General features: G+C 62.7%; 50 protein-coding genes and 1 tRNA gene. 28 read left to right on the forward strand and 23 right to left on the reverse strand.

From position 1 onward, the window contains the following. Positions 1-154 precede the first annotated feature (154 nt). Positions 155-970, reverse strand: coding sequence for a YdcF family protein (locus M4J40_RS00525; RefSeq protein WP_251751235.1), 816 nt, complete (start codon positions 968-970; stop codon positions 155-157). 292 nt (positions 971-1,262) lie between these two features. On the opposite strand from M4J40_RS00525, the gene M4J40_RS00530 reads away from it, so the two are divergent. Further along, positions 1,263-1,613, forward strand: coding sequence for a RidA family protein (locus tag M4J40_RS00530; RefSeq protein WP_251751236.1), 351 nt, complete (start codon positions 1,263-1,265; stop codon positions 1,611-1,613). A gap of 192 nt (positions 1,614-1,805) precedes the next feature. Next, positions 1,806-2,798, forward strand: coding sequence for a transporter (locus M4J40_RS00535; RefSeq protein WP_251751238.1), 993 nt, complete (start codon positions 1,806-1,808; stop codon positions 2,796-2,798). 37 nt (positions 2,799-2,835) lie between these two features. On the opposite strand, the gene M4J40_RS00540 is transcribed toward M4J40_RS00535, so the two are convergent. From M4J40_RS00540 to M4J40_RS00560, 5 genes are all read right to left on the reverse strand, one after another. Continuing rightward, on the reverse strand, positions 2,836-3,945 hold the full coding sequence (locus tag M4J40_RS00540; RefSeq protein WP_251751239.1) for an ABC transporter ATP-binding protein: 1,110 nt from the start codon (positions 3,943-3,945) through the stop codon (positions 2,836-2,838). A gap of 96 nt (positions 3,946-4,041) precedes the next feature. Continuing rightward, positions 4,042-5,703, reverse strand: a complete 1,662-nt coding sequence (locus tag M4J40_RS00545) for an alpha-glucosidase family protein (protein WP_251751240.1) — start codon at positions 5,701-5,703, stop codon at positions 4,042-4,044. A 128-nt stretch (positions 5,704-5,831) separates the two neighbouring features. Further along, positions 5,832-6,662, reverse strand: coding sequence for a carbohydrate ABC transporter permease (locus M4J40_RS00550; RefSeq protein ID WP_251751242.1), 831 nt, complete (start codon positions 6,660-6,662; stop codon positions 5,832-5,834). Next, positions 6,662-7,648: a carbohydrate ABC transporter permease gene (locus M4J40_RS00555; protein ID WP_251751243.1), complete on the reverse strand. Its 987-nt coding sequence runs from the start codon at positions 7,646-7,648 to the stop codon at positions 6,662-6,664. The genes M4J40_RS00550 and M4J40_RS00555 overlap by 1 nt, the downstream gene beginning before the upstream one ends. A 240-nt stretch (positions 7,649-7,888) precedes the next feature. After that, a complete protein-coding gene (locus M4J40_RS00560) occupies positions 7,889-9,154 on the reverse strand; it encodes an ABC transporter substrate-binding protein (protein WP_405030702.1) in 1,266 nt (421 codons plus the stop codon). 263 nt (positions 9,155-9,417) lie between these two features. Between M4J40_RS00560 and M4J40_RS00565 the strand changes: the two genes are divergently transcribed. The 3 genes from M4J40_RS00565 to cysN all read left to right on the forward strand — a co-directional run bounded on the left by M4J40_RS00565 (position 9,418) and on the right by cysN (position 13,576). Continuing rightward, entirely contained in the window at positions 9,418-10,488 is a 1,071-nt protein-coding gene (locus M4J40_RS00565; RefSeq protein ID WP_257235002.1) for a LacI family DNA-binding transcriptional regulator, read from the forward strand. A 251-nt stretch (positions 10,489-10,739) separates the two neighbouring features. Next, positions 10,740-11,648 carry a sulfate adenylyltransferase subunit CysD gene (cysD, locus tag M4J40_RS00570; RefSeq protein ID WP_251751247.1) on the forward strand — a complete coding sequence of 303 codons (909 nt, stop codon included), beginning with the start codon at positions 10,740-10,742 and terminating at the stop codon, positions 11,646-11,648. Next, the gene (cysN, locus tag M4J40_RS00575) at positions 11,648-13,576 is read left to right on the forward strand and encodes a sulfate adenylyltransferase subunit CysN (protein WP_251751248.1); all 1,929 of its coding nucleotides are present in this window, start codon (positions 11,648-11,650) and stop codon (positions 13,574-13,576) included. The genes cysD and cysN overlap by 1 nt, the downstream gene beginning before the upstream one ends. A 3-nt stretch (positions 13,577-13,579) precedes the next feature. On the opposite strand, the gene M4J40_RS00580 is transcribed toward cysN, so the two are convergent. Then, positions 13,580-14,989: an MFS transporter gene (locus tag M4J40_RS00580; RefSeq protein ID WP_251751250.1), complete on the reverse strand. Its 1,410-nt coding sequence runs from the start codon at positions 14,987-14,989 to the stop codon at positions 13,580-13,582. A gap of 178 nt (positions 14,990-15,167) precedes the next feature. Here M4J40_RS00580 and M4J40_RS00585 point away from each other — a divergent pair, with 178 nt between their 5' ends. Continuing rightward, positions 15,168-15,461 carry a succinate dehydrogenase assembly factor 2 gene (locus tag M4J40_RS00585; protein ID WP_251751636.1) on the forward strand — a complete coding sequence of 98 codons (294 nt, stop codon included), beginning with the start codon at positions 15,168-15,170 and terminating at the stop codon, positions 15,459-15,461. Between the two features lie 6 nt (positions 15,462-15,467). Here M4J40_RS00585 and M4J40_RS00590 read toward each other — a convergent pair whose 3' ends face one another. Continuing rightward, positions 15,468-16,859: a GGDEF domain-containing protein gene (locus M4J40_RS00590; RefSeq protein WP_251751252.1), complete on the reverse strand. Its 1,392-nt coding sequence runs from the start codon at positions 16,857-16,859 to the stop codon at positions 15,468-15,470. 174 nt (positions 16,860-17,033) lie between these two features. Between M4J40_RS00590 and mfd the strand changes: the two genes are divergently transcribed. After that, positions 17,034-20,669: a transcription-repair coupling factor gene (gene mfd, locus M4J40_RS00595; RefSeq protein WP_251751253.1), complete on the forward strand. Its 3,636-nt coding sequence runs from the start codon at positions 17,034-17,036 to the stop codon at positions 20,667-20,669. Positions 20,670-20,794: 125 nt separating this feature from the next. Then, positions 20,795-22,003, forward strand: coding sequence for a GGDEF domain-containing protein (locus tag M4J40_RS00600; RefSeq protein ID WP_251751255.1), 1,209 nt, complete (start codon positions 20,795-20,797; stop codon positions 22,001-22,003). On the opposite strand, the gene M4J40_RS00605 is transcribed toward M4J40_RS00600, so the two are convergent. From M4J40_RS00605 to M4J40_RS00630, 6 genes are all read right to left on the reverse strand, one after another. Continuing rightward, positions 21,990-23,087 (reverse strand): hypothetical protein, encoded by a 1,098-nt coding sequence (locus M4J40_RS00605; RefSeq protein WP_251751256.1) that lies wholly within the window; start codon positions 23,085-23,087, stop codon positions 21,990-21,992. The genes M4J40_RS00600 and M4J40_RS00605 overlap by 14 nt on opposite strands. A 53-nt stretch (positions 23,088-23,140) precedes the next feature. Continuing rightward, entirely contained in the window at positions 23,141-23,491 is a 351-nt protein-coding gene (locus M4J40_RS00610; RefSeq protein ID WP_251751257.1) for a metal-sulfur cluster assembly factor, read from the reverse strand. Positions 23,492-23,494: 3 nt separating this feature from the next. Continuing rightward, positions 23,495-23,740 carry a DUF2249 domain-containing protein gene (locus M4J40_RS00615; RefSeq protein WP_251751259.1) on the reverse strand — a complete coding sequence of 82 codons (246 nt, stop codon included), beginning with the start codon at positions 23,738-23,740 and terminating at the stop codon, positions 23,495-23,497. Positions 23,741-23,879: 139 nt separating this feature from the next. After that, positions 23,880-25,031 carry a lactaldehyde reductase gene (gene fucO / locus M4J40_RS00620; RefSeq protein ID WP_251751261.1) on the reverse strand — a complete coding sequence of 384 codons (1,152 nt, stop codon included), beginning with the start codon at positions 25,029-25,031 and terminating at the stop codon, positions 23,880-23,882. Positions 25,032-25,332: 301 nt separating this feature from the next. After that, positions 25,333-26,637, reverse strand: a complete 1,305-nt coding sequence (locus M4J40_RS00625; protein ID WP_251751262.1) for an MFS transporter — start codon at positions 26,635-26,637, stop codon at positions 25,333-25,335. Positions 26,638-27,155: 518 nt separating this feature from the next. Continuing rightward, positions 27,156-27,231: transfer RNA gene (locus M4J40_RS00630), tRNA-Lys, on the reverse strand. A gap of 312 nt (positions 27,232-27,543) precedes the next feature. On the opposite strand from M4J40_RS00630, the gene M4J40_RS00635 reads away from it, so the two are divergent. After that, positions 27,544-28,755: an MFS transporter gene (locus M4J40_RS00635; RefSeq protein WP_251751264.1), complete on the forward strand. Its 1,212-nt coding sequence runs from the start codon at positions 27,544-27,546 to the stop codon at positions 28,753-28,755. A 26-nt stretch (positions 28,756-28,781) separates the two neighbouring features. Further along, positions 28,782-29,759: a quinone oxidoreductase gene (locus tag M4J40_RS00640; RefSeq protein ID WP_251751266.1), complete on the forward strand. Its 978-nt coding sequence runs from the start codon at positions 28,782-28,784 to the stop codon at positions 29,757-29,759. A gap of 83 nt (positions 29,760-29,842) precedes the next feature. Here the strand turns inward: M4J40_RS00640 and erpA are convergent, their stop codons facing one another. After that, positions 29,843-30,181, reverse strand: a complete 339-nt coding sequence (erpA, locus tag M4J40_RS00645; RefSeq protein ID WP_251751268.1) for an iron-sulfur cluster insertion protein ErpA — start codon at positions 30,179-30,181, stop codon at positions 29,843-29,845. A 137-nt stretch (positions 30,182-30,318) separates the two neighbouring features. On the opposite strand from erpA, the gene M4J40_RS00650 reads away from it, so the two are divergent. The 13 genes from M4J40_RS00650 (at position 30,319) to M4J40_RS00710 (ending at position 43,597) form a co-directional block, all read left to right on the forward strand. After that, positions 30,319-31,536 carry a deoxyguanosinetriphosphate triphosphohydrolase gene (locus tag M4J40_RS00650; RefSeq protein ID WP_251751638.1) on the forward strand — a complete coding sequence of 406 codons (1,218 nt, stop codon included), beginning with the start codon at positions 30,319-30,321 and terminating at the stop codon, positions 31,534-31,536. 45 nt (positions 31,537-31,581) lie between these two features. Further along, positions 31,582-33,333: an arginine--tRNA ligase gene (gene argS / locus M4J40_RS00655; RefSeq protein ID WP_251751269.1), complete on the forward strand. Its 1,752-nt coding sequence runs from the start codon at positions 31,582-31,584 to the stop codon at positions 33,331-33,333. A 60-nt stretch (positions 33,334-33,393) separates the two neighbouring features. Then, positions 33,394-34,917: an SPOR domain-containing protein gene (locus M4J40_RS00660; RefSeq protein ID WP_251751271.1), complete on the forward strand. Its 1,524-nt coding sequence runs from the start codon at positions 33,394-33,396 to the stop codon at positions 34,915-34,917. 76 nt (positions 34,918-34,993) lie between these two features. Then, positions 34,994-36,010 (forward strand): beta-N-acetylhexosaminidase, encoded by a 1,017-nt coding sequence (gene nagZ / locus M4J40_RS00665; protein WP_251751272.1) that lies wholly within the window; start codon positions 34,994-34,996, stop codon positions 36,008-36,010. 33 nt (positions 36,011-36,043) lie between these two features. Further along, on the forward strand, positions 36,044-36,859 hold the full coding sequence (locus M4J40_RS00670) for a ScpA family protein (RefSeq protein ID WP_251751273.1): 816 nt from the start codon (positions 36,044-36,046) through the stop codon (positions 36,857-36,859). 86 nt (positions 36,860-36,945) lie between these two features. Further along, on the forward strand, positions 36,946-37,578 hold the full coding sequence (gene scpB, locus M4J40_RS00675) for an SMC-Scp complex subunit ScpB (RefSeq protein ID WP_251751639.1): 633 nt from the start codon (positions 36,946-36,948) through the stop codon (positions 37,576-37,578). 137 nt (positions 37,579-37,715) lie between these two features. Next, a complete protein-coding gene (locus M4J40_RS00680) occupies positions 37,716-37,913 on the forward strand; it encodes a twin-arginine translocase TatA/TatE family subunit (RefSeq protein WP_251751274.1) in 198 nt (65 codons plus the stop codon). A gap of 77 nt (positions 37,914-37,990) precedes the next feature. After that, positions 37,991-38,500 (forward strand): Sec-independent protein translocase protein TatB, encoded by a 510-nt coding sequence (tatB, locus tag M4J40_RS00685; RefSeq protein WP_251751275.1) that lies wholly within the window; start codon positions 37,991-37,993, stop codon positions 38,498-38,500. Further along, the gene (gene tatC / locus M4J40_RS00690) at positions 38,497-39,297 is read left to right on the forward strand and encodes a twin-arginine translocase subunit TatC (RefSeq protein ID WP_251751277.1); all 801 of its coding nucleotides are present in this window, start codon (positions 38,497-38,499) and stop codon (positions 39,295-39,297) included. The genes tatB and tatC overlap by 4 nt, the downstream gene beginning before the upstream one ends. Positions 39,298-39,336: 39 nt before the next feature. Beyond that, the gene (gene serS / locus M4J40_RS00695; protein ID WP_251751278.1) at positions 39,337-40,632 is read left to right on the forward strand and encodes a serine--tRNA ligase; all 1,296 of its coding nucleotides are present in this window, start codon (positions 39,337-39,339) and stop codon (positions 40,630-40,632) included. 22 nt (positions 40,633-40,654) lie between these two features. Further along, a complete protein-coding gene (surE, locus tag M4J40_RS00700) occupies positions 40,655-41,410 on the forward strand; it encodes a 5'/3'-nucleotidase SurE (RefSeq protein ID WP_251751279.1) in 756 nt (251 codons plus the stop codon). Positions 41,411-41,511: 101 nt separating this feature from the next. Then, positions 41,512-42,162 carry a protein-L-isoaspartate(D-aspartate) O-methyltransferase gene (locus M4J40_RS00705; protein ID WP_257235004.1) on the forward strand — a complete coding sequence of 217 codons (651 nt, stop codon included), beginning with the start codon at positions 41,512-41,514 and terminating at the stop codon, positions 42,160-42,162. Positions 42,163-42,325: 163 nt separating this feature from the next. Beyond that, positions 42,326-43,597, forward strand: coding sequence for a peptidoglycan DD-metalloendopeptidase family protein (locus M4J40_RS00710; protein ID WP_251751282.1), 1,272 nt, complete (start codon positions 42,326-42,328; stop codon positions 43,595-43,597). 84 nt (positions 43,598-43,681) lie between these two features. Here M4J40_RS00710 and M4J40_RS00715 read toward each other — a convergent pair whose 3' ends face one another. Together M4J40_RS00715 and M4J40_RS00720 are read right to left on the reverse strand one after the other, a co-directional pair. Next, positions 43,682-44,161: a hypothetical protein gene (locus M4J40_RS00715; protein ID WP_251751284.1), complete on the reverse strand. Its 480-nt coding sequence runs from the start codon at positions 44,159-44,161 to the stop codon at positions 43,682-43,684. Positions 44,162-44,186: 25 nt separating this feature from the next. Then, a complete protein-coding gene (locus M4J40_RS00720) occupies positions 44,187-45,071 on the reverse strand; it encodes an ATP-binding protein (RefSeq protein ID WP_405030703.1) in 885 nt (294 codons plus the stop codon). Positions 45,072-45,383: 312 nt separating this feature from the next. On the opposite strand from M4J40_RS00720, the gene yajC reads away from it, so the two are divergent. From yajC to M4J40_RS00745, 5 genes are all read left to right on the forward strand, one after another. Further along, positions 45,384-45,731 carry a preprotein translocase subunit YajC gene (gene yajC, locus M4J40_RS00725; protein ID WP_251751286.1) on the forward strand — a complete coding sequence of 116 codons (348 nt, stop codon included), beginning with the start codon at positions 45,384-45,386 and terminating at the stop codon, positions 45,729-45,731. A 74-nt stretch (positions 45,732-45,805) separates the two neighbouring features. Continuing rightward, positions 45,806-47,416, forward strand: a complete 1,611-nt coding sequence (gene secD, locus M4J40_RS00730) for a protein translocase subunit SecD (RefSeq protein WP_251751288.1) — start codon at positions 45,806-45,808, stop codon at positions 47,414-47,416. 21 nt (positions 47,417-47,437) lie between these two features. After that, a complete protein-coding gene (gene secF, locus M4J40_RS00735; RefSeq protein WP_251751290.1) occupies positions 47,438-48,391 on the forward strand; it encodes a protein translocase subunit SecF in 954 nt (317 codons plus the stop codon). A 31-nt stretch (positions 48,392-48,422) separates the two neighbouring features. Beyond that, positions 48,423-48,830: an Mth938-like domain-containing protein gene (locus M4J40_RS00740; RefSeq protein WP_251751291.1), complete on the forward strand. Its 408-nt coding sequence runs from the start codon at positions 48,423-48,425 to the stop codon at positions 48,828-48,830. After that, the gene (locus M4J40_RS00745) at positions 48,830-49,681 is read left to right on the forward strand and encodes a phytoene/squalene synthase family protein (protein ID WP_251751293.1); all 852 of its coding nucleotides are present in this window, start codon (positions 48,830-48,832) and stop codon (positions 49,679-49,681) included. The genes M4J40_RS00740 and M4J40_RS00745 overlap by 1 nt, the downstream gene beginning before the upstream one ends. Here M4J40_RS00745 and M4J40_RS00750 read toward each other — a convergent pair. From M4J40_RS00750 to hyfB, 6 genes are read right to left on the reverse strand one after another with little or no spacing between them, the layout of a single operon-like run. Beyond that, the gene (locus M4J40_RS00750) at positions 49,678-50,199 is read right to left on the reverse strand and encodes an NADH-quinone oxidoreductase subunit B family protein (RefSeq protein WP_251751295.1); all 522 of its coding nucleotides are present in this window, start codon (positions 50,197-50,199) and stop codon (positions 49,678-49,680) included. The genes M4J40_RS00745 and M4J40_RS00750 overlap by 4 nt on opposite strands. A 15-nt stretch (positions 50,200-50,214) precedes the next feature. Then, positions 50,215-51,777 (reverse strand): NADH-quinone oxidoreductase subunit C, encoded by a 1,563-nt coding sequence (locus tag M4J40_RS00755; RefSeq protein ID WP_251751296.1) that lies wholly within the window; start codon positions 51,775-51,777, stop codon positions 50,215-50,217. 4 nt (positions 51,778-51,781) lie between these two features. Then, a complete protein-coding gene (locus tag M4J40_RS00760) occupies positions 51,782-53,251 on the reverse strand; it encodes a hydrogenase 4 subunit F (protein WP_251751297.1) in 1,470 nt (489 codons plus the stop codon). Next, positions 53,248-53,910, reverse strand: coding sequence for a hydrogenase-4 component E (locus M4J40_RS00765; protein WP_251751299.1), 663 nt, complete (start codon positions 53,908-53,910; stop codon positions 53,248-53,250). The genes M4J40_RS00760 and M4J40_RS00765 overlap by 4 nt, the downstream gene beginning before the upstream one ends. After that, complete coding sequence (locus M4J40_RS00770; protein WP_251751300.1) at positions 53,910-54,863, reverse strand: respiratory chain complex I subunit 1 family protein; 954 nt, start codon at positions 54,861-54,863, stop codon at positions 53,910-53,912. Before M4J40_RS00770 ends, M4J40_RS00765 begins: the two co-directional genes overlap by 1 nt. Then, a complete protein-coding gene (gene hyfB, locus M4J40_RS00775) occupies positions 54,854-56,872 on the reverse strand; it encodes a hydrogenase 4 subunit B (RefSeq protein WP_251751301.1) in 2,019 nt (672 codons plus the stop codon). Before hyfB ends, M4J40_RS00770 begins: the two co-directional genes overlap by 10 nt. Positions 56,873-57,080 lie beyond the last annotated feature (208 nt).

Consider the following 57,080-nt stretch of genomic DNA (forward strand, 5'->3'; position numbering starts at 1 on the left):
GAAACGAGTGGGCCAAGCCTGGAAACGAAGGCGATTCGACTCTGAAAGAAATCCTCGAGCTGGTTGAATAGATCTGATCGGTAACGGTTGATTGGCTTGGCGAACTCGAGCTTTATGCAGGGCAAAATGGCGTCTCGGCCGGCCACCGTATGGGCTAGCCTCCAGCCGGCCGCCCCAAGGCCCGATCATCGAACTTGCCGGATCCCATGATGTGTCGCCATGCCTCTGACACCTGCGTCGGAATGTCGATATGCGGCAGGAATCCCTTCCCCCGCGGGCCGTAACCGTTCTTGTCGTCGGTGAGGCGTGGAATTTCACCCGTCAGCAGCGACATGAACCTTTCGGGCGTCCACTTCTTGCTGTTCGGGCTGTTGAGATAGTCGATGCGATCTTCGCGATAGCCGAGGCGTGGTATCTGCACCGGCCAGTTGATGAGGCGCGGACTTGTCGTGTCCGCCCAGGCCTGCCGGAAGGAGGCGTCGGTCCGACGTTGCATCAGCGGATCCTGAACGAGCAGCATGGCGTCCGGGGCAAGCCCCAGCCGGTCAAGGGTGCGTCTTGTGAAGTGAGCATTCTCCCCGCAGTTGGTAGATGCGTCCTCCAGAAGCAGGCGAGACTGGTCGAGCCCGAGGAACATGGCGGCGATATCGCCGAGCAGGCGCGCTTCCGAGGTCTGGCCTGCCAGCGCCTTGCGGTAGACTGGATGGGCGTCGACGGCGCTGGCCAACAGCCCTGTCGAGTGGCCTATTCCGCCGGAAATCAACAGAGGAACGCCAGCCGCGCGCGCCTTCCTTACCGCGCATTCCAGCGTCCACAAAAGTGCGTTGCCGGCCAGTACCACCAGATCGAAAGCTGGCGGCGCGTCCTTGTTGGCACCTCCAAGATCATCGAGCGCCAGAAAGCCGGCGACGGTGTTGATCGAAACTATGTCGTCGGCCGTGAGCGGGCCATAGAGGCCGAAGAAGGACATGAGAGGCTCCGCGCCTTGCGGTCTGCCGGGAGGGGGACCGACCTGACATGGGTTGTAAGGGGCAGGGAGGGGGCTCACCATCCGTTGCAGCGCTCATCGGGGTAAATCGGAAGCCCCTAATCGATACAGCCGCGCAGATTGGCGAGTGGCCGATCGCGCCTCGGCCCTTGAGCGCCTTCGCGAGCCGGATCGCCGTTGGTTTTCCTGTTGCGGCCAATCTGCCGAGAAGATAGGCAAAAAGGCACGCAGCGGGCGGATGGGCCGCCCGCATCAGCAATCGGAGCATCCCATCGTGGCGATCACCCGCATCGAGCCCGGCAAGCGCATGAGCAACGCCGTCGTCCATAACAAGACCGTCTATCTCGCCGGCCAGATCGGTTCGCCGAAGGGAGACGTCAAGTCGCAGGCCGTCGAGGCACTGGCCGAGGTGGATCGCCTGCTCGCCGCCGCCGGCACCGACAAGACGCGCGTGCTGCAGGCCATCGTCTGGCTGGCCGACATGGCCGACTTCGCAGCCATGAACGAAGTGTGGGAAACCTGGGTTGCTCCGGGCAATGCACCGGCCCGCGCCACGGGCGAGGCCAAGCTCGCCGCGCCGGAATACAAGGTCGAGTTCATCATCACGGCTGCCCTGCCGGACTGATCCGACCAACGCACTCCTCGCGTGCCAGCATCCGCCCCCGGCCAAACTGCCGGATGGGCGGGTGCCCGAACAGGATCGGGAAGCGCACCGGCCCAATGGCCCAACGCGTCAACGGCAGCCGGAGTGGAAGACCGTCACTCTCGCGTGTTATCAGGAAAAACGCGGTTCACTGCGCCTGTCAGGAGTGCCTGGTTGTTGTTTACCCCCGAGATTCCCGGATTTGTCTGGGCTTATCGTTTCGATGCGGCGACCGGCGCCGGCCACCCGCTGCCGCCCGCCACGCCACCTGAAGAGCTGGTTGTGGACGAAGGGTTCGTCTGGCTGCATCTGGCTCTCAGCGACGCCCGGGTGCCGAAGTTCCTGGAGGGGGTGCCCGATCTTCCCGAAGCGGCACGGGCAACGTTGACCGACCGGGACAATCACGTCGTGCTCGCATCCGACGATGGCGTGCTGCACGGCGTGTTCACCGACATCGAGCGCGCCTTCGACTATGAGACCAACGACATCGGATGGTTCCGCTTCGCCGCGTCGGAGCGACTGATCATCACGGCTCGTTTGCATCCGTTGCGTTGTATCGAGGCGGCGCGGCTCGCAGTCGATCGGGGGCTCGCCATCCAAGGGACGGTCGGCGTGTTCGCCGCCATCGTGACCGAGTTCGAGAAGGTAGTGGATAGCCTCATCATCGAGATGGGAGACGAACTCGACCGCATCGAGGACTATGTTTTCGAGACGGCGCCCCGCGACGAGCGCCGTCGCCTCGGTCCTGTCCGGCGCACGGTGGTTCGGCTCAACCGCCAGCTCAGGGCATCGGTGGCGCTATTCCGCCGTTACCAGCGCTGGGACGACCCGGACCCCTTGCCGACCGGCACCATAGAGATGGCCGAAACACTCGCCGATCTGCTTGGTTCGGCGTCTCAGGAAATGCAGGGCCTGCAGGATCGTGCACGCCTTCTGCATGAAGAAATCGACTCCAAGATATCTTCGGAAACCAACCGCCACCTCTACATTCTGTCGATCATGACCGCCTTCCTGTTGCCGCCCACACTGGTGACAGGATTTTTCGGCATGAACACTGGCGGCTTGCCGTTCGCCGGCGAGCATTTCGGCACTCTGCTCGCCTTCGCACTCGGTGGCTGTTCCGTGTGGGGGGCGTGGTGGTTCCTGAAAAGGGTCGGCATTCTCTGAAAGGCTCCGGCCGCCCCGAAAGGCGGCCGGACCTCGATCATGAGGCAGCGTTCGAGAGCCGCATGCGCGGGAAGGCGGAGCCATTATCGTCGAAGAGATGCAGCCGGTCGGCGGGCGCAGTCACCGTGAGCGTTGCTCCCTTGGCGATCTCAACATCGCCATCGATCTTGACGGTGATCGGTTCGGGAAGGCCCGTGTCGAGATAGACCAATGTCACTTCGCCCAGCTTTTCGACGATTGACACGGTTCCCGTGAAGAGTCCCGGCCCGTCGGTGGGTATCAGGTCTTCCGGCCGGACGCCGAAGGTTGCCTTGGCGTCGAGGTAGGTGGCGGCGACCTCCGCGTTGACGATGACTGGGTTGCCGGTATCCGGCTGCACCGTCGCAGGCGCTCCGGTACTGGTGATTGTCGCAGAAACGATGTTCATGGCCGGAGAGCCGATGAAGCGGGCGACGAACAGATTGTCGGGCGTGTGGTAGAGCTCCATCGGCGTACCAATCTGTTCGACCACGCCGTAGTTGAGCACCACGATGCGGTCGGCGAGCGTCATCGCTTCGACCTGATCGTGCGTCACGTAGACCATGGTGGTATCGGCCATCCGCTCATGCAGCTTGGCGATCTCCAGACGTGTCGCAACGCGCAGGGCTGCGTCGAGGTTGGAAAGGGGTTCGTCGAACAGGAACACCTTGGGGTCGCGGACAATGGCCCTGCCGATGGCGACGCGCTGGCGCTGGCCGCCGGAAAGCTGCTTGGGAAGACGGTCGAGATAGGGCGTGATCTGCAGCATCTCGGCCGCTTCTCTCACCCGCTTGTCCTGCTCGCCCGATGAGGCTTTCGCGAGCTTCAGGCCGAAAGCCATGTTCTCGTAAACGGTCATGTGCGGATAGAGGGCGTAGCTCTGGAACACCATGGCGATGCCGCGCTTGGACGGCGGCAGCGTGTTGACGACGGTTCCGCCGATCTCGAGCGTTCCCTCGGTGATGTCCTCAAGGCCGGCGATGAGCCGAAGAAGCGTCGACTTGCCGCAGCCGGAGGGGCCGACGAAAACGATGAACTCGCCGGACTTGATGTCCAGGTCGATGCCGTGCAGCACCTGCACGGAGCCATAGGCCTTCTTGACTTGCTTGAGCTTCAGTCCGGCAGACATGCGCAACTCCTCCCGCGATTTTCCCGAAGGGGTCTCCCACCCCTGTTCCTGGAACCCGGCCGCCTTGCGAAAGGCGGCCGGTCTCTTTCGTTCAGTTCACTTTACCCTGGCGACAAGGGCACTCTCGGCCGGCAGCGTCACCATGCCTTCGACGACCTGAGAGGCAAAGCCGAGCTCGGCCGTCACGACCACGGAAAGGCCTTCGGGCAGTGGGAAGCCGGCGCCCGTCGGTCCGAAGTTGAAGACGCAGAGCATTTTTTCACCGCCCGCTTCGCGAAGGAAAGCGAGGACATCGCCATCCGATTCAAGGAACCGCACGGTACCCTTGGTGAGCGCCGGGCTGGCCTTGCGCCAGGCAATCATGGCTTTGTAGAGCTCGAGCTGACTACCGGCGATACCGGCCTGCCGGTCGACGGCCTTGGCGAGGTGCTCCTGCGGCACCGGCAGCCAGGGCTTGCCGGCCGAGAAACCGGCGTTGGCTGTCTGGGCCTCCCAAACCATCGGTGTCCGGCAGCCGTCGCGCCCCTTGAACTCGGGCCAGAAGCGGATGCCGTAGGGGTCGACCAGGTCCTCGAAGGCAAGATCGGCTTCGGGAAGCCCCAGCTCGTCGCCTTCGTAGATGCAGACCGAACCGCGCAAGCTGAGGTGAAGGGTGGCCATCAGCTTGCCCTGCTGGGCCGAATCCTGCGCGAAGGGGAGGTGACGCGTCGCATAGCGGATGACGTCGTGGTTGGACAGGGCCCAGCACGGCCAGGCATCGTCGGCGCCAGCCTCGAAGGTTTTCAGCGTCTTTTCGATGTAGGGACGGGTCGGTTCGCCGCCCAGAAGATCGAAGGTGTAGCTCATGTGAAGCTTGTCGCCACCGGACGTGTAGGCGATCATCGTCTTGAGCGACCGGTCTCCATCGCCGATCTCCCCCACTGTCGTCGAACCCGGATACTGGTCGAGCAGCTTGCGCATGCGCTTCAGGAACTCGAGGTTCTCAGGCTGACTCTTGTCGTAGAGGTGATCCTGCCGGAGATAGGGATTGACCCGGGGAGCGTCGATCGCGTCCACCGGTCGCGTCTGCGGCGGGTTGGGGCGGAGCTTCTTGTCATGAAAGTAGAAGTTCACGGTATCGAGGCGGAAACCGTCGACGCCGAGATCCAGCCAGAACTTCAGGACATCCAGTAGCGCATCCTGAACCGCCGGCGTGTGGAAGTTGAGGTCGGGCTGGCTGGCCAGGAAGTTGTGCAGGTAATACTGGCACCGGCGCGTATCCCATTCCCAGGCCGAGCCGCCGAAGACCGACAGCCAGTTATTGGGCGGCGTGCCGTCGGGCTGGGCATCGGCCCAGACGTACCAGTCCGCTTTCTCGTTGATCTGGTCCTTCCGGCTTTCGGAGAACCATGGATGCAGGTCGGATGTGTGGCTCAGGACCTGGTCGATGATCACCTTGATGCCGCGGCGATGCGCGTCGGCAACCATGTTACGAAAGTCGTCCAGCGTGCCGAAGATGGGGTCTATGTCGCAATAGTCGGAAACGTCGTAGCCGAAGTCCTTCATCGGCGACTTGAAGAAGGGCGACAGCCAGATGGCGTCGACACCGAGGTCTTCGAGATAGCCGAGGCGTGCCGTCACGCCGGCAAGATCGCCGATGCCGTCGCCGTTGGAGTCCTGGAACGAGCGCGGATAGATCTGGTAGATCACCGCGCCCCGCCACCAATCGGGATCGGCGCCCGGGGCGACGCTGGCGACGGCTTTTTCGAGCGTAGTCATGAATGTCGGTCTTTCTCTCTCATCGATGCCGGCGGGGAGGGCGTCGGCATTGTTCATTCGGTTCGAAACCGTCTCGTGATCGCCAAGCGGGCTTCGCCGCTTGGGTCCACTCAGGGCAACATCTTCTCCTAGCCCTTGACGCCGCCGGCCGTCAGCCCCTGTACGATCTTGCGCTGGAAGATCAACACCAGAGCGACGAGCGGTACGGTCACGATGACCGATGCGGCCATGATGCGGCCCCAGGGGATCTCGTATTGGCTTGCCCCCGACAGGAGCGCGATGGCGACCGGGACGGTGCGCGTCTCGTTGGAGGAGGTGAAGGTCAACGCGAACAGGAACTCGTTCCAGGCCGCGATGAAGGCGAGCAAGCCCGTGGTCACCAGTGCCGGCCACATCAGCGGCATGAACACCTTGGTGATGATGACCCATGGGCTGGCGCCGTCCACGATCGCCGCCTCCTCGATCTCCACCGGCAGGTCGCGCATGAAGGTGGTGAGCACCCAGACGGTGAACGGCAGCGTGAAGATCGTGTAGGAGAAGATCAGTGCGAACGGTGTATTGAACAGACCGAAAGCGCGCACCAGCTCGAACAGACCGGCCAGCACCGCGATCTGTGGGAACATCGATACGGCGAGGATGGTCATCAGGAGCAGGCCACGGCCGCGGAAGCTGACGCGGGCCAGCGCAAACGCCGCCGTCACGGCGAGAAACAGCGCCAGCACGACCACCGAACTTGCCACCAGGATCGAGTTTCCCAGGTTGCGGACGAACACGCCGGTGGTCAGTACCGCGATATAGTTGTCGAGGCTGAAGTGGGTCGGCAGGTAGTTGATCTCGAACAGGGCTGTCCCGGATTTGAGGCTCGTCAGGATCGCGTAGTAAAACGGAAAGACCGAGACGAGGACGATGATCGCCACGAGCAGATAGAAAGAGGCGGTTTTGGTATAGCTCCAGAGCATCACCGGTCTCCTCCGTCGAAACGGACCTTGCCGAGCCAGATATAGAGAATGGTCATCAGTGCGATGATCAGGAACAGCATCGTTGATTGAGCTGAACCGTAAGCGAACTTGTCGAAGTCGATCAGGTTCTCGCGCGCCAGGACCGAGATCGTCTTCGTCTGCGAGCTGTTGGGCGTCAGCACGTAGATCAGGTCGAAGATGCGCATGGCGTCGAGCAAGCGGAAGATCACCGCGACCATCAGTGCGGGGCGCACCAGAGGAAGGGTCACCTTCCAGAACGTCTTGACCGGATGAACGCCATCGAGCGAGGCGGCCTCGTAGATGTCGCGCGGTATCATCTGCAGGCCTGCAAGAATGAGCAAAGCCATGAAGGGCGTCGTCTTCCAGACGTCAACGATGAGCACGGCGATCATTGCGGTGTCGGACGAGGCGGTCCAGGCGATCTTGTGGTCGATGAGGCCGAACGTCAGCAGCACATCGTTGATGATTCCGAACTGGTCGTTCAGCATCCAGCCCCACATGCGGGCTGAAACGATGGTCGGGATTGCCCAGGGGATGAGGATGGCGGCGCGCACGAGGCCTCGACCCTTGAACTCCGCGTTGAGAACCAGTGCGACGACGGTACCGAGGATGGTCTCGAGCGTGACCGATACCACCGAGAAACGGACCGTATTCCAGACGGCGTTCCACCAGGCGGGGTCGGAGAGAAGACCGGACCAGATAACGCGTCCGCTCTTCAGCACCGTCCAGTTCAGGTAGTTTTTGAAGCCGACCCACTCGGCTCCGTCAAGGTTGGTCAGAGAGGCATTGGTGAACGAGAAATAGATCGTTCTGAGAAGCGGCCATCCGGCGACGATGGCGAGTGCGATCAGCATCGGAACCAGGAACCAGCCGGCGGCCCTCAGGCGCTGGCGCATCAACTCGGACTTGGCTCGTTTGGTGTGTCCGGTCGGCACGATCCGGATCGTCGATTGGGTGGAGGCCATGGCAAATCCTGCGATGAAGTGCGGAAGGCATCGTCGGCGCCGCGGGCGGCGCCGATTACGCACAGCCCGGAGCCCAAGGGTTTCCGGCAGCCGTCTGTTGGTCTGAAGTCGTTCGGAGGGGCTCGACGGTTTTCAGTCCGAAACCGAATCCAGACGGGCAGGGAGTGGGCAAACCACTCGAAAGGAGCCGGCCGCCCGATCGCAAAGGGGGCATCGGGCGGCCGTCGAGCTGAGGGCGGCTTACCAGCCAGACCCCTTGAGCTCGGTCAGCTTGGCCTCGAGAACCTCGAGATTCTCGGCGGCGGTGCCGTTGCCGGACAGCGTGTCATGCACGGCCGACCAGAACAGCGAGGACACTTCGTTGTACTTGACCTTGGTCGGCGCCGAGGGGCGCGGTACCGCGTTCATGAACACGTCCTTCCACTGCGGGATGATCGGCGCGGCCTTGGCCACGTCGGCATCGTCGTAAAGAGACACGATTGTCGGCAGGTTGGTCTGGTCGATGGCGCGGTTCTTCTGCACCTCGGTGGAGCCGAGGAACAGGGCGAGCTGGATCGCCTCGTCCGGATGCTTGGAATACTTGGACACCGCGAAGTTCCAACCGCCGAGCGTGGCGGCCGGCTTGTCGCCTTCCGTCGCCGCCGGCAACGTCGCGACGCCGAACTTGCCCTTGACCGCGCTGTCCTCGCCATTGCCGAGAGCATAGGCATACGGCCAGTTGCGCATGAACACCGAGTTGCCGGTCTGCCAAACGCCGCGCGCTTCCTCTTCCTGATAGGCAAGGACGCCCGGAGGCGAAATGGTTCCGACCCAGCTCTTCGCCGTTTCGAGAGCTTTCGCCGCCTTCTCGTTGTTGATGGAGATATCGCCGTTGGCTTCGACGATCTGTCCGCCGCCGAACGACTTCACCCACTCCAGGGCGTTGCAGGTGAGGCCTTCATAGGCATTGCCCTGGAAGACGAAGCCCCAGAGATCCTTGGCGCCGGCCTCGCGCTCCTTGTCCTGGATTTCCTTGGCCGTCGCGGCCATCTCATCCCAGGTCTTGGGAACCGACTTGCCGTATTTGTCGAGCAGATCCTTGCGGTAGAACAGGGCCGGCGCATCGGTAAATGCGGGAATGGCAACCAACTTGCCGTTTGCCGTTTGTGACTCGATGATCGACGGGAAGTGGTCCTTGACAATGTCCTTGGCGGCGTCGGTCAGGTCGAGGAACTGGTCGGAAAGCTGCGGCGCCCAGATGACGTCGGTCATGTAGACGTCGATATCGGCATTGCCTGCAGCCAGCCACAAACGGTACTGGCCGAACTGATCGCTGGTCGAAGGCGGCATCGGCACGATCTTGACCGTGTTGCCCGTCTTGGCCTCGAACTCCTTCAACTGGCTCTGCAGGAAGGCCAGTCCGTTGCCGGAGTCTCCCGACACGATCGCAAGCTCGGCGGCCATCGTGACGGATGCGCTGAAAACCACGCCGGCGAAAAGACCGGCGCGCAGGGCTGAATGGTACATCAAGTCCTCCCTTGAATGCGGCACTTCTCCCGAATGCCGCAACTGGGTACGAAGCGCTTCAAACATCCAAAGCGCTTTGAACACTGGGATCATCCTTGAAAGCCAAGTCGCTGTCAACTGGTCAATGTAACCGTTTGCAGGAAGGATTTAGGGCTTGAGGACCGCGCATTCCGTGGTGCCGATCCTTTAAGCACTCTGGACAATGGCTGTAACAATAACGCTACAAATGGTAAGGCACGCATATCGGCGTCCGCTCCTGGTCCATGGGGGAAGAGTGGAGCGGATTCCGATGGCGACGGAAATTGATAATGAATCTTAAGGAATTGGCTGAGGAACTGCATCTATCGCAGACGACTGTCAGTCGCGCTCTCAACGGATATCCCGAGGTAAGTGAAAAAACGCGGGAGATTGTACTCGCCGCCGCGCAACGTTTCGGATATCGGCCCAGTCCTGCGGCTCGACGGCTCGCGACCGGACGTGCCCACGCTTTAGGCGTTGTCTTCAACGCCGAGCGAAATGCGCTCATGGATCCGCTTTTCGTCGAATACCTTGCTGGCGTGGCCGAGGTCAGCGCCAAGCAGGGATTCGATATCCTTATCAGTCCCTCGACGCCGCGCGACGAGATTGCGACCTTCGGACGCTTGGCCCGCGACGGAACTGTCGACGTCGTTATCCTGTCGGCGCCCTTGATCGTCGACGCGCGCATTTCGCTCCTCAGCGAGCTGAAGTTCCCCTTCGTCGTCCATGGACGCCCCCCCGAGCCGGCCGGCGTATCCTACATAGACATCGACAATTTCGGAGCTTTCCAGCAAGCGACCAGCTTCCTGATCCAGCTTGGGCATCGGCGCATTACGCTGATCAATGGCGAGGAGCACTTCACTTTCGCTCAGGATCGTTCGCATGGCGCCGCTATAGCCTTCGCCGCTGCGGGACTGCCGAAGAACATGCTCGAAGAGCACTTCATGCCGATGACGGCGGAGAACGCCTATCGCTGCGCCCGGCAGGCGCTTGAAAGCGACGAGCGGCCCACGGCCTTTCTATGTGGCTCAATTCTGGTGGCGCTTGGTGTGCTGCGAGCTGCCGCGGAGCTTGGCCTGGACGTGCCGCGCGATCTGTCGATCATTGCCCATGACGATGAGATGCCCGCTTTCCCCGCCGATCAGTTTCATCCGCAGCTGACGACCACGCGTTCTTCGATCCGCGCCGCCGGAACACGGGTAGCGGAGATGGCTTTGGCTCGCGTGGCCGGCCAGAAACCGGGCACGGTTGCCGATGTTTGGCCGGTGCAACTGATTGTGCGCGGCTCGACGGCGGCCGCGCCCGAGCGAGGTTGAGGCTCGGGTTTCCTTGGTTTTGGCCCGTTTTGCTAGAACACAAGAGCAGTAGCGGGTTGCCGTCGCTCACTGTTGCGGGCTTTCGGCGAAAGCAAATGATCGCCAACGGAAAGATTTTCTCTTTTCTCCTTTTGCCGGAGTGCGCACTTTCTTGAGAGCTCTAGGGGGGCTTGATACCGCTTCACCAAGATCTCCGGTCAAAGGGACTGGGGAACGCAGCAGCGACATATGTCGCGCCGAGGTGAGCTCAGGTGTCCAAGGATCGTCTGACCCATTTGAAGCGTCTCGAAGCGGAATCCATTCACATCATCCGTGAAGTTGCCGCCGAGTTTCGCAATCCCGTGATGCTCTATTCCATCGGCAAGGACAGCTCGGTGATGCTTCGCCTCGCGCTCAAGGCGTTTTATCCGGGGAAGCTGCCATTCCCGTTGCTGCATGTCGATACCACCTGGAAGTTCCGGGAGATGATTGCCTTCCGCGATGCGACGGTGAAGGCAGAAGGGCTGGACCTGCTGGTTCACACCAACGCGGACGGCGTTGCCGCCGGCATCACCCCTTTCTCCCACGGCTCGTCGGTCTACACCAACGTCATGAAGACCGAGGCGCTCAAGCAGGCGCTGACGGCCCATGGCTTCGACGCGGCCTTCGGTGGCGCACGCCGCGATGAGGAAAAGAGCAGAGCGAAGGAGCGCGTCTTCTCGTTCCGGACCGACACCCATGCATGGGATCCCAAGAACCAGCGTCCGGAGCTGTGGCGTCTCTATAATTCTCGCGTCCGTCCGGGCGAAAGCATCCGCGTCTTTCCGCTGTCCAACTGGACCGAACTCGACATCTGGCAGTACATCCTTCTCGAAAAGATCCCGATCGTGCCGCTCTATTTTTCGGCCGACCGGCCGGTCGTGAACCGTGGCGGTCAGTGGATCATGGCGGATGACGACCGGTTGCCGCTTGAGGCCGGCGAACGCCCGCAGATACGCCGCGTCCGGTTTCGCACGCTCGGCTGTTATCCGTTGACCGCCGCGGTCGAAAGCGACGCGGCGACTCTGCCGGAGATCGTCCGGGAGATGCTGATCGCCCGCACGTCCGAGCGCTCCGGGCGCCTGATCGATCACGACGACTCCGCCTCCATGGAGAAGAAAAAGCGGGAAGGCTACTTCTGATGAATGCCATCGATCCGAACGTCGCCGCCGACGCTTCCGCCTTTACCGATTACCTTGGTCGGCACGAGAAGAAGAGCCTTTTGCGCTTTCTGACTTGCGGCTCCGTCGACGATGGAAAATCGACGCTGATCGGAAGGTTGCTCTACGATTCCAAGCTGCTGTTCGAGGACCAGCTCCTGAGTCTTGAAAAGGACTCCCGCAAGCACGGCACGGTCGGTGACGATATCGATCTCGCCTTGCTCGTCGACGGGCTTGAGGCCGAGCGCGAGCAAGGCATCACCATCGACGTTGCCTACCGCTTCTTCTCGACCGATCGCCGCAAGTTCATTGTCGCCGATACGCCGGGCCACGAGCAGTATACGCGCAACATGGCGACTGGCGCCTCGACGTCCGATCTCGCGGTAATCCTTGTCGATGCAAGGCGGGGCGTACTCACCCAGACCCGTCGACACGCGTTCATTACGTCGCTGGTCGGCATCCGTCACGTGGTGCTGGCGGTCAACAAGATTGACCTTGTCGGTTTCTCTCAAGCGATCTTCGAGGTCATCGTTGCCGACTTTAGCGCTTTCGCCGCTGGGCTCGGGTTCAAGACGCTGACGGCCATCCCTCTTAGTGCTCGCTATGGCGACAACGTCCTCGAGCGCAGCCTCCAGATGCCCTGGTATGAGGGCCAGACGCTGGTCGAGCATCTGGAAGCCGTGGTCGTCGACGACGACGCGGCGGAGCGGCCTTTCCGTATGCCGGTGCAATGGGTCAATCGACCCAATCTGGATTTCCGGGGCTTCTCGGGCACCATCGCGTCCGGCACCGTGCGGCGGGGCGACGCCGTGGTGGTGGCGAAATCCGGGCGCACCTCGACGGTCAAGTCCATCGTCACGTTCGACGGCGAACTCGACACCGCCTCGGCCGGCGAGGCCGTGACGCTGACCCTCGATGACGAGATCGACATTTCGCGCGGCGATGTGCTGTCGGGCACCATCGCTCGGCCCGAGGTCGCCGACCAGTTCGCTGCTCACCTGATCTGGATGGCCGATGACCCGCTCCTGCCGGGGCGCCCCTATCTTCTCAAGATCGGGGCTCGCCAGGTTACGGCTCAGGTGACGGCGATCCGTCACAAGATCGACGTCAATACTGGCGGCGAGTTGCCGGCCAAGAGCCTTGCCCTCAACGAAGTTGGTGTCGCCAATCTGTCCCTGTCCGAGGCGGTCGCCTTCGATGCCTATGCCGCCAATCGCGAGACGGGCGCTTTCATCATCATAGACCGATTGTCGAACCTCACGGTCGGCGCCGGCATGATCGATCATGGGCTTCGCCGGGCCGGCAACATCCACTGGCAGGCGCTCGATGTCGACAAGCGGACGAGGGCGCTCGCCAAGGGGCAGAAGTCGGCCGTCGTCTGGTTCACAGGGCTCTCAGGCGCCGGCAAGTCGACCATTGCCAACCTCGTGGAACGAAAACTGACGGCGCTCGGACGCCATGCCTACATCCTCGACGGCGACAACGTTCGCCATGGCCTCAACCGTGATCTCGGCTTCTCGGATGCCGATCGGGTGGAGAACATCCGCCGTGTCGCCGAGACGGCCAAGCTGTTCGTCGACGCCGGTCTGATCGTTCTTGTGTCCTTCATTTCACCCTTCCGCGCCGAACGCCAACTGGCGCGGGAGTTGGTGGAAGAGGGCGAGTTCATCGAGGTGTTCGTGGACACCCCGCTCGACGTCGCCGAGGCACGCGATCCCAAGGGGCTCTATGCCAAGGCAAGGGCCGGTGAGATTGCCCGGTTTACCGGTGTGTCCTCACCTTACGAACCCCCGAAAGAGGCAGAAATCCGCCTCGATACCACCAGCGCCGCTGCCGACGTGCTGGCGGAGCGCGTCGTGGCCTATCTCCAGGAAGCCGGAGTTATTCCCGGCGTCGAGGTAACGATCTGACGCTTACGCGGAGGGGGCGGCGCGATGAAGCCTGCCCATCCGGAGCGTCAGGGCGAGTGGTGGCAGCGCCAGGAGAACCGCTGCGGCAAAAGCCACCACCATGGCGAACCGGAGTCCCTCCGGCGAAGGGTCGGTTGCAAAGCCCGCGAGATTGCCGACAAGGCCGAACACCGCCGAGCCGGCCGCGTAGCCGGCTGACTGCAGGGTGGGCAACAATGCGGACGCCTTGTCCCGTTCGCCCTCAGGATGGGTTTCCATGACGACCTGGCAGAGGCTGCCCCACGCCACTCCCATGCCAAGGCCGGTCACAAGTTGGCCGAGCATGACCAGAGACAAGAGAAGCTGGGTCATGGAGGCAAGGCCGATGAGCAGTCCGGCCGTCACGACCGACGCACCGATGGAGACGAAAGCGAGGCGCTTTCCCATGCCATCGTAGTTGGCGACGATCACGGCTCCGGTACTCCAGGCGACAGCCAGAATGGCGCCGATACCACCGGCTATGGCCGGACCATACCCCCAGAGATGCTGCACGGCATAGACCAGGAACACGCCGGTGACCGACTGGGCGAGCGGCAGGAGAAAGACCGTCCAGAGGCCGACTCCCGGCACACTGGAAAAGCCGAAAGCACCGCGCGGCAGGATCGAAACCCGAGCGGAAAGGTCGATGCGCACGGCGACGGTCAGACAGAGAGCGGCCCCTGCTACCACGAGGGCGGCCTGCCACGGCTCTTCCAACACGACGGCGGCAACCGAGATCGCCATCATGCCGAGCGCGACAAGTCCGAGCCTGAGGCCCGGGAAAGCACCGGCATCGTGATCGCGCACATCCCGCGGAACCGCCACGTGGACGAGCGCCAGAAACACGGCGACGATCGGAAGGTTGACCAGGAAAGCCGCCCGCCAGCTGACGAACTCCGTAATAATGCCGGCCAGAACAGGGCCGCCGAAGGCGGCCGCGGCCCAAACGATCGCCTCGGCGCCAAACAGTTTTGCGACCAGCCGTGACGGAAAGAGCTGCGGAATCAATGCAAAGGCGACGGCGGCGACCAGGCCTTCGCCGGCGCCTTGCACGGCGCGACCGACCAGCACCAGCTCCATGCTTGGGGAAAGGGCGGCGGCGAGGGTGCCAAGGCTGAACACGCCGCTTGCTACAAACAGGCAGCGCCGGGCGCCGAAACGGGCCTTGAGGAGCGGAGCCGAAGCGCCAGCGGTAATCGAGGCGACGATGTAGACGGTGAGCGTCCACGACAGATAGGCCTCGCCATGCAACTCGCCCACGGCGGTCGGCATCGCAGTCGAGACCAGGAACGCGTTGAATGCGAAGATGGCCGCGGCGAGCATCAGTGTCAGCGAGGCGGCAAGGTAGGCTGGCGCGAAAAGCTCGGACCAGCGGCCGGAAGAAGCGGATTTCATGACGAGAAAGGCCAAGCAGTACCGGAAAAAGGCCGATCTCTATAACAGCCTTCGGCAGTCGCGGATATGGTGGACAACCGTCGATCGTTTACTTTCACACGAGAAATCGGCTAACAGTCGCGAATATGAGGATGCGCCCTGCGAGCCGACTTCCTCATTGATTCCTGGAGAAATGCCGATGTCCGGGCTCAGCCGAACGTCCGAAGATCTTTCGCCCCGACGCCGGAAAATCCTCTATCATGCCTGGCATCGCGGTACGCGCGAGCTGGACCTCTTGCTTGGCCGCTTTGCCGACGCCGCGATCGGCGATCTGTCGGAAGAAGAGCTCGATGAGTTCGAGGCGCTTCTGGAAATCGATGACCGTGAACTCTTTGGCTGGATTCTAGGCAAGACGTCGGTACCCGATAGTGCCCCGAAGACGGTGCTCGCCAAGGTGCTGGCCTTCGCCCAAGCACATCCGATTGCCGGTTGAACCAACTCAGGCCGTGGCGGAAGCGAGCTGATCGAGACCGACGTGGCCTTGTGCCGCGATCGGTTTTTGCGGCGGCTCCCAGCGATAGACGGCAACACGGTCACGGCCTTCGCGCTTGGCCTGGTAGAGTGCGACGTCGGCCGCTCCGTGCAGCATCTCGTAGTCGGTTCCGGCCTCTGCGATATCGGCGATTCCGACGCTGACGGTTATTCGAAGGCTGCCACTGGCAGTACCGAGTTCGAAGGCCTGGGTGAGCTGGCGGATGCCTTCTGCCAGGACTGCTGCCGTTGTGGCATCGCTATCGGGCAGGAACAGGGCAAACTCCTCGCCTCCAATTCGCGCGACGACGGCCCCTTCTGGCGTTGCCCCGGCCAGAATGCCGGCGAACTCGACAAGAGCTCGATCGCCGGTGAGGTGGCCGTGAGTATCGTTGACGCGCTTGAAGTAATCGAGATCGAACAAAACAAGCGTGCCGCGATCGGGATTGCCGTTCAGGTGCGACAAAACCTTGCGCAGGAACCGTCGACGATTGGCGAGCCCCGTCAATCCGTCTGTTTCGGCTGCGATGCGATATCGTCTTTCCGAACGTTGCCCCACCAGCGCGAGTTGCACGAGGCCTAGGAACACGACGAAGCCGATCGATCCGATCAGAGTCACCGCAAGCGGCGTGCCCGAGGGAAGGGTGGTCGCGTCCGGATCGAGCGGAGCGATTAGCAAATGGACAGTCCTGACGATCAACAAAGCCTGCTGAACAGCGATGGCCGCCACCGTAAGCGACAGCGCCGGCAAGGCCTCCTTCCGCTTGTGGTCGATGAGATCGATCGCAACGACGAGCAGGTAAATGGACTGAATGGCCGAAACCACGTGAATCCTGGCGTTGATATCGGCAAAGAACTGCCTGTTGCAGGCAAAGGCGAGCCAGACGATCCCTCCGAGCAAGGCCAGGAGAAGGTCATGGCGACCTATCTTTCCGATGAACCGCCGATAGCCGAGCCAGAAGAGGCCCACCGCCACCAACAGCAGGGTGTTGCTGACGACAATGGACAGAAAGGCCGGGATATCGCCCCGTAGGCCGACCAGTATCATGGCAAGCGTGCAGAGGCCGTAGGCTGCCCCCCAGACTAGAACGCTGACTTCGTCGCGTGCACCCCGCCAGATCAGAAGGTGGCTAGCGGAGACGCAGGCAACGGTCACAGCAGCCGCGATCAGCAAGGACGGAACATAAAGAAGCGTGCTCAAGACGGGATCCTTTTCGGCATCGGCCAACGAAAGATCGCAGACCGGGAGAAGGGCGAGCCCTGGAGCTTTATATAGGCTCTTCCTTAAGCAAATTACCGAAGGGGTAGGGGGAAGCACCTGGTTTGCTAAAGAATGCGTGAACGCAGCCCACACCAACATGTCGTCGCGAGGCCCCGGTTGGGTGTTCCTGGATGGTTGCTTGACGCCGCATTCAGTCCTTGAAATGCTAACTTATTGGTTTGTATTGGTTTATTGTTCTGCTCCGGGGTTTCCTTTTGTCCCTGGATGCTTTAGAAGATCACGTTTCCTCCCCCTGAGCCGATACCCCCTGCCATGCCCACGCCCTGGTCCAGCCTGCTGTCAGACTTCACCGCCGTCACGGTTGCCGCTGTTCCAGATGGCGCCGAAGCACTCGCGCTCGCCGAGTTGGTCCGCTCGGAGAAGCGGAAGGGCCTCGACGCGGTCTACGTTGCCCGCGATGGCCAGCGGCTGCAGCAGCTCCAGCGGGCCCTGACCTTCTTCGCCCCGGAAGTCGGCGTGTTGGAGTTCCCCGGCTGGGATTGCCTTCCCTACGATCGTGTGTCGCCGACGCCGGCCGTCGTGGCACGGCGCATGACGACACTGTCGGAACTGGCTGCACATGCCGGTGACGTCAGGCCCTTTGTGCTGCTTACCACCGTCAACGCGCTGGTGCAGCGCGTGGTGCCGCCGTCCATGGTGTCGGGGCAGGTCATGACGTTGGCGCCCGGCAACATTGCGGACATGGGCAAGCTCACGGCCTGGCTGGAGGATGCCGGTTTCTCGCGTTCGTCGACGGTGCGCGACACGGGCGAGTATGCCGTGCGCGGCGGCATTCTCGATCTTTTTGCGCCGGGAACCGAAGCGCCGGTGCGTCTGGATTTCTTCGGCGACCAGCTCGAGTCCATCCGAACCTTCGACCCGGAGAGCCAGCGCTCCACCGGGCAGCTGAAACGCCTCGATCTCGTGCCTATGAGCGAGGTACAGATCACCCCCGCCTCGATCAAGCGGTTCCGGCAAGGCTATGTCGCCGCCTTCGGCGCGGCCACGTCGGGCGATCCGATGTACGAGGCGGTCAGCGAGGGGCGGCGCTATGCCGGCATCGAGCATTGGCTGCCACTGTTCCACGAGCGGCTAGGCACGCTGTTCGACTACACCGGCGATGCTCCGGTCATGGTCGATCCCTTGGTGGATGAGGCCATCAACGAGCGCTTGACCGCCATCGTCGATCATTATGAGGCTCGACTCGACACGCTGAAGACGGGTGGTTCAGGCGCGCCCTACAAGCCGATGTCGCCAACCACGCTCTATCTCGCCGAGACCGAGTTGCAGGGGATTCTCGCGCGGCACACCGTTGCCCGCCTGACACCGTTCAACCGCCTCGAACAATCATCGGTCAAGGTGGTGGACTTCGGCGGAAAGACTGGCCGCTCCTTCGCCGCCGAGCGGGCGGCTGGCGATGTCAATATCTTCGACGCGCTGGTGAAGCATCTTGCTGCGCTTGGAGCGGAGAAGCGCCGGGTGATCCTTGCCTGCTGGTCGGAAGGGTCGCGCGATCGCCTCGCCCAGGTGATCCGCGATCACGGCGGCCAGGCTACCGAACTCGCGCCCCATCTTGATGCGGCGCTGAAGGCGCCCTCAGGCGTGTTGCCGCTTGCCATCCTCGGCATCGAGACCGGTTTCGAAGTGCCGGACTTCGTGGTGATCGCCGAGCAGGATGTTCTGGGCGACCGGTTGGTGCGTGGCGCCAAGAGCCGCAAGAAGGCCGAGAACTTCATAAAGGAGGCGACCAGCCTTGCCGAGGGCGATCTGGTCGTGCACGTCGATCACGGCATCGGGCGCTTCGTCGGGCTCAAGACCATCGAGGCGGCGGGCGCTCCGCACGACTGCCTGGAGATCGTCTATGCCGGCGGCGACAAGCTGTTCCTGCCGGTCGAGAACATCGAGCTTCTCAGCCGATATGGTTCGGATGATGCGGACGCTCAGCTCGACAGGCTTGGTGGCGGCGCCTGGCAGGCGCGCAAGGCGCGCCTGAAGAAGCGTATCCGAGAGATCGCCGACGAACTGATCAAGACGGCGGCTGCCCGGTTGCTCAAGACCGCGCCCGTGCTGTCGCCGCCTGAAGGTCTCTACGACGACTTCGCGGCCCGCTTCCCCTATGACGAGACCGAGGACCAGCTCAACTCCATCGAGGCCGTTGCCGGGGATCTCTCGTCGGGGCGACCGATGGATCGCCTCGTCTGTGGAGACGTCGGGTTTGGCAAGACGGAGGTGGCCCTCCGCGCCGCTTTCCTCGCCGCCATGAGTGGCAAGCAGGTGGCCGTCGTCGTTCCGACGACGCTTCTGTCGCGCCAGCATTTTCGGACGTTCCATGAGCGTTTCAAGGGCTTGCCGATCAATGTGCGGCAGGCCTCGCGTCTGGTTCCCGCAAAGGAGCTCACAGCCACCAAGGCCGGGCTCGCCGACGGAACGGTGGACGTCGTGGTCGGTACGCACGCGCTGCTCGCCAAGGGGATCGAGTTCAAGGATCTCGGCCTGCTCATCATCGACGAGGAGCAGCATTTTGGCGTCAAGCACAAGGAGCGGCTCAAGGAGCTGAAATCCGACGTTCACGTGCTGACGCTCAGCGCCACCCCCATTCCCAGGACGTTGCAACTGGCACTGACCGGCGTCCGCGAGCTGTCGCTGATCGCGACGCCCCCGGTTGATCGTCTCGCCGTCCGTACCTTCGTCACCCCCTTCGATCCGCTGATCGTTCGTGAAGCCATCCTCCGAGAGAAGTACCGGGGAGGGCAGGTGTTCTACGTCTGCCCGCGTGTCGCCGATCTCGCCAGTCAGCGCGAGTTCCTGGAAAGGCACGTGCCGGAAGTGAAGGTTGCCGTCGCGCACGGTCAGATGGCCGCAACGCAGCTCGAGGACATCATGAACGCCTTCTATGAAGGCCAGTATGACGTCCTGCTCTCCACGACGATTGTCGAGTCCGGCCTCGACATTCCCACCGCCAATACGCTGATCATCCACCGCGCCGACATGTTCGGTCTGGCCCAACTCTACCAGCTCAAGGGGCGCGTTGGCCGCTCCAAGACGCGCGCCTATGCCATCTTCACGACGCCTCCGGAGAACCGCGTCAACTCGGTGGCCGAACGTCGTCTCAAGGTGCTTCAGTCGCTCGACACGCTGGGCGCCGGCTTCCAGCTGGCGAGCCATGATCTCGATTTGCGTGGCGCCGGCAATCTCCTTGGCGAGGAGCAGTCCGGCCATATCCGAGAGGTTGGCTACGAGCTTTATCAGCAGATGCTGGAAGAGGCTGTTGCCCAGCTCAAGGCGGGCATCGTCGATGAGGTCGTCGAAGATCAATGGTCGCCCCAGATCACGCTGGGTACGCCGGTGATGATTCCCGACCATTACGTGCCGGACCTGCAGCTTCGCCTCGGCCTCTATCGCCGCCTTGCCGAGTTGGAGGACGGCGGCTCGATCGATGCCTTCGGTGCAGAGTTGATCGATCGCTTCGGTCCACTGCCGGAGGAGGTCGAGCACCTTCTGAAGACCATCACCATCAAGAGTCTTTGCCGCAAGGCCAACATCGAGAAGATCGACGCCGGCCCGAAGGGGCTTGTGCTGTCGTTCCGCGACGGAAAGTTCGAAAATCCGGCCGCCCTGGTCCAGTACATCGGGGAGCAGGGATCGCTTGCCAAGATTCGGCCGGATCAGAAGATCGTTCTGGCGCGCGACTGGCCGGAGGCAGAGCAACGTCTCCGGGGGACGGCGGCCATTCTGCTCAAGCTCGTCCGCATGGTCGAAGACGCCAAATCCGGGGCGCCAAAGACGCTCGCGCCGCTTGAACCGCAGAAGTTGAGACTCAAGCCGACGCCACCGCCACCGCCACCCACGCCGGTGGCCAAGGGGCGCTATCCGTCTTTGACGTCGCTCAAGGGAAAGAGGCGGCACTAAACCTGTCGCGGAGGCGGGTTATCCTGGCTCCACGCGTCGAGTTGCGCATCTTTCGGACACAATTTCGTATTGAAATATGGCTCCTGGGAGAGGTGGCCCCGCGGTTCAGTGGCGTGGAGGTCGTCATGGCCGATTTGATCAGCGTTTCAACCCTGTTGTTGATCGGCGTGCTGGGCGGTGTGACCGCCGGTACGACGTTCGGCTTTATATGGTTGACGGAACGGCGGACCTATGCGCTGGCCGTCTGGGCAGCTTCCCTTTGGTTCGGGGCTATCGCCTGCGCCTTCTACATCGTGCGTCCCGTCGTGCCGGACTGGACGTCGGTGTTGTTCGGCAACGCCATGCTGGCTTTTGCCTATGGCCTGATCTGGCTTGGCTTCCAACTGTTCGAAGGTTGCAGGCCTGCTGTCTGGAAGGCGATCATCGGCGCGGCCGCCTGGCTTCCGTTCGTTGCCGTTCCCTTTCTTCGCGAAGAGCCGGCCCTGCATGGGGCTTTGGCCGCGCTGGTGATGGCCATTTACTCGCTGGCGATCGCCTGGAAACTTCTGCAACGCCGTCGTATCGAGCCGCTGCCTGCCCGCTTGCCAACCGCCGTGCTGTTCGCAGCCCATGGGATTCTTTACGCGCTTCGAGTGCCGCTGTTGGTGATCGCGCCCGATTTCGGTTTTGGCGCGGCGTTCGACCAGTCGCCTCTGTTTATCGCTGGCGTGTTTGAGGCGTTGCTATTCACGCTGTTCCTCGTCGTGGCCATGCTGACCTTGCTCGCGCAGCGGGAGGCTCGGTTCCACCGGAAATCGGCTGACATTGATGCGCTGACAAGCCTGCCCAATCGAGCGGCCTTCTTCCGAACCGCCGAAGCATTGCTGCAGGGCGGCACCGAGCGCGGTGTGTTGATGCTGTTCGATCTAGATCACTTCCGCTTCGTCAACGACCGTTTCGGCCGGGACGAGGGCGACCGCGCGCTGAAGGCGTTCGCCCAGGTCCTTCATCGTGGGGTCCGTCCGCCCGACATCGTCGCCCGGGTTGGCGACGAGGAGTTCGCTCTGTTCATGCCATCGATCCGGCTCGATGTCGGTCTGTCGATTGCCGAGTATCTGTGCCGGCGGACTGAGGAACTGAGGCTCCTGACCGAGAGCGGCGAGCATGTGCCGCTGACCACCAGTGTTGGCGTGGCGGCGGTCGCCGATGTGGGCGCCGATATCGGATCTCTGATAGTTGCCGCCGACGCTGCGCTCACCGAGGCAAAGAACGTTGGACGCAATCGGTGTCGCGCCTATCGCGCGTCTTCCACCTTGCACGACCGGATGGTGGACGACTGGCTCAAGGCTGGCTGAGCGCGTGTGCAGCCTCTTGGGCTGGGATCGCCTTTGGGCGCACCGCCATGGTGCCCAGTAGCAGTGCGACGTAAGCCACAATGGCTGCGATGGTCAGCCACGCCGGGAAATACAGCCTCTCAGTGGCCTCGATGGCGTCGAAGACGATGCGGGCGCCGATCGCCAGTTGTAGCAGCACCGCCGGCAGATACAGAACGGGCACATAGCGAACCGGGGCCCCAGTGACCGCCGGCAGGATGATCGGCGCGTGGGCGAACACCATCGACAGGATGAAACCCACGGCTATGGCGTGGATGGCGGCGTCGTGACCGTAAAGAGCCTCACCCGGCGGCAGCAGGGTCAGGCTCGCGGCGGCGACGATCAGCCACCCGTAGCCGCAAATCAATAGCAAGGCGGAGAAGCGGGCGAACCCCTTGGTTCGAACCGTGCGGAGCGCGATGTCTTCCCTGAGCAGCCAAAGCGCGATACCGGCAAGCGCCAGGGAGAGAAGCGTCGAGCCGTTCCAAGGCTGCCCCAGTCCCAGCGCCAAGGCGAACAGCGCGACGAGCAGAACCAACAGGACGCGGGCGGCCAGCGTCGGCCGGAGCAGTCGCGACAGTTCGATCCTCTCGGCGACAACGGTCAGGATGAGGAAGCCGAGCCAGACATAGCCAACTTCCGGCAGCGAACGGCCGAGCATCCAGAACAGGGTTCCGAGGGGCCATAGCGCTGCGGCGGCTGTCATCAATCCGGTGAACAATGTTGGCAGTCTCCATGTGGCCAAGCCTGTCAGCAGCGTCAATCCCAGGCCGGCGACGAGAAACAGCGGGGCGGTCGCCTCGGCATAGCCCGACAGCAGCAAAACGGCCCCGGCCGCAGATATGGCGGGGACCAAAAGTGCCGCGTGGCGCCCATCGGCAACCGCCCGCTCGAGCGAGATCAGGGTACCGAAGAAGCCGGAGGCCATGATTGCCCCATGCATGTCCGCCGTATCACCGACCGGGGTGACCACGCCCAGTCGGGCGAGCCCGCCGGTGAGACCGGCGATCAGCGATGCTGCTGCCGCCACAGCAAGGGCGATGCGGAGAAACGGGGTGAGTTTCATGAGGGACTCCGCAGATTACCTGGGAAGAGGGGGGCTGTTGGACAGTTTGGTTCTCAGCGCCCGAACAGGCCGGCGGCAAACTTCGACACCGCCGCCTCGAACCGTGACGGCTGGCGCTCGAAGCGGGACCGGACCGCCGGGTCGGCGAGCTCCGTCGACCATACGGCAGCCTTGTCTATGGTGACGTTGACGGTCCAGCCGGTTCCGACGGCACGTTCCACGGCGGCGCGGGCATGTTCTCCGATCAGGCCGCCAAGCGGGCAGGTTGGCGTCGTCATCATCAGTTCTATCTTGATGGCCCCCTCGCCGAACTCGAGACGACGGACGAGGCCGAGGGAGACGATATCGATGCCGAGTTCAGGGTCGTCGACGGTCGCGAGGGCGGCGAGGATCTCCGACTTCATGGCTTATCTCCGGGTCAATCGGATGCGCCAGATCTCCGGGCCTTGTTCCAGATAGTCCCAGCCGAAACCGACAAGGGTGCGTTCTTGGAAGTGCTGGCGTAGCGGCACCGGATCGAAGTTGTTGACGATCTCCATCGATTGCCCCGGCTCGAGGGCGTCGAAACTCTCGATGATGGTGGCGCGACGCAGCTCGCAGGGCAGGCGGCGTACGTCGAGTGTGCTGACGGGCGTAAGCGTATCAAGGGACATCGGCGGCTCTCCATTGCTTGTAGACCGAACGTTATCCCCGGGACCGGTTGCTCTCGTTGTCGCGCCGCAAACTTCATCACTGGAAAAGCAAACGGCGCCCCGGAGGGCGCCGCAATTTGCTTCAAAAAGACCGCCTCTATCAGAGGATCGACCTGTAGAGCGCCTCGATCTCCGCCACGTTGGTATCGCGCGGATTGCCGCCGGTGCAGACGTCGGCGAAGGCCGCCTGGGCAAGCGCCGGAATGTCCTCGGCCTTGACGCCCACTTCCGAGAGCTTGGCGGGAATGCCGACATCCTTCGAAAGCGTCTCCACCGCCGCCACCGCTGCCTTGCGCGCCTCGGCGATCGGCATGGCCTCCGTGCCCTTGACGCCGAGGGCGGCGGCGATCGCACGGTACTTCTCACCCGTGTAGTCGGCGTTGTAGGCCATCAGCGTCGGCAGCAGCACCGCGTTGGCGACGCCATGCGGCGTGTTGTAGAAGGCGCCGAGCGGGTGGGCCATGCCGTGCACCAGACCGAGACCGACGTTGGAGAAGCCCATGCCGGCCACATACTGGCCGAGCGCCATGTCCTCAACGCCCTTGGCATCGCCCGCGCAGGAGGCGCGCAGCGACCGACCGATGATCTCGATCGCCTTGATGTGCAGCGCGTCGGACAGCTCCCAGGCACCCTTGGTGATGTAGCCTTCGATGGCGTGCGTCAGCGCGTCCATGCCGGTGGCGGCCTTGAGCGGCGTCGGCATGCTGGCCATCAGCTCGCTGTCGATGATGGCGACAGCGGGAATGTCGTGCGGGTCGACGCAGACGAACTTGCGGCGCTTCTCCTCGTCGGTGATGACGTAGTTGATGGTCACCTCGGCGGCGGTGCCGGCGGTGGTGGCCAGCGCGATGATCGGCACCGACGGCTTCTTGGTGGGGGCGACGCCTTCAAGGCTGCGTACGTCGGAGAACTCGGGATTGTTGGTGATGATGCCGATCGCCTTGGCGGTATCCTGAGGCGAGCCGCCGCCGATGGCGACGAGATAGTCGGCCTTGGCCTTGGCGAAAGCGGCGACGCCTTCCTTGACGATGCCGATCGTCGGGTTGGGCATCACCTTGTCGAACAGCTCGTAGGCGAGGCCGGCCGCGTCCATCAGGCCGGTCACCTTTGCCACCGTGCCGGCCTTCACCAGCACCGCGTCGGTGACCACCAGCGCCTTCTTGTAACCGCGACGCTGCACCTCGCCGATCAGTTCGGCGCGAGCGCCGGCGCCGAAATAGGATGTCTCGTTGAGAATCATGCGGTGGGACATGCTCTGTTCCTCCTGAGGCCGCTTTTCTGCCGTCCAACCGACGATAGCGACGGGAGACATCGGTTGGCCGGCGCTTTGACACTCGTTCCGGTACGGGAAAGCCGCCCGAGAACTGAACCAAATTGAAAGCTATTGGCTGGCCGACACGCTCACAACCTCGCATGAACCCCTAGATTTTGATCGAAAGTGACGGAAATTGAGAATCCGAAGGGAAAGTTGACGATAGATCTCCGCAAAACCGTTGGATATCCAACGAGGTTGCAGTCTGGGAGAACGTCGGGAATGGCGTGTTGAAGAGGGCTCAGTCCAGGGCCTGTTGCCGCGTTTCGGCGTCGATGCGCGAAGCGGCCACGGCGGCAAGAACCAGCAATATGGCAAACAGCGCCACGGCGGCTCCAAAGCTTCGGGCGACGAGCAACGACAGAAGCGAGGGTGCCAACAGGCCGCCCAGCCTGGCCATGGCACCGGCGGCGCCCATGCCGCTCGCGCGCGCCGCCGTCGGATAGAGTTCCGGCGTGTAGGCGTAGAGCGCGCCCCATGTACCCAGAAGCGAGAAACTCATCAGCAGGATGGCCGTCACCACCAGCGTCGCGTTTCCGGCGATGACGAACAGTGCGCAACCGGCTGCCGATAGCAGCAGAAAGGCGATCAAGGTCGGCTTTCGGCCCGCGCGCTCGACGCCCCAGGCGGCCAGCGCATAGCCGGGAATCTGAGCCAGCGCCACGATGACGAGGAAGCCGTAGCCGCGAATGAAGCCGAAGCCCTCACCGGCCAGGCGGGCCGGCATCCACGTGAAGACGCCGTAATAGCTGAGCGACACCAGGAACCAGATCGCCAGCATCAGAAGCGTTCGTGCCTTCAATGCCGGTGACAGGAGGCTGACGGCCTCGGATGTCTCGCTGGCCGCGAGTGGTTCGGAGAGCGGCGCTTTGCCGTTGGTCGTCAAGACGCGGTCGATGACGGCGCGTGCTTCTTCGTTGCGCCCCTTGCGCAGAAGGTAGAGCGGTGACTCGGGGACCATCAGGCGCAGCCAGAAGCCGACCAGCGCCGGTATGGCCGTAACGAGGAAAATAGCGCGCCAGGCATCCGGCAGGCCGGCCGAGGCCGCTGCCCAGGCGGCAAGCGCCACAACGACCGTGCCAATCGCCCAGAAGGCCTCCAGCATCACCAGCCAGCGCCCACGCCGGTCCGACGGCAGGAACTCGGCCATCATGGCGTAATCGACCGGCAGGGTGCCGCCAACGGCAGCGCCCGTGAGAAATCGGGCAACAAGCAGCAGCTCAAAACTCGGCGCAAAAACCGAGGCAAGGCCAAAAATGCCGTCGCAGGCGACGGTGACCAGCAACACCCGTCGGCGACCGACACGGTCGGCAAGCTTGCCGAACAATGCCGCTCCAATCATCATGCCGAAGAAGAACAGAGTTCCGGTTTGCAACGCCTCGCGAATCGTGAGGCCAAAACTGGCGGCGATGGAGGGAGCCGTGAAGCCGACCGCCAGCACCTGCATGGCGTCCGCCGCCCAGACGAGGCCGAAGATTCCGAGGAGGCGGCGCTGAAACGGGCCGATGCCAGCATGATCAAGGGCGGAATCGATGGAGACTGTCATGACGGCCCCTCAAGTCGAAGATTGGTGCCCTCTTTCATAGACCAAAGTCGCAAAGAGGAAAACCTGACGTTTACCGAACCGGCAACTTCCGCTCGCTCGCCTGAGGGTGGACGCGACTTCGTGATCGCTCCAAGGGTGACTAATACTAAAGTAGTATGGTATAGCTGCTGCCAACGAACCTGCCCACCAACGCGAGAAGGGATCATGAGCGATTTGTCACAGGACGCCGTCAAGTGTCCGTTCATCCGGTGCCGCCATCCGGTGCCGAGGGCCTGGAGCGAAGGATGCGCCTCAAGCTGCTTCCTCCTGCGCAAGGAACGTCGGCGGATAACCGTTCGCCACACGTACGACTTCTAGCTGACAAGCTCAGGGCACCCGGCTGAAAAGCCTGCAACCGAGCAAGAGAGTTTCACGAAGGCTCCGGCATCTTGCCGGGGCCTTTGTCGTACTTAACCCAAGTCATCGGAGCTAACCGATCCTGACGTCAACTCGCTAGGCAGGACCAGACAGGAGAAAATTGGTGAGCGCGGAGGGACTCGAACCCTCGACCCCATGATTAAAAGTCACGTGCTCTACCAACTGAGCTACGCGCTCCCACCTTGATCTCGGCGACCATAGCCACCTGACGCCGAGTATATCCCTCAACGGGGACGGCGCGAACGGGCTTTCACATACTCGACCGGAACCGACATGGCAACCGAGGGCGGGGCGTTTTTCCGAAGCCTTCCGCGTCGCGGGTGTCTTCGAGTGTGTCCAAGATGGCACGGCGGCTGTGTCTTCGCCGGAGGAGTCGCCCAAGTCTCGCCGATAGAGATTGCCGGTGTTGTTTGAATCGTTTTATTGGTTTGAGTCTCTCGGCGGAAAAGCAAGTTGATCCGCCACATTCCCATTCGATCGGTGAGACCCGTGTTTACCGCCCTGCGCATCGGTACCCTTTACTTCGGCTCGTCCTTCCTTATGGCCAACTGGCTGACACGTATGCCGGATCTCCTTGCTCATCTCGGAGTTGACAAGGCGACGATGGGGCTTGCGCTTTTTCTTGGGCCGGTCGGCGCGCTGGTTACGGCTATGATCGCCGGGCCGTTGATGGATCGTTTCGCTGCTGCTCGTGTCTCGGTCTGGGGGCTCGCGCTGGCGGCCACGATGTTGTTCGGCATCGGCCTTGTCGGTCACTGGATGCTGCTGGCCGTGGTGTTGTTCTTCGCGGGTGCCGGCAACACACTGTTCGAGATCGGCGGCAATGCCGGCGTCCAGCGTCTCGAGGTGACAACTGGCGGCAAGTATATGGCGCAATGCCATGGTTACTGGAGCCTCGGTTTCGTCGCCGGCGCTCTGTCGGCCGGTCTGTTCGGGCAGTTTGGCGTGCCGCTCTTCTGGCATCTTGCGACGATGGCGGCCTCGGGCGTTCTCGCTTGCGTCGGCATCGCGTTTCTTCTGCCCGGCACCATGTACGAGCGTGTCGTTCGTCCGGTCGATGCCGCCAAGCCGCCAATGTTCACCTTGCCGAGTGTCGGCCTGATCGGGCTTTGCGTCATGGCGACCGGCGTCACCTTGGCCGAAGGCGCGGTCTACGATTGGGGGACCTTGTTCCTTCGCGAGCAACTGCAGCCCAGCCCCTTCTGGACCTCGGTCGCCTATGGGACATTCCCGCTCACCATGTTCGTCGGCCGGGTGGTCGGCGACTGGTTCCGGGCGCGCTATCGCGCGTCGAGCATCGTTCGCGTTTGCGCAACCACGACGGCGATAGGACTCCTTGGCTTTATCTTTTCGCCGCACGTTGCCATTTCCGGCCTGTCGCTGGCTTTGATGGGCGTCGGCGTATCTCTTGTGATGCCCATCGGCGTCGCCGCGGCCGGCGACAAGCCAGGCGATGCGGCGCGCAATGTCGCGGCGATGTCGATGATCATTACTGCCATATTCCTGTTGGCTCCGCCCGGAGTCGGTTTCGTCGCCGAGCATTTCGGCCTGACGGCCGCCTTTCTGCTGATGCTGCCGTTCGTGGCAATGTCCGGCGTGTTCGCTCGCGAAGCCGATCCTCCGGCAAGCGATTCTGCTGGCCAACAAAAGATGATTGGCGAGCCCGCTGCCATTGGTGGTACCAACGCTTCCGCGACTTAGTTTCAATGCTTTCGGGAGTGCAGGCCATGGTGAAGGCGATTGTCATCCGCGAGACGGGCGGCCCCGAGGTGATGTCTTTCGAGGATGTCGAGGTTGGGGCTCCCGGGCCGGGGGAAGTGCGTCTGAAGCACACGGCGATCGGCGTCAACTTCATCGACACCTACTACCGCAAGGGCCTATATCCCGCGCCCGGTGGCCTGCCATTCATTCCGGGTGCCGAGGCCGTCGGAATCGTCGAGAAGGTGGGGGAGGGCGTCGTCCAGTTCCGCCCCGGTGATCGCGTTGCTTATGCCGGATCGGTTGGCGCCTATAGCGAGGCGCGTGTCATCTCGGCGCAGAAGCTCGTTCGCGTTCCCGACGACATCGATGGGTTCACGGTGGCGGCGAGCCTCCTTAAAGGCATGACGGTCCAGTATCTGCTGCGCCAGACCTTCGAGGTGACCCGCGACCACACGGTGCTGTTTCACGCCGGCGCCGGTGGTGTAGGCCAGATCGCCGGCCAATGGCTGAAGGCGATCGGCGCAACCTCCATCGCCACCGTCGGCTCGGCGGAAAAGGCGGACATAGCCAGAGCCTGCGGCTACACCCACGTCATTAATTATCGCACGGAGGATTTCGTTGCCCGCGTGGCCGATATCACCGGTGGCGCCATGTGCGATGTGGTCTACGATTCGGTCGGCAAGGATACGTTTCCCGCTTCGCTCGATTGTCTCAAGCCGCGCGGATTGTTCGTTTCCTTTGGCAACTCCTCCGGGCCGGTATCGGAGTTCGGACTCGGCATTCTCTCGCAGAAGGGCTCGCTCTACGTCACGCGGCCGACCCTCGGCCACTATACCGCGACGCGTGGCGCTCTCGACGCCTGCGCTGAGGATCTGTTCGAGCAAATCCGCAATGACGTCGTGAGGATAAATATCGGACAGAAGTTTGCATTGGCCGATACCGTCGCCTGTCACCGGGCGATGGAGGCGCGCGAAACCGTGGGCTCGACGCTGTTGACGATCTAGTGGTTCGACGGAGACATTTGCGTCCGCGTGACACAAGCCTCGGAGCAAATGTCTCGGTCAAATTCGCTCCACTAGGGACCGGATCAGACGGCGAACGAAGTCCCGCAGCCGCAGCTTGAGGTGGCGTTCGGATTGTTGATCTTGAACGCCTGCCCCATCAGGTCGTCGACGAAGTCGATCTCCGAGCCGTCCATGAATGGCAACGACACGGCGTCGATCAGTACCGTCGCTCCGTCGCGGGTGATGGCGATATCGTCGTCGTTCCGGCCGTCCACCAGGTCGAAGCGATAGGAAAAGCCCGAACAGCCGCCACCTTCGACCGAGATTCGCAACGCGGTCTTGCCTGGCTGCTTTTCGAGTACCTTGGAGATCCGGCGCGCGGCGCTGGCGGTCATGCTGATATTGGCGGCGAGAGCTTCCATGGCGGTCCCTAGAGTCTCGAATGACTTGAAAGTGTGAACCCTGCTGACATACGTAAGGCAGCGGATGGCAATGTCAAATGACGGCTGCGAGAGCCCGTCATGCGGATTCGCAAGGACCGGTAGCGCTTCGGGAGGCAATAGTGGTAAGTCTGGGGTTTGGTACGGAGCCGCTGGCGCCTTTTGCAACCCAGCCCGAGGAGAGTCGAGGGCGGCGCTATCCAGAGCCAGCGAGTCCGACACGAACCCCTTTCCAGCGTGATCGTGACCGCATCATCCACTCGACGACGTTTCGGCGGCTGAAGCACAAGACGCAGGTGTTCGTCTTCCACGAGGGTGATCACTACAGAACCCGCCTTACTCACACGCTGGAGGTTGCCCAGATCGCCCGCGCGCTCGCCCGCGCCCTCAGACTCAACGAGGATCTGGCTGAAGCGCTGGCCCTGGCTCACGATGTTGGGCATACGCCCTTTGGGCATACCGGCGAGGACGCGCTTGACGCCTGTCTTGTCGACTTCGGAGGCTTCGACCACAACGCCCAGTCTTTCCGGGCCGTCACCGAGCTCGAGCACTCCTATGCCGAGTTCGACGGTCTCAACCTTTCGTGGGAAACGCTGGAGGGGCTCGTCAAGCACAACGGCCCGCTGACCGACAAGGACGGCAAGGCGATTGGTCGTCACGCAGGACGAGGACTGCCGGTGGCGCTCCTCGCCTATCCGGATCTCTACTCGCTCAAGCTTGACACATATGCCAGCGCCGAGGCGCAGTGCGCGGCGATTGCCGACGATATCGCCTATGATGCGCACGACATCGACGACGGGCTGCGTGCCGGACTGTTCTCTCTTGATGATCTCCGGCCGCTGCCGCTGATCGGTGGCTTCCTTGAGGCGATCGGGACGAAGTATCCGGGGCTTGATAGGCACCGTACCATCCATGAGATCACGCGTCGGTTGATCACCGCGATGGTGGAGGACGTCATCGTCGCGTCAGTTAAGCGACTCGCGGAGCTCCGTCCCCACTCATCCGACGACATTCGGCAGGCCGGCCGTACCATCGTGACTTTTTCCGAGGAAATGGCCGCCATAGACACCGCCATCAAGGGGTTCCTCTTTCCCCGCATGTACAGGCATCCCGAAGTCATGCGTGTCCGAGGCGACGCCGATCGCGTGGTCAGGGATCTGTTCAACACCTATGTGGCCCACCCCGATTTCATGCCCAAGGAGTGGCGAAACGATCTCAATGCAGGAGACGATGTGGTTCTCGCCCGGCGGGTGGGTGACTATATTGCCGGCATGACCGACCGCTTCGCCATCCAGGAGCATCGCCGCTGGTTTGACGATACGCCGGAATTGCGCTAGGCCGCTCGCCGATTGGCCGGAATTCCGGCTCCCACGAGGTACCCGATGAATATCTTCCAGGTGTTCGGCGAGCGCATTCGCTCGGCCATCGCTTCCTTGCCGCTTGACGTTCCGGCCGACGCCCTGTCTCGCGTCTCCGTCGAGCCGCCGCGCGATGCGAGCCACGGCGATGTCGCCACCAACGCCGCCATGCTTCTGGCAAAGCCTCTGAACCGGAAGCCGCGGGACCTTGCCGAGGAGATCGCCGTCGTTCTGCGGAGCGATGCGGACGTCGAGGCGGTCGAGGTGGCGGGGCCTGGGTTTATCAATCTGCGTCTGTCGCCTGCTTTCTGGACCGGATTTCTGAAGACCTCGCTCTCCCAGGGGCTGGATGTCGGCGGTACCCGTCTCGGCAAGGGCCTCAAGGTCAATGTAGAATACGTTTCGGCCAATCCGACCGGACCCATGCATGTCGGCCACTGCCGCGGCGCCGTGGTTGGCGACGCGCTCGCCAGGCTGCTGGCCAAGGCCGGATTCGACGTGACCAAAGAATACTATATCAACGATGCTGGCGGTCAGATCGATGTTCTGGCCCGGTCAGCCTTCCTGCGCTATCGCGAGGCGCTTGGAGAGGCGATCGAGATTCCAGAAGGGCTCTATCCCGGCGACTATCTCAAGCCGGTTGGCGAGGCGCTCAAGACGACTTGGGCCAATCGTCTCCTGGCGATGCCGGAGAGCGAGTGGCTTCCCATCGTCAAGAAGCTCGCCGTTGACATGATGATGGACATGATCCGATCCGATCTGGCCTTGCTGGGCGTTCGGCATGATCTGTTCTTTTCCGAGAAGACGCTGCACGATCCCCGTGAGAACAAGTCCTCCGAGATTGCCGAGATGATCGACGAGTTCCGCCAGCGGGATCTGGTTTACGATGGTCGCTTGCCTCCCCCCAAGGGACAGTTGCCCGAGGACTGGGAAGATCGTGAACAGGTGCTCTTCCGCTCCTCGGCCGCTGGCGACGACGTTGATCGCCCGCTCGTCAAGTCGGATGGCAGCTACACCTACTTCGCCGCCGACGTCGCCTACATGCGCTCGAAGTACCAGCGAGGCTTCAAACAGATGATCTTCATTCTGGGTGCCGATCACGGTGGTTACGTGAAGCGCCTCGAAGCGGTGGGAAGCGCCATCTCCGGCGGGACCATCGAGGTGATCGTCCGACTGTGTCAGCTTGTGAAGCTCTATCGCGGCGGCGAGCCGGTGAAGATGAGCAAGCGCTCCGGCGATTTCGTCACGCTCGCTGATGTCGTCGAGGAAGTCGGAAGCGATGCCGTGCGCTTCATGATGTTGATGCGCAAGAACGACGCGCCGCTCGACTTCGACTTCGTGAAGGTGAAGGAACAGAGCAAGGACAACCCGGTCTTCTATGTCCAGTATGCCCATGCCCGCTGCCATTCGATCCTGCGGCAGGCCCGCGAAGTGGCGCCCGATGTTGCCGCGGCGGACGACTCAGTAGCGCCGCTCCACCTGCTGGCCGATCCGAGCGAGCTCACGCTGATCCGGAAGCTGGCAGAGTTTCCTCGCATTATCGATGCCGCCGCAGATACGCATGAGCCACATCGCGTCGCTTTTTATCTGTATGAGTTGGCTAGCGACTTTCATGGGCACTGGAACGCCGGCAAGGATAATGTAAGTTTGCGTTTTGTTAACCCTGATGAACCACTGTTGACCCACGCGCGCTTGGCTTTGGTCAGGGCAGTCCGGAACGTTCTTGCTTCGGGCCTTGAGGTTCTCGGCGTCAATGCGCCCGAAGAGATGAGGTAGTAGCCTCGACGGATCGGTCGGTCCTGGCGGTGGCGAAGAAAGACGGGAAGAGCTACGCCGATGGTTAGGAGCAGCGCAGCCGAACAATCGCCGATGCGGCCCGCCGTATCCGTCGATAACGATCATCTTGCCGACGATGAGCGCTACTATCAGGACCTCCTGAATGGCCGCGAGGCCAGTGATGCGGACATGGACCAGTTTGTCGACGCTCTCGCTGCCGAACTGGAGCAAGATATCGCGTCGATGAATCCGGTCGATGTGCGTACCGGCCAAGTCTACAAGCCGGCCAATGCGCGCAAGTCCAGCACGGCGTACGACCCGTGGGACGATCAGGCGCTCGATGAGTTCATGGCCGAGTTTGAACGCGACGGCGTCGATCCGGTCATTGACGAGTTTGGCGTTCTGCCTCCGCATGAGGGGAGGGGTGAGGCCGAGCCGTCCGAGGCGCGTGGTCGACGCGGTCTCATGACGGCCGCTGCGGCCGCAGTTCTTCTTCTGGCCGCCGGTTTTGCCGGCTGGGCTTTCTTTGGTGGCAGCTCAGGATTCGGCGAGACGGTGGTGGTCAAGGCGCCCGATGGCCCGTACAAGGTCAAGCCCGACCCGAACGCTCAGGAAGTGGTTGCTTCGGCAGAAGGCGCCTCGGTCTACGATTCAGTCGGTGGTACGCCGCCCAAAAGCGAAGAGCGGCTGGTCGCGCGTAGCGGAGATGTGCCGGAGTTGCCGGCTGTCACGCCGCATGTCTCGCGCATTACTCTGCCTGACGGTCAGGAGGTCGAAGCGGAGCTTCCGACCGGTTTCGATCCCAATGAGACCGGACCTAGGCGGGTTCGTACGGTTCTTGTTCGACCCGATGGCTCGCTGATAGAAACGCCATCGGACACGGCGGGCAATGGTGCTGCTGCTTCGCTGCCGCCCAGCGATGGCGCAGGCCAGATCATTGCTCGCAGTGAGACCGTAAACGGTACACCGGGCGACGACAGTGACGTCGGCACCGGGTTGCCGCCGCTTTCCTCGAACAATCAGACCGTGGCTTCCGATGCGCCATCGGCGCCTCAGGGGCTGCCGTCAAGCAATCTGACCGACGCCTCAGGGCAGCCGATGCCGATCAATCTCGCCGCCCTGGCCAATCCAGCGGCGGACACATCCGTCGAGACGACGGCATCGGTGCCGACCGAAGCCGCAGCCCCGCTGCCTCCCGTCAAGCCGGCAGCCCCTCAGGCGGCGCCGACATCCGGGCCGCTCGATCTGACAGCCGCCGCTTCCCAGCCGCAGCCGGTTGCGCCGACCGAGGTAGCCAGCCTTCCGGCGGCTACAGAGACAACGGCGACGTCGGGAGGGACGGCGGGCGCCTATGTGCAGTTGTCTTCGCAGCGGAGTGAAGACGCGGCTCGCTCGGCATTCGCTTCTCTGCAGCGCAAGTATCCTTCCATTCTGGGCTCGGCTTCCGTGGATATTCAGAGGGCCGACCTCGGATCCAAGGGGGTCTATTACCGGGCTCGCGTCGGGGCTCCGAACCGAGATGCCGCAGTGGCGCTCTGCGAACAGCTTCGTTCGGCAGGTGGTGACTGTCTGATCGCACGCTGAATGTCGATTGACGATCATTAGCCGCGTCGAGATGCCGGACGGCATTCGGCGTGGCTTGTCATTTGGAGAACCTCCCATGTCTCGCGCATTTGTGACCGGGCTCAAGGGCACGGTGCTTTCGGCTGAGGAGCGCGCTTTTCTAAGCGAGGCCGCGCCTTGGGGGCTTATCCTGTTTCGTCGCAACGTCGAAAGCCGCGACCAGTTGAAGCGCCTGACCGATGATTTTCGCGATGCCGTTGGCTGGCAGGCGCCGGTATTGGTCGATCAGGAAGGCGGACGCGTCCAGCGCCTGACTGCGCCGCATTGGCGCAAATATCCGTCAGGACGCCGGCTGGCAGGAGCGGCCGCGCTTGCCGGCGATATCGGGTTGATTGCCGACGTCGCCCATCTGATCGGCGATGATCTTGCCGCTGTTGGCATCGACGTCGACTGCGCGCCCTGTCTCGATATAGCGACGCCGGACATGACGCCGGCCATCGGCGACCGCAGCTATGGGGAGAGCCCGAACCTCGTCGCTTCCGCCGGCCGCGCCTTTGCAGACGGTCTGATGGCGGCCGGTTTGCTGCCGGTTGTCAAGCATGTGCCGGGGCATGGCCGCGCCTGCGTCGACAGCCATCACGAGCTCCCCGTGGTCGACGCCGTTCTCGAAAGCCTCGCTTCCGCCGATTTCATGCCCTTCGCAGCCCTTGCCGATTTGCCGGCGGCGATGACGGCCCACCTGGTCTATACCGCCATCGATCCAGTTCATCCCGCGACGCAATCTCGTGTTGTCATTGAGAAGATCATCCGCGGTCGAATCGGCTTTGACGGTCTTCTTTTCTCAGACGACCTGTCGATGAATGCGCTGAGGGGAACGCTGGCCGAACGGGCGCGGGCGACGCTTGCCGCTGGCTGCGATATCGCACTTCATTGTTCGGGCGATATGGCCGAGATGGTGGCCGTTGCCGCGGAAGCGCCCGAACTCGTTGGAAAAGCCGCAGCGCGGGCTGAAAGAGCATTGAAGGTGCGTGTGGGATCGCCGCATGATGATCCCGATGGCGTTCTCGCCCGGCTCGACGCCGCGCTGGTCGCTTACGACGCCGTCGTGGTGTGAGCGACGTCGTAACACGGGGTGAAACGGCCTTCCATGGCGACCACCGACGAATGGAGCGAGACCCGGCTCGATATCGATGCGACCGCCGGAGAGGCTTTCGTGGTCGATGTCGATGGCTTCGAAGGGCCGCTCGATCTATTGCTGACGCTGGCGCGCAATCAGAAGGTGGATCTCGCCCGTATATCCATCCTCGCGCTGGCCAATCAGTATCTGGCCTTCATCGAACGGCTGGGTGAGAGAAGGTTGGAGCTCGCCGCCGATTATCTGGTCATGGCTGCCTGGCTTGCCTATCTCAAGTCGCGCCTGATGTTGCCGCCCGACGAGACGCCTGGGGATGAACCTTCCGCCGAGGAACTTGCGGGCATGCTGGCGATGCGGCTGAAGCGGCTTGAGGGGATCCGCATCCTGGCGGAGCGTCTCGTCGACCGCTCGCGGCTGGGCCGCGACGTGTTGCCACGCGGTGCCCCGGAGGAAATGGGCCTCGTGCGACGCTCGCTTTGGGAAGCGAGCCTTTTCGATCTGCTCGACGCCTATGGCCGCCAGCGCCAGCGCGACATGGTCCGCGTGCACACGGTCCGTAAACGGCAAGTCTGGGCGTTGGCCGACGCGCGAGATCTGCTGGAGCGCCTGATTGGCGCAATTCCCGACTGGACGCCGATCGACGATTATCTCATCCACTACATGACCGGTCCGGAGTCTCGGGCCACCGTGCGCGCCTCTGCGTTCTCGGCGTCGCTGGAGCTTGTGCGCGAAGGACGAATGGAGTTGATGCAGTCCGGACCTTTTGCTCCGCTCTACATACGCAAGGGACAGGGACGGCCGGACACGCCGGAGGAGGGCGACCAATGAGCCGTTCGGGCCTCAGCGATGATACGCGGCACGGTCAGCTGCGGCTGTTTGCCGGTGATCGCGATCCGGCCGAATACGAAGCCTGGATGGCGGCGATTCGGGGCGCCGAAGCGATTCTTTTCGCCTCGGCGCAACCGGTCGGCGCCGATGAGCTTGCCGAACGCCTGGCGCCCGGCACCGACGTGCCCCAGGTGTTGGCCGATCTCCGTACCATCTACGCGTCTCGGGGAGTGAACCTCGTCGAAGTCGCCGGAAAGTGGATGTTCCGGACGGCGCCAGACCTTGCTCACCTGCTGACACGGGAACAGGTTGAACCGAAGAAGCTGTCGCGCGCGGCGTTGGAAACGCTGGCCATCATCGCCTACCATCAGCCTGTTACCAGGGCCGAGATCGAGGAAATACGCGGCGTATCCACCAACAAGGGGACCCTCGACGTTCTGATGGAAACCGGTTGGATCAGGATGCGTGGTCGCCGCCGTACGCCTGGACGTCCGCTCACCTATGGCACGACCGAGGCCTTCCTGGTCCATTTCGGCCTCGACGCGGTCACCGATCTTCCCGGTGTCGATGACCTCAAGGCGGCCGGATTCCTGGAGGGGGCGGTGCCGCCTGGCTTCCGCGTTCCGGTTCCCAATGCATCGGATGCGCTGATGCCAGACGAGGACCCCCTGACGGAGCTTGATTTCCAGGACTACACCCCGCTTCCGCCTGACGAGTGAGGCGGCCCGACGGCTTCCTCGCTCGCATCTTGAGAATGCCGGAATTCCTTCATAGCTTCATTGCGGTTTCTTGCGACTAGGCTTTCGTTGTGCAAGAGTGCCGCCCACTTTTGGGCGAGCGCCCTCAGGAGACAAAAATGGGTTCGTTGAGCATCTGGCACTGGTTGATCGTCTTGGTCGTCGTCCTCGTCCTGTTCGGTGGTCGCGGTAAGATCCCCGAGTTGATGGGTGATTTCGCCAAGGGTATCAAGAACTTCAAGAAGGGGATGTCCGAAGACGACGAGACGCCGCCGAAGCCCGTCGAGAACAAGACCGACGACTCTCCGCGAAGCTGATCGATCTTCGCAATCTGGTTCTTTTCGGGGTGTCGTGCCTGAGGGCGCGGTGACCGCCGACGGCGGGCGTGTGAACGATGTTTGAAGTCGGCTGGACGGAAATCCTGATGATCGCCATCGTGGCGCTTATCGTCTTTCCCACGAAGGATTTGCCGCGCCTGCTCAGGACCGTCGGTCAAGTGGTGGGCAAGGCGCGGCGCATGGCGGGCGACATGCAGGCGCAGTTCGGTCAGGCGCTGCGCGAGGCCGAGAGAGAGGCCGATCTGAGCGACATCAAGAGCAGCATTCAGAACGCCAATCCTCTGACCGACCTCAAGAAGACCTTCGATCCCGTTCGTACCCTCGGCGACGATCTGAAGAAATCGATGACCGCGCCAATCCCGCCGAAGTCGGACGAATCCTCCGCCAGCCCGTCCCTTGTAGACACGCCTCCAAAAGCGACGGCCGAGGAGGGCGTGGATGCGTCGGTCCCGACGGAGTCGCTTCCTCCGACCGAAGCGTCGCAGACGGCCAACGCAGAGCAACCGGTAGGTGAACGGGCTTCCGGGACTGCCGCCTCTGACGAAAAGAGCGGGAGCGTGGCATGACGACCAAGGATGAAGACGACGAGATCGAGTCGTCCAAGGCTCCTCTCATCGAGCATCTCGCCGAGCTGCGTTCCCGCCTTCTCAAGTCGGTGGTCGCGATACTCGTTTGCTTCCTGCTTTGCTTCTTCTTTGCTCACGACATTTTCAATGTCCTGGTCATCCCCTACGAGCGCGCGGCTGGTGAAGCGCAGAACGTGCGGCTGATCTATACGGCGCCGCAGGAGTATTTCTTCACGCAGCTCAAGCTTGCTCTGTTCGGCGCCCTGTTCATCGCGTTCCCGGTCATCGCCAACCAGATCTACATGTTCGTGGCTCCGGGCCTCTACAAGCACGAGCGACAGGCCTTCTTGCCCTTTCTCGTCGCAACGCCGATTCTTTTCCTGCTTGGCGCGCTGATGGTGTTCTTCTTCGTGATGCCGGCCATCATGATGTTTTTCATGTCGATGCAGCAGGCCGGCGGCAATGGACAGGCGGCGATCGAGCTATTGCCCAAGGTGTCGGAGTACCTGGGGCTGATCATGACTTTGATCTTCGCCTTTGGCATCGTTTTTCAGTTGCCGGTGGTGCTGACGCTGCTCGGCCGTGTGGGGGTCGTCACCGAAGCCGGGCTGAAATCGTGGCGTCGCTATGCCATCCTGCTGTCCTTCGTCGTGGCAGCCATTCTGACGCCGCCCGATCCGATGAGCCAAATCCTGCTTGCGGTTCCGACGATGCTTCTCTACGAAGTGTCCATCATTGCCGTCAGGTACATCAACAAGCGCGGCGAGTCCCGGGACGTCTCCACCACCGAAGGCTGATGCGAGGGCTCCGGCGGACGTGCCGCGCGGGGAAAGCCAATGCTCGACATCAAGTGGATTCGCGACAATCCGGAAGCCCTGAAGCACGCCTTGATGCGGCGCGGCCAGTCGGCGGACATCGCCGAAGCCACCGTCTCGGAGACTATTCGTCTCGACGACGCGCGCCGGGCCAATATCAAGTCTCTTCAGGAGGCGCAGGAACGCCGCAACGCTGCGTCCAAGGAAATCGGCAAGGCCAAGGCCAGCAAGGACGAAGGCCGCGCCGCTGAACTGATGGAAGAGGTCGCGCGCATCAAGTCGTTCATTCAGGACGGCGAAGCGAAGGAGCGCGAGCTCGACGCCGCCCTTGATGACGCGCTGTCGGTGATTCCCAACTCACCGCTTGAAGATGTGCCCGATGGTCCGGACGAAAGCGCCAACGTCGAGCATCACCGTTTTGGCGAACCTCGCCAGTTCAACTGGGCGAAGGAGCATTTCGAGCTTGGCGAAGGGCTTGGAATGATGGATTTCGAGCGAGCGGCCAAGCTGGCTGGCGCCCGCTTCACCGTGGTGAAGAGCCATTTGGCCCGCCTTGAGCGCGCGCTCGGTCAGTTCATGATCAACCTGCATACCATCGAGCATGGCTACACGGAGGTGATTCCACCTCTGATGGTGCGCGACGAGGTGATGTACGGCACCGGTCAGTTGCCGAAGTTCTCCGAAGACCTCTTCAAGACGACCGACGGCCGCTGGCTGATCCCGACGGCCGAGGTGCCGCTGACCAATCTCGTCCGTGAAGAGATCCTGGAAGAGAAGGACCTGCCGCTGCGTTTTACGGCGCTGACGCCGTGCTTCCGTTCCGAAGCCGGTTCAGCCGGCCGCGACGTGCGCGGCATGCTGCGCCAGCATCAGTTCAACAAGGTCGAGCTTGTTTCCATAACGGCCCAGGAAAAGTCGATCGAAGAGCACGAACGCATGCTTGCCTGCGCTGAAGAAGTGCTGAAGCGCCTCGGGCTTGCCTATCGCGTCGTGACGCTTTGCACCGGCGACATGGGCTTCGGCAGTCGCAAGACCTACGATATCGAGGTTTGGCTACCTGGTCAGAAGAGGTTCCGTGAGATCTCTTCCTGCTCGGTCTGCGGCGACTTCCAGGGGCGGCGCATGAATGCCCGCTACCGTCCGACGGGTGAGCCCAAGGGCACTCGCTTCGTGCATACGCTCAACGGCTCCGGCGTCGCCGTCGGCCGCGCTCTCATTGCCGTCATGGAGACCTGGCAGAACGAGGATGGCTCGGTGACGGTTCCAGATGTGCTGCTGCCTCTGATGGGTGGCGTCACACGCCTCGAGAAAGCTTGAAACTGAAACGGAAGGCCCGGCAATGCGCATCCTGATTTCCAACGATGACGGTATTCATGCGCCGGGCCTCGTGGCGCTTGAAAACATTGCCCGCGCGCTCAGTGACGATGTCTGGGTGGTCGCCCCTGAAACGGATCAGTCCGGCTTCGCTCATTCGCTGACGCTGCACGACCCGCTCCGGGCGCGAAAGATCGACGAACGCCGTTTCGCCGTGCGCGGCACGCCGACCGACTGCGTCATCATGGGCGTTCGTCACATCATGCCGGACCGCCCGGATCTCGTGTTGTCGGGTGTCAATGCCGGTACGAACATGGCAGACGACGTCACTTATTCGGGAACCGTCGCTTGCGCCATTGAGGCAACACTGCTCGGCATACCCGCAGTCGCCTTGAGCCAGGCCCACGAGGACTTCGTTGGGCGCATCCCCTTCGAGACCGCAGAGGCCCTGGGGCCGGACATCCTGCGAAAGCTGACGGGGCAGGGGATTGCCCACGGCACTTTCATCAACGTCAACTTCCCCAACTGTCATCCGTCCGAAGTAGCTGGCATCGAGGTAACTCGGCAGGGGAACTTCGCCTACGACCATGGCATCGACGTGGAGAAGCGAATCGACGCGCGCAACAAGCCCTATTACTGGCTGACTTTCCGGCGCGGCGAGATGTTGTGCGCACAGGGAACCGACGCGTTTGCGATTTCTCGCAACAAGGTCTCCGTCAGCCCGCTCCGCCTCGACCTGACGGATATGGCGACCATGGAGAAACTTCAGGCCTTGTTCTGATCGAAACTCTTTTTCAAGGCTGTTCGTCTTACTTTTGACACCTCGGTCATAAATGCAGCGTCGCAACTCATGTTTTGCGGCATTGCGAGAGAATGGTGTCGATGAGGCCTTTCGAGCCGGACAAGGTGGCGATCGCGGAGCTGACGATGAAGCTCCGCGGGATGGGTGTCACCGATACCCGGCTGTTGCGCGCCCTTGAGCTCGTTCCGCGTCGTATGTTCGTGGCGGCTTCCCATCAGGCGAGCGCCTACCTCGATCGATCATTGCCCATCGAATGCGGGCAAACCATCAATGCCCCCTCCACCGTGGCCCTTATGGTGTCCGCGCTCGCCGTCGAGCCTAATGACAGAGTGCTCGAGGTCGGCTGTGGCTCAGGCTTTCAAGCTGCCATTCTCGCCCACCTCGCCGCGCAAGTGGTGACGATGGACAGGTTCCGAAGCCTTATCGATATCGCCGAGGACCGCCTGTCGGCTCTGAGGCTATCCAACGTCATCACCCTTCTTGGTGATGGCCTTGAGGGTTTTACGCGCCACGCGCCCTATAATCGCATCCTCGTCGACGGAGCCGTCGAGAAGGTGCCGACGGCGCTCCTCGATCAACTCGCCGACAGGGGGATTCTGGTCGCCCCTGTAGGAGTTGGCCACACCCAGACGCTGGTGCGAATCTCTCGCGATGGGCGTCTGTTCCACCGGGCCGAGCTCGGCGCGATCCGGCAGTTCCCACTAAGGGAAGGTGTGGCTCGAAGGCTGTGAGTCCCGATGCTCGGGCTGCGCTCGTTCACCGAAAGTCTTGAGGAAATCCGCCGTTTTCCCTGGGTCCAGGGTGTGCTCGACGCCTGACATTTTGTCGCTTTAAGCCTTTATCAACGTTACTGCGGCTTAATCATTACAGTTGAAGTCGAGCAGGCGAGACCTGATGACCATGAGTAACCTAGCGATCTGCCGGACCTCCCGCTTACTGGCCCAGGTTGCCGCCGTTGCCATTCTGGCCGGCTTTTCGGCCGGCTGCAGCGGCGACGTCAGCCGTTTCGGAAATGTGTTTGCCGAGACGGACAATCAGGACCAGATCATTGGGCGCGCCGATCCGATGCCCACCGGATCTATAAACGCCCAGGCGACCTATGCGCAGCCCGCCTATGCGCAACCGGCCTACCCGCAGCAGACTTATGCCGCGCCGGCCCCCACCTATCCCTCCGCAGGGGCCGTGTCCTCCAACACCTTGCCGCCTGCGCCGGGCGCCGTGGTCAACAACGGCGCCTACGTTCGCCCGAACCAGACCGCGTCGCTGCCCGCAACGGGGACGGCTCCCAGCACCCAGCCGTGGACGCCTTCGAACGGGACCGCCGTCATGGTGAAGCCGGGCGATACCGTGCAGGTGCTCGCTCGCCGTTATGGCGTCGCCGAGTCGTCTCTGCTTGCCGCCAATGGACTTGTCGCTGGCGCTCCGCTGACTCCCGGCCAGAACATCGTCATCCCTGCTTATGGGCAACAGAGCGCGGCCGCCGCCGCTGCAACGGCGCCCGGCCCCCAGATTATTGGTCAGCTTCCCCCGGTAAAGCCACCTGCGCCGAAGTCGGTCTCGAGCGAAGTGGCTGCGGCCGTTCCGGGCAAGCCGGCTCCCGTCAAGACCACCAACGTCGCCATGGCGTCTGGCACAACGGCAACGGACGCCAAGCCTGGGCTGCTGCCGCCCTCCGGCAACACACCCGGTCAGCAAACCAACCGGCAAGTCGCAGCGCTGGCGCCCAGCCAGAGCCAGCCGAGCGCCAAGACCGCCACGCCGACTTCATCCGGAGTGGAGAGCGCTGCCGACGGCAGTTTCCGCTGGCCGGTGCGCGGTCGGGTCATTTCCGCTTTCGGCGTCAAGCCAGGCGGCGAGCGCAATGACGGCATCAACATCGAGGTGCCCGAGGGGACGCCGATCAAGGCGGCCGAGGGTGGTCAGGTGATTTATGCCGGCAACGAACTGAAAGGCTTTGGCAACTTGGTGCTGGTGAAGCACCCCAACGGCTTCGTGTCGGCTTATGCTCACGCCAGCGAAGTGCTGGTCCAGCGTGGAGACAGCATCCTGCGCGGTCAGACCATCGCCAAGGTTGGCGCCACCGGCAATGTCAGCCGGCCGCAGCTGCACTTCGAAATCCGCAATGGCAATCGTCCGGTCGATCCGCTTCCCTATCTCAGTGGCTGACGGATCGTCGGTACAGACAGCACATTTCCTTTCACCGGCGGCTTTGGCCGCCGGCTCTTTATGCGCGACGAGGCGCCAGAGGTATCAGCGCCAGTCTCGCGGAATCACCCTTTCGTCCTCAGTGACGCAGGCAAGCGAAGCGGCTGGTGCCTGATTGTCGCGGCCGGCCATATAGGCAGCGCCGGCATCGTCCCCGCAGATCGGCTTTGCGATCACTTCATATCCGGCCCGGCGAAGGCATCCACCGATATAGCGCTCCCGCAACTCGGCATTGACGTCCTTGGTGTGGCTGCTGCCGGGATAGACGAATCCGCCGGTTCTCCGGCAGTAACGGCGACCGCTCTCCGGGTCTTCCCGGCATTCGGTGAATCCCGGCCTGTACTCTGGTGGCCGAATGACCGTGACCATGGCCTGCGGGATTTTCTCAAGCGACTCGATGCGGCACTGGTCCGCCGCCGCTTGCCGGTCCGCGAAACTCGATCCTGCTTTGTAGACGACAGGCACCGGTGACGACACGCAACCCGCGAGCAGGGCGAGCGCGCCCAACGCAACGACACGCCTCATCTCGATTCTCCTCCCATACCATCGGTCAGGCGCCGAGCCTAAGCCTACCGGCAAGGTCTTGGACGTACTGCCAGGCGACTCGGCCCGATCTCGCACCCCGCGTCCGCTCCCATTCTAGAGCTTCCGCTCGGAGAACATCCATGTCGATTTCCAGTTCCAGTGCTGCGACGTACCCGCGCACCATCTCAAGATAATCGTCCTGTGAGCAGTTATGAAAGCCAACCCACAGACCAAAGCGGTCGGACAACGACACTTTCTCCTCCACCGCTTCGCCGGGGTTGATCGCCGTTGCGCGCTCGTTCTCCATCATTTCGCGTGGCAGAAGATGGCGGCGGTTGGATGTGGCGTAGAACACGACATTGTCAGGCCTTCCTTCGATGCCGCCTTCCAGCACGGCCTTGAGCGACTTGTAGGATGTGTCCCCGTGGTCGAAGGAGAGATCGTCACAGAACAGGATGAAGCGATGGCGGCTGTCGCGCAGCAACTTCATCAGGGCGGGGAGACTCTCGATGTCCTCCCTGTGGATCTCGATCAGCTTGACCGGTGTGAAGCCGGCGCGGTCGGCGAGGCGCTGATTGACCTCGGCCTGGGACGCTTTCACCAGTGAAGACTTGCCCATGCCGCGAGCGCCCCAGAGAAGGACGTTGTTGGCCGGCAGGCCACGCGCGAAGCGCTCGGTGTTGGCGACGATCATGTCGCGGTGGCGATCAATGCCTTTGAGAAGACCAATGTCGACCCGGTTGACTCGCTGGACCGGTTGCAGCGAGGCCGGGTCGGCGACGAACACGAATGCGTCGCTCGCGTCGAAATCGGGTGTGCCCGGCGCCGCGGGCGCCAGCCGCTCAAGAAGGTCGGCGATGCGCTCCAGATGGGCGTTCAGTGTTTCTATGGGGGAAGCGCTCACGTCCATGCTCCTATGTCCCGCTTGCTCACGCCTGGGCTTGTGTCTGTGTACCGCGCGGTACTCCCTAACTTTCTCTAGCCCTCCCAGTGCCTCGATGCAAACCAGCGGCGACCGTTTCCGGTACGCTTTGCCGCAAATCCTGCCGGAGACTACCTAGACATGCCGGTCAGGACGCCGAGGTGCATAGCTTTGGTTTGCAAAGTCCTTCGGCCTAGGTATATTCCGGCCACTTTCGAGTGGGCTGATACCCGCTCCTCGATGTCTCAATGCCTCGTCGGTCCGGCTCGCGGGCGGTGGCAGGCCAATGGAGTTGACCTGATGTTCGTGACCCCAGCTTTTGCTCAGGCGACCGGTGCCGCTCCCGGTGGCGCCGACTTCCTGATCCAGTTCGCACCGTTCATCCTGATTTTCGTCATCATGTATTTCCTGCTCATCCGGCCGCAGCAGCGCAAGGCCAAGGAGCACCGCGACATGCTGAAGAATCTGCGGCGCGGCGACGTCGTCGTGATGCAGGGTGGCCTGATCGGCAAGATCCTCAAGGTGGTCGATGACAGCGAACTGCTGCTGGATGTCGGCGACGGCGCGACCAAGGTTCAGGTCCGCGTTGCCGCCGGCCTCGTCCAGCAGCTTCGCAGCAAGGGCGAGCCGGTCAAGGAAGGCAACTGACCGATCGCTCGACACGACATGGACAGCGGGCAGCACGGTTGCCCGCTTTCGGCCAATAAGGTCCGAGGCAGCAAATGCTCTATTTTTCCCGCTGGAAGGTAACCACGATTCTTCTGACGATTTTCGTCGCCCTCGTGGTCCTAATTCCCAACTACCTGTCCTCGGACCAGATCAAGAATTACTGGCCCTCGTGGCTCCCGGGACGGCAAGTGGTGCTCGGCCTCGACCTGCAGGGCGGCGTCTACCTGCTCTATCAGGTCGACGTGAACGACTATAAGCAGAAGCGGCTCAAGGCGCTTGAGGGCGACATTCGTCAGGCCATGCGTGAAGATCCGCGCATCGGCTACACCGGTCTCGGCATTCAGGGCGATGTCGTCCAACTCAAGATTCGCGACGCCGACAAAGTGGACGAAGCCGCGAAGCGCCTGGGCAATCTGCTCAATCCGCTGTCGACCGGCGCTCTAGGTGGAGCCGCTGTCACCGAGTTTCAGTTCGATCAGGGCTCCGATGGCCTGATGCGCCTTGGGTTCTCGGAAACCGGGTTGGACAAGAGGCTAGGAACCGTCGTTCAGCAGTCGATCGAGGTCATTCGTCGACGCGTCGACCAGATGGGGGCCGTCGAGCCGTCCATCCAGCGGCAGGGTTCCGATCGCATTCTGGTCGAAGCCCCGGGCGAAAAGGATCCGGCGCGCCTCAAGAACATCATCGGTCGTACCGCCCAGATGACCTTCCATCTGGTCGACCTCAACGTGTCGGCCGACGAAGCCGCCAAGGGCAACCTGCCTCCTGGTGAGATCCTTCTCAAGCAGAAGGAAGGCGGCATGCCGATGGTGGTCGACGAGACGCCGTTGATGACCGGTGAGGACCTCACTGACGCGCAGACATCCTTCCAGAGCCAGACCAACGAGCCGGTGGTTTCTTTCCGCCTGTCGACGTCCGGCGCCCGTAAGTTCGCCCAGGTGACAACCGACAATGTCGGTCGGCTGTTTGCGATCGTGCTCGATGACGAGATCATTTCGGCGCCACGCATCAACGAGCCGATCACCCAAGGGTCCGGTCAGATTTCCGGCCACTTTACGGTTGAAACCGCCAACGACCTCGCCGTGTTGCTCAGGGCCGGTGCGTTGCCTGCCAAGCTGTCGGTCGCCGAGGAGCGCACGGTTGGTCCCGGACTCGGCGCCGACTCGATCGCTGCCGGCGAGCGCGCCGCGCTGATCGGTACTGTCGCCGTCGTCATCTTCATGCTGGCGTCCTACGGTCTGTTCGGAATCTTCGCCAACCTCGCCCTGGTGGTCAATCTGATCCTGATCATGGCGATCATTACGGTGCTGCAGGCAACACTGACGCTGCCTGGCATCGCCGGCATCGTGCTCACCATGGGCATGGCAGTGGACAGCAACGTGCTGATCTATGAACGTATCCGCGAGGAGCAAAGGCTCGGTCGGTCGCCGGTCTCGGCCATCGACGCTGGCTTCCGTCGCGCCTTCGGCACCATTCTGGATGCCAACATCACCACGCTGATCGCCGCCATCGTGCTGTTCCAGATGGGCTCCGGTCCCGTCAAGGGATTCGCCGTTACCCATGTGATCGGCATCGTGACGACCATGTTCACCGCCATTACCTTCACTCGACTGGTGGTGGCGACCTGGGTCCGCTATCGGCGGCCGTCTGTCGTTCCGCTCTGATCCGGACCCTGAGGCTCCATCATGCGCCTGCTTCGCTTGTTTCCCGACGACACCAAGATTCCATTCATGCGGTGGAGGAAGTGGAGCTTCCTCGCCTCCGGCATCGCGTCGGTTCTCTGCTTCGTGGTCCTCTACACCCACGGCATGAACACCGGCATCGATTTCCAGGGCGGCACGCTCATGGAGATCCAGACAAAGTCCGGGCCGGCTGATCTAGAAGGGATTCGCAGCCAGCTCAACGGGTTGGGGCTTGGCGAGGTCCAGGTCCAATCGTTCGGCGCCGATGATGACGTGCTGATCCGCATCGCCCGTCAGGAAGGCGGAGACGAGGCACAGGCTGCCGTCGTCACCAAGGTCCAGGCGTCTCTCGGCGACAGCGTCGACTATCGGCGTACCGAGATGGTCGGCCCGCGCGTTTCCGGCGAGCTGGCCCAGAACGGCATTCTCGGCATCATCTCGGCGCTGGGCCTCATCATGGTCTACGTCTGGTTCCGATTCGAGTGGCAGTATTCCCTCGGCGCAGTGATCGCGACGCTGCACGACGTCGTTCTGACCATCGGCTTCTTCGCTGTCACACAGGTCGAGTTCAACCTGTCGTCTATCGCTGCAATCCTGACCATCGTCGGCTACTCGTTGAACGACACGGTTGTGGTCTACGACCGAATCCGCGAGATGAGGCGCAAGTACAAGCGCCTCAACCTGGTTGTTCTGCTCGACCTCGCCATCAACCAGACGCTGACGCGCACCACCAACACCGCTCTGACCACGCTCATCGCGCTGGCCGCTCTCGTCATCTTCGGCGGTGAGGTGATTCGTTCCTTTACTGCGTCGATGCTGTTCGGCGTTCTGATCGGTACCTACTCGTCGATCTTCATTGCCGCGCCGGTTCTGATCTTCCTCGATCCGCAGTTGGCTGGAGACAAATCGACGAAAAAGGCCGAGGATGACGCCGAAGAGGCCGTCGAGCCGGCGTGATTTCGGACGCGTTTTCTCGGGAGCGCCGCCGATGAAGCTGTTCGGGCCGCGAGGCCGCGCACTGGAACGTCGCCAGCAGCACCTGCCGGAGCAGGTGCCGGTTGACGCTTACGGCAACGGTGGTTTCAGATTCGGCGGCATGTCCCACCGCGGATCGATCCTGATCCTGCCGTCGGGAGTTCATGGCTGGTCGGCGGTAGCGCCGGCCGATATCACCCTTGACAGCCTGGCTCAGGTTTTCGAGGAGGCAGCCGACCTCGATATGCTGCTCGTGGGCACCGGTCTGGATCTCGTGCCCGTTCCGCGCAATCTGGTGGAAGCCATGCGCGAGCACGGCGTCAAGCATGAAGCAATGTCGACCGGCGCCGCCGTTCGGCTGTTCAATGTCATGCTTGGCGAACGACGTCGGTTCGCGGCCGCGCTTCTGGCGGTCGACTGATGGTGGGGTCGGCACGCCTGGACGACGCCTATGGCTACTGCGAAGGGCTCGTTCGCGATCATGATCGAGACCGCTGGCTTGCCGACGGGCTTCTCCCCGACGACAAACGCCGTCATGCCTTCGCCATCCACGCCTTTTCCTACGAGGCCGCGCGCATCCGCGAGAGCATCCACGAGGCGATGCCCGGCGAGATTCGCTTGCAGTGGTGGGTGGATGCCATCGAGGGAGAGGCGCGGGGTGACGTGGCCGGCCATCCTGTCGCAGCCGCCCTCATCGACACCATTCACCGCTTCTCGCTGCGACGATCGGGCTTCGTCAATCTTCTGGAGGCGCGACGATTCGATCTCTACGACGATGCCATGCCGACGCTGAATGATCTCGAAGGCTATGCCGGGGAAACGTCGTCGGTTTTGTTTCTTGAAGTGGCGCAGGTGCTCTGCGACGGCGCTGATCCGAAGGGGGCCGACGCCGCCGGCCATGCCGGCGTCGCCTACGCCATGACCGGACTGATGCGCGCCTTGCCGATCCATGCGCGCCGCAACCAAGTTTACGTTCCAGCCGATCTCCTGAAAGCGGCAGGAATCGAACCGGATGATGTGCGCCACGGTCGTAAGGCCGATGAACTGGTTGGTGTTGTGGCCAACCTCAGGGACAGCGCCACCGGTCACCTCGAGAAGGCGCTTTCCGCCTTCGCCGAGATCGATCCAAGAGCAAGGCCGGCTTTTCTGCCGCTCGCCTTCGTCCGACCCTATCTTGCCACGCTCGCCAAGACACCAGTTTACGGTCCGGTAGCTGAAATCGCCGCTTGGCGTAAACCGCTAATCCTCTGGTGGTTTGGCAGACGGCTTTAGCTTCGAGCGCTTGCCTCGATAAGGTCTATCAACCCCTTCAGCATGTCGATTGGCTCGGGTGGACACCCCGGAATGACGAGGTCGACCGGGATGACGTCGGAGACGGCGCCGATCACCGCATAGCTTTTGCCGAACACCCCACAACCGGTGGCGCAGTCGCCCACCGCCACCACCCATTTGGGTGCGGGCGTTGCGGCATAGGTGCGTTCGAGGCCTTCTCGCATATTGGCCGTCACGGGGCCGGTCACCATCAGCACGTCGGCGTGGCGGGGCGAGGCGACGAAGCGCAAGCCAAATCGTTCGACGTCGTAGTAGCTGTTGTTGAGGGCATGAATCTCCAGCTCGCAGCCGTTGCAAGAGCCGGCATCCACTTCGCGGATGGACAGGCTGCGGCCGAGGCGCGCCATCGCGGAGACTCCGAGCCGCTCTGCCAGAGCGTCGACTTCGGCGTCGTTGACTGTCGGTGTTCCTTCGGTCACGGGGCGCCGAAAAAGCCCTTCGAGCAACATTCTACGCATGGTCGAGAGTCCGTCTCAAAGGTCGTGGCCGGAATAGGAACAGTTGAAGGACTTGTTGCAGATGGGAAAGTCGGCAACGATATTGCCTTCGATCGCGGCCTCCAGAAGCGGCCACTGGAAGGCTGAGGGGTCGCGAACGGCACCTCGCAATACCCGCCCGCTCTCGTCCATCCTGAGCCATACCAACACATCGCCACGGAAGCCCTCGATCAAGGCCAGCCCTTCCGTCGCTGTGTCGTGGGGCTCGTTGGCAAGGCCGCCGGCCTGGGGCACCCTTCGTTCGCGTAGCGCCGGTGCCAGCGGGTAGGAGATCGGCCCCGGCGGCAAGCGGTCGATGATCTGCTCGATCAGTTCGAGGCTTTCATAGACCTCGTCGATGCGTACCCAGATCCGGGCATCGACATCGCCAGCATCCCGAACAGCCATCTTGAAGTCGAGGTCGCCATAAGGGGGGTAACCCGGTGTCTTGCGAGCGTCGAATGGCCGCCCCGAGGCGCGGCCGATTGGCCCTCCGGCGCCGAAGCGGCGGGCGAGTCCGGTGGCAAGATGGCCCGTGGAGACGGTTCGATTCTGCAGCGAGGCCGTATTGTCGTAGAGCTCGACCAGGCGGGGAAAACGCTGACGAATATGAGCGGTCAGCGTCTTGATGGGCAGAACATCATGAAGATCGTCGGTGACGCCGCCAGGGATGATGCGGTCCATCATCAACCTATGGCCGAAAGCCGTCTTCGCGGTCCGCAGAACGTCCTCGCGAAGGATGCCGCAATGGGCGAGCATCAGGGCGAAAGCCGCATCGTTGCATATGCCGCCGATGTCGCCGAGATGGTTTGCAAGCCGTTCGAGCTCTGCCATCAGGGCGCGAAGCCAGATCGCCCTCTGGGGGACGCCGACGCCGAGGGCTGCCTCGGCCGCCCGCGCGAACGCCAGGGAGTAAGCCACGGTGCTGTCACCGGAGACGCGAGCGACCACCTTGGCCGCTGCCTCGAGCGTCGTGTCCGTGAGCAGTCCTTCAATGCCCTTGTGGACGTAGCCCAACCGCTCCTCGAGGCGAACGATGATCTCCCCATTGGCCGAAAAGCGGAAATGACCTGGCTCGATGATGCCTGCGTGCACCGGGCCTACGGCGATCTGATGCAGCGGCGGTCCCTCGGCCTTGAGGAAAGCGTAAGGGGAGCCATTGGCCGGGATCTGGGACATTGACCCCAGCGGGCTGCGGACGCCCCAGCGGTCATGATCGAGCCAGCGGCGGTCATCCGGCATGCCATCTGCAGTGAGCCCGTAAAGATCGACGATCGACCGTTCGAGGCGCTGAGCCGGTGGGTGGGTGAGGCCAACCGACGGAAAGCGGCCATCGGGCGCTGCGAGGGTCAGCACTGTCAGAGCACCGTCCTGATCGTCGAGCAGCGCCATGTGAACGGCACCGGGTTCGGCCCAGAGGCCGGAAAGAGTGGCGTTTCCGGCGGCGACAGCCAGCGTCGCCTGTCGCCAGGTGTCGACATCGACGGTGATGCGGGGCCAGGGCTTCTGCTCTTCGATGGTCAGAGCGGTGTTCAGAAGGGCAGTGCGGAGCGTACTCATGGTCTCACCCCAGCATTCTGGCGACGTTTTGGAACCAAGCGACAACTGGCCCCGGTAGATAGAGGCCGGCGATCAGGACCAAAACGAGGTGAATGATGAGCGGCAGCATCGACGGTCTCCGACCGGTATGCTCGACGCTTGGCGACGGTTTGCCGAAGGCCACGCCGGTCAGTCGCCAGATGAGGGCGCCAAAGGCGAGAAGCAGACCAATGACCAGCGGTATGGCAAGCAAAGGCTCGCGCGCGAATGTCGAGCTCACCAGCAGAAACTCGCTTGTGAAGATGCCCATGGGCGGCAGGCCGGCGATGGCGGCGACACCGACGACTAGGCTCCAGCCCAGCGTCGGATGGCTCTCCGTGAGGCCTCGGATATCGGCGATCTTCTGCGTGCCCTTGACCTGCGCCACCTGGCCGACGGCGAAGAAGATCGCCGATTTGGTCAGTGAATGCATGGTCATGTGCAAGAGACCGGCGAAGTTGGCGAGCGGTCCGCCCATGCCGAAGGCAAAGGCGATCAATCCCATGTGCTCGATGGAGGAGTAGGCGAACAGCCGCTTGATGTCACGCCGGAGGTACAGCATGAAGGCCGCGAAGATCAGCGACACGAGGCCAAGCGTCACCAGGAGCGGCCCCGGCGCCACGGCGAAGGGGTTGGCGGCAAGCAGCATCTTGAAGCGCAAGAGCGCGTAGAGAGCCACGTTGAGGAGCAGGCCGGAGAGGACTGCGGAGATGGGCGTCGGGCCCTCGGCGTGGGCGTCGGGCAGCCAGGCGTGCAATGGCGCGAGGCCGACCTTCGTCCCATAACCGAGCATGAGGAACACGAAGGCGACGTTCAGGAGCTCAGGGCTGAAAGCGGCGGCGTTGGCGATCAGCGTCGTCCATACCATGGCGTCATGGCCCTCGCCGATGACCGGACGGGCTGCCATGTAGATCAGGATGGTGCCGAACAGGGCCAGCGCAATGCCGACCGACCCAAGGATGAAGTATTTCCAGGCCGCTTCCAGTGCCGCCTGCGTTCGGTAGAGGCCGACCATCAGTACGGTGGTCAGCGTGGCGAGTTCCACCGCCACCCACATCAGGCCGATGTTGTTGGCCGTCAGCCCGAGATTCATCGAGAAGGACAGCGCCTGATACATGCCATGGTAGAAGCGGATATAGCCCGGCTTCAGGCGGCCGATCTCGATCTCGTGGCCGATATAGCTCGCCGAGAAGATCGAGGTGGTAAAGCCGACGAAGGTGCCGAGCACGACGAAGACGACATTGAGATCGTCGACGAACAGGAAGCTCACCGCCGGATCGGGGCGTTCGACGAGGAGCGTCAATGCGCACAGGAAGGTGAGGCCGGATGCCAGCATGTTGATGCGGGCGCCGAGCTTGTACTGCGGAATCAGCGCAAGGAGCAGGGCAGCGATGCCTGGAACCACCAGCACGGCATCGATGGGAGCAAATGGGAGCTGATGGAGAAAGGCGGTCATTCCCGGCCCTCCCGGAAGTCATCGAGGGCCTGGGTGTCGATGGTGTCGAAGCGCTCGCGGATGCGGAACAGGAAGACGCCGATGACGATGAAGGCGACCAGCACGGAAAAGGCGACCGATATTTCGACCACCAACGGCATGCCGCGTGCGCCGGTCGCGGCGAGAACCAGACCGTTTTCAAGGCTCATGAAGCCGACCACCTGGCTGATGGCGTTCTGGCGCGTCACCATCATCAGGAGGCCGAGCAGGATGACCGACAGGGCGAGCGCGAGATCCTCGCGGGCGATCGGGTCGGCCTCGGCGGCGGCGGGCAGCATGACGACCATCGACAGCGCCACAAGGCCCATGCCCATCAGCATTGTCGGGCCGATACCGCCAACCGTCTCGATATCGCGATGGACGCCGAGACGCAGCACCATGTGATGCAGCGCCACCGGAATGATGATCGCCTTCAGGATCAGTGCGATGGCGGCGGTCACGAAGAGATGCGGCGCCGCTTGGACGTAGGCTTGCCAGGCAACCGACAGCGACAGAACCACGGCGTGCGCGGCGAACACGTTGAGAAGGCCGAGGATACGATTCTGGTAGAGCATCATGAAGCTCACCAGCACCATGCCTCCGGCGAGCAGATGCGCGGCATCGAGTGAGAAGCGTTCCATCAGAAGCTCCTCGAGACGAACAGCAACAGCGTACCCAGCAGGCCGAGCATCAATGCCCCGCCGACGAACTCCGGCACGCGGAATACCCGCATCTTGGCGATCGCCGTTTCGAAAACCACCATCAGGAACCCACCGACGGCGAGCTTGCCAACCCAGGTGACCGCGCCGATGGCCATTTCAACCAGACCATCGCCCTGGCGAGCCATGCCCCAGGGCGCAAAAATACAGGCGATCAGCGAGATGTAGAGCAGCAGCTTCAGTGCGGATGCGAGCTCGATCACCGCGAGGTGCCGCCCCGAGTACTCCAGCACCATGGCCTCATGCACCATGGTCAGTTCGAGATGCGTCGCCGGATTGTCGACCGGCACTCGGGCGTTCTCGGTCAGTGCGACGATGATCAGGCCAATCAGCGCCAGACCAAGCGAGACTCGCAGAGTGCTGTGGTCGACCATGAAAGCCGCCACCGTCGACAGCTGGGTCGAACCGGCGACCAAAGCCACCGTGAACACGATCATGATCATCGCCGGCTCGGCCAGCGTCGAGAACAGCATCTCCCGGCTTGATCCTATGCCGCCGAAGGAGGTGCCGATATCCATGCCGGCCAGCGCCAGGAAGAAGCGGGCCGAACCGAGCAGCGCGGTAATGGCGATGAGGTCGGCCGCCCATGAGAAGTGCAGCCCGGCGGCGAAAGTCGGGACAAGCGCCGCGGCGACCCAGGTGGTGGCGAAGATCAGGTAGGGCGCGTTGCGAAACAGCCAGGAGGCGTTGTCGGCCAGTACGGCCTCCTTGCGCACGAGACGCAGAAGGTCGCGATAGGGTTGCAGGATCGAGGGGCCCTTTCGCCGGAGAAGGCGCGCCTTCACCTTGCGGGTGAAGCCGACGAGCCCGGGGGCAAGCGCCAGCACGAGCACCATCTGGATGCCCTGGACGAGGATGGCGAGGATCAGGCCCATGTTGCCACCAGCACGAGAAGAAGGACCAGCGCCGCGAATACGAGGCTGAGATAGCTGCGAATGGTCAGGAACTGCAGAATGTTGAGGCGTTCGGCAGCGTAGAGAACGGCCCCTTCGAGGGGGGCGTAGATAAACTCCCAGACCAGATCACGGAGCGACAGCGTCAGCCGCGCCGGCGTCATGTCTCCGGGGAGGGGCATCGTCTGGTCGATCTTGGCCCGGAAGGCGAGCGGACCGAACACACGACGGATCGGCTGAGCGAAGCTGTCGGCTGTGTATTGAGTTGCCGGCGAGGGATCTGGAAAGCCGCAGTCCCAGGGGGGCGCTCGGCGTACGGCTCGCGAGGCGAAGTTGTGGATGACACGAATCGCCGCCCAACTTGCCATAAGGATGAAGAAGAACACCAGGAAGCCGGAATAGGAGCTGCGGCTCTCGGAAATCGGAATGATCGAGAAGTGTGGCAGGATGGGCTGCTTGGGCATGGCTCCGCCGACAAGCGACTGCGACACCGGCGACAGGGCATCGAGAAACGGTCCGGGAAAGACGCCGGCCACAAGGCAAAGAGCCATCAGTGCGTACATCGCACGGATTTGCCAGCGGCTGGCCTCTTGCGCCGTCTCGGCGGCCGGCGAACGCGGGCGGCTCAGGAACGTAATGCCGAAGGCCCGCACGAAGCAGGCGGCCGCGAGGGCCGCTGCAAGCGCCAGCATGGCGCCTGAGGCCGGCACCAGGAAGCGCAAAGCCCACTGCGGCAGATCTGGGCTGAGCAGGATCGCCTGCAGGATCAGCCACTCGGACACGAAACCGTTGAGTGGGGGCAGGGCGGAAATGGCGAGGCAGCCACCAAGAAACAGATAGGCCGTTTCAGGCATGCGGTGAACCAGGCCACCCAGCTTCTCGATATCGCGTTCGCCGGAGCCGGTCAGCACGTTGCCGGCCCCAAAGAACAACAGGCTCTTGAACAGTGAATGGTTGAAGGCGTGAAAGATCGAGGCCGTGACGGCAAGGGCCGCCGCACCGGCCATGTCGTTGGTCTTGAAGGCCAGCGCCAGTCCGAGGCCGATGAAGACGATGCCTACGTTTTCGACCGTCGAGTAGGCGAGGAGGCGCTTGAGATCGCGTTGCAAGACGGCATGCAGAACGCCGAGCACGGCTGACCCCGCGCCCAGCGTCAGTACGGTCACTGCCCACCACCACGCTGGCTCGCCGGCCAGATCGAAAACGACGCGGATGAAGGCATACACGGCGACCTTCGTCATGACGCCCGACATCAGCGCAGATACATGGCTCGGTGCTGCCGGATGGGCGAGTGGCAACCAGACGTGCAAGGGCGCGAGGCCAGCCTTGGAGCCTGCGCCCAGCAGCATCAGCACCAGCACGAGCCCGGAGATCCAGGGAATATGTTCGAAGCTGCGAATGGCCGAGAAGGCATAGTCGCCGTTCGGTCCGGCCAGCAGGCCGAAGGCAAGCAACAGCATCAGCGTGCCGAACGATGCCATGAGCAGGTAGACGTAGCCGGCACGCCTGTTTTCGGGGTCGTGATGATGCGCCATGACCAGCGCCCAGGAGCTGAGCGACATGAACTCCCAGGCGACCAGAAAGCCGAAGGCGTCGGCCGAGAGAACCACAAGGTTCATGCCTGCGAGAAAAGCCGGATAGAAGGGCAGCACCCGCCCTGGCTCCTCTTCGTGGGCACCGTAGCCGATGGCATAGAACGAGGCGATCATGGCGCCGAAATCGACGATGATCAGGAAAGCGGCGCTGAGCGGATCGAGCACGAAATGCGCGCCGATCCATGGCAGGCCGATTGGCAGTTGGACGGAGCCCTGGAAGGCGCTGCCACCGAGAAGGGCCGAAAGGCCACAAAGAAGCAATACGGCGGCGAGAACGAAGCTCGCTCCGTAGACGATGGAGGTCGCCCAAGCCTTTCGCCGGGCGACGAGGATCGGCGCAACCACGGCGACGCCGGCAAGACCGGCGACACTCAGAAGGGCCGCTGCGATCGGCATTGTCACTTTCGTTCCCCGAACGGGTTTCGAACCGCTTCCGGCGGCCCGTGAGATCAACGTATGGCGACGCTTGCGCATCGGCCCGTTGAGAAGCGCCTGTCGACGCCGGCGAACCCGCTCCCACTGGTGCGGGGCCCGCATTCCCGGCACGAACAACATCGGCACCGGACGAAGCGGCTGTCTTTCTAGACTCAAAGGATGCCTAGAC

The organism is Pleomorphomonas sp. JP5, assembly GCF_023721815.1.
Taxonomy (GTDB): domain Bacteria; phylum Pseudomonadota; class Alphaproteobacteria; order Rhizobiales; family Pleomorphomonadaceae; genus Pleomorphomonas.

What these genes read in the sequence shown, in the direction of transcription:
- M4J40_RS00680 (WP_251751274.1), top strand. Translation starts at nt 37,716, where the DNA reads ATGGGTTCGTTGAGCATCTGGCACTGGTTGATCGTCTTGGTCGTCGTC.
- M4J40_RS00720 (WP_405030703.1), bottom strand. Translation starts at nt 45,071, where the DNA reads ATGGACGTGAGCGCTTCCCCCATAGAAACACTGAACGCCCATCTGGAG.
- M4J40_RS00745 (WP_251751293.1), top strand. Translation starts at nt 48,830, where the DNA reads ATGGTGGGGTCGGCACGCCTGGACGACGCCTATGGCTACTGCGAAGGG.
- M4J40_RS00600 (WP_251751255.1), top strand. Translation starts at nt 20,795, where the DNA reads ATGGCCGATTTGATCAGCGTTTCAACCCTGTTGTTGATCGGCGTGCTG.
- M4J40_RS00750 (WP_251751295.1), bottom strand. Translation starts at nt 50,199, where the DNA reads ATGCGTAGAATGTTGCTCGAAGGGCTTTTTCGGCGCCCCGTGACCGAA.
- M4J40_RS00705 (WP_257235004.1), top strand. Translation starts at nt 41,512, where the DNA reads ATGAGGCCTTTCGAGCCGGACAAGGTGGCGATCGCGGAGCTGACGATG.
- surE (WP_251751279.1), top strand. Translation starts at nt 40,655, where the DNA reads ATGCGCATCCTGATTTCCAACGATGACGGTATTCATGCGCCGGGCCTC.
- M4J40_RS00585 (WP_251751636.1), top strand. Translation starts at nt 15,168, where the DNA reads ATGTCCGGGCTCAGCCGAACGTCCGAAGATCTTTCGCCCCGACGCCGG.
- M4J40_RS00660 (WP_251751271.1), top strand. Translation starts at nt 33,394, where the DNA reads ATGGTTAGGAGCAGCGCAGCCGAACAATCGCCGATGCGGCCCGCCGTA.
- M4J40_RS00525 (WP_251751235.1), bottom strand. Translation starts at nt 970, where the DNA reads ATGTCCTTCTTCGGCCTCTATGGCCCGCTCACGGCCGACGACATAGTT.
- M4J40_RS00580 (WP_251751250.1), bottom strand. Translation starts at nt 14,989, where the DNA reads ATGAAATCCGCTTCTTCCGGCCGCTGGTCCGAGCTTTTCGCGCCAGCC.
- M4J40_RS00555 (WP_251751243.1), bottom strand. Translation starts at nt 7,648, where the DNA reads ATGGCCTCCACCCAATCGACGATCCGGATCGTGCCGACCGGACACACC.
- M4J40_RS00755 (WP_251751296.1), bottom strand. Translation starts at nt 51,777, where the DNA reads ATGAGTACGCTCCGCACTGCCCTTCTGAACACCGCTCTGACCATCGAA.
- M4J40_RS00540 (WP_251751239.1), bottom strand. Translation starts at nt 3,945, where the DNA reads ATGTCTGCCGGACTGAAGCTCAAGCAAGTCAAGAAGGCCTATGGCTCC.
- M4J40_RS00715 (WP_251751284.1), bottom strand. Translation starts at nt 44,161, where the DNA reads ATGAGGCGTGTCGTTGCGTTGGGCGCGCTCGCCCTGCTCGCGGGTTGC.
- M4J40_RS00670 (WP_251751273.1), top strand. Translation starts at nt 36,044, where the DNA reads ATGGCGACCACCGACGAATGGAGCGAGACCCGGCTCGATATCGATGCG.
- M4J40_RS00710 (WP_251751282.1), top strand. Translation starts at nt 42,326, where the DNA reads ATGACCATGAGTAACCTAGCGATCTGCCGGACCTCCCGCTTACTGGCC.
- M4J40_RS00550 (WP_251751242.1), bottom strand. Translation starts at nt 6,662, where the DNA reads ATGCTCTGGAGCTATACCAAAACCGCCTCTTTCTATCTGCTCGTGGCG.
- secF (WP_251751290.1), top strand. Translation starts at nt 47,438, where the DNA reads ATGCGCCTGCTTCGCTTGTTTCCCGACGACACCAAGATTCCATTCATG.
- scpB (WP_251751639.1), top strand. Translation starts at nt 36,946, where the DNA reads ATGGCGGCGATTCGGGGCGCCGAAGCGATTCTTTTCGCCTCGGCGCAA.
- M4J40_RS00765 (WP_251751299.1), bottom strand. Translation starts at nt 53,910, where the DNA reads ATGGAACGCTTCTCACTCGATGCCGCGCATCTGCTCGCCGGAGGCATG.
- M4J40_RS00770 (WP_251751300.1), bottom strand. Translation starts at nt 54,863, where the DNA reads ATGGGCCTGATCCTCGCCATCCTCGTCCAGGGCATCCAGATGGTGCTC.
- serS (WP_251751278.1), top strand. Translation starts at nt 39,337, where the DNA reads ATGCTCGACATCAAGTGGATTCGCGACAATCCGGAAGCCCTGAAGCAC.
- erpA (WP_251751268.1), bottom strand. Translation starts at nt 30,181, where the DNA reads ATGGAAGCTCTCGCCGCCAATATCAGCATGACCGCCAGCGCCGCGCGC.
- mfd (WP_251751253.1), top strand. Translation starts at nt 17,034, where the DNA reads ATGCCCACGCCCTGGTCCAGCCTGCTGTCAGACTTCACCGCCGTCACG.
- M4J40_RS00560 (WP_405030702.1), bottom strand. Translation starts at nt 9,154, where the DNA reads ATGTACCATTCAGCCCTGCGCGCCGGTCTTTTCGCCGGCGTGGTTTTC.
- M4J40_RS00640 (WP_251751266.1), top strand. Translation starts at nt 28,782, where the DNA reads ATGGTGAAGGCGATTGTCATCCGCGAGACGGGCGGCCCCGAGGTGATG.
- M4J40_RS00590 (WP_251751252.1), bottom strand. Translation starts at nt 16,859, where the DNA reads ATGTTGGTGTGGGCTGCGTTCACGCATTCTTTAGCAAACCAGGTGCTT.
- secD (WP_251751288.1), top strand. Translation starts at nt 45,806, where the DNA reads ATGCTCTATTTTTCCCGCTGGAAGGTAACCACGATTCTTCTGACGATT.
- nagZ (WP_251751272.1), top strand. Translation starts at nt 34,994, where the DNA reads ATGTCTCGCGCATTTGTGACCGGGCTCAAGGGCACGGTGCTTTCGGCT.
- tatC (WP_251751277.1), top strand. Translation starts at nt 38,497, where the DNA reads ATGACGACCAAGGATGAAGACGACGAGATCGAGTCGTCCAAGGCTCCT.
- M4J40_RS00565 (WP_257235002.1), top strand. Translation starts at nt 9,418, where the DNA reads ATGGGGGAAGAGTGGAGCGGATTCCGATGGCGACGGAAATTGATAATG.
- fucO (WP_251751261.1), bottom strand. Translation starts at nt 25,031, where the DNA reads ATGTCCCACCGCATGATTCTCAACGAGACATCCTATTTCGGCGCCGGC.
- hyfB (WP_251751301.1), bottom strand. Translation starts at nt 56,872, where the DNA reads ATGCCGATCGCAGCGGCCCTTCTGAGTGTCGCCGGTCTTGCCGGCGTC.
- M4J40_RS00740 (WP_251751291.1), top strand. Translation starts at nt 48,423, where the DNA reads ATGAAGCTGTTCGGGCCGCGAGGCCGCGCACTGGAACGTCGCCAGCAG.
- M4J40_RS00615 (WP_251751259.1), bottom strand. Translation starts at nt 23,740, where the DNA reads ATGTCCCTTGATACGCTTACGCCCGTCAGCACACTCGACGTACGCCGC.
- tatB (WP_251751275.1), top strand. Translation starts at nt 37,991, where the DNA reads ATGTTTGAAGTCGGCTGGACGGAAATCCTGATGATCGCCATCGTGGCG.
- M4J40_RS00545 (WP_251751240.1), bottom strand. Translation starts at nt 5,703, where the DNA reads ATGACTACGCTCGAAAAAGCCGTCGCCAGCGTCGCCCCGGGCGCCGAT.
- yajC (WP_251751286.1), top strand. Translation starts at nt 45,384, where the DNA reads ATGTTCGTGACCCCAGCTTTTGCTCAGGCGACCGGTGCCGCTCCCGGT.
- M4J40_RS00610 (WP_251751257.1), bottom strand. Translation starts at nt 23,491, where the DNA reads ATGAAGTCGGAGATCCTCGCCGCCCTCGCGACCGTCGACGACCCTGAA.
- M4J40_RS00760 (WP_251751297.1), bottom strand. Translation starts at nt 53,251, where the DNA reads ATGACCGCCTTTCTCCATCAGCTCCCATTTGCTCCCATCGATGCCGTG.
- argS (WP_251751269.1), top strand. Translation starts at nt 31,582, where the DNA reads ATGAATATCTTCCAGGTGTTCGGCGAGCGCATTCGCTCGGCCATCGCT.
- M4J40_RS00605 (WP_251751256.1), bottom strand. Translation starts at nt 23,087, where the DNA reads ATGAAACTCACCCCGTTTCTCCGCATCGCCCTTGCTGTGGCGGCAGCA.
- M4J40_RS00625 (WP_251751262.1), bottom strand. Translation starts at nt 26,637, where the DNA reads ATGACAGTCTCCATCGATTCCGCCCTTGATCATGCTGGCATCGGCCCG.
- cysN (WP_251751248.1), top strand. Translation starts at nt 11,648, where the DNA reads ATGAATGCCATCGATCCGAACGTCGCCGCCGACGCTTCCGCCTTTACC.